Origin of the sequence: Streptomyces sp. NPDC091289, from assembly GCF_044757365.1 — a bacterium.
In the GTDB taxonomy this organism is placed as follows: Bacteria; Actinomycetota; Actinomycetes; order Streptomycetales; family Streptomycetaceae; genus Streptomyces.
This window is the reverse complement of record NZ_JBIVUT010000022.1, coordinates 1-55,482: the sequence shown is the minus strand read 5'-3', so window position 1 is coordinate 55,482 and position 55,482 is coordinate 1. Positions and strand designations below refer to the sequence as shown.

General features: G+C 70.7%; 52 protein-coding genes (1 of these 52 only partly in view). 17 read left to right on the top strand and 35 right to left on the bottom strand.

Going from position 1 to position 55,482, the window contains the following annotated elements; all coding sequences use genetic code 11:
• The 10 genes from ACIQPT_RS27505 to pepN (ACIQPT_RS27460) form a co-directional block, all read right to left on the bottom strand.
• Window positions 1-613: the 5' portion of a flavodoxin family protein gene (locus ACIQPT_RS27505; protein ID WP_401159529.1), read on the bottom strand. Its footprint begins 113 nt before the window's first position; the window shows 613 of its 726 coding nt (coding positions 1-613); its start codon is at window positions 611-613; its stop codon lies off the left edge, out of view.
• Window positions 614-687: 74 nt separating this feature from the next.
• The gene (locus ACIQPT_RS27500) at window positions 688-1,665 is read right to left on the bottom strand and encodes a 3-oxoacyl-ACP synthase III family protein (protein ID WP_401159527.1); all 978 of its coding nucleotides are present in this window, start codon (window positions 1,663-1,665) and stop codon (window positions 688-690) included.
• Window positions 1,666-1,706: 41 nt separating this feature from the next.
• Window positions 1,707-2,882: a hydroxymethylglutaryl-CoA synthase gene (locus ACIQPT_RS27495; RefSeq protein ID WP_401159524.1), complete on the bottom strand. Its 1,176-nt coding sequence runs from the start codon at window positions 2,880-2,882 to the stop codon at window positions 1,707-1,709.
• Between the two features lie 3 nt (window positions 2,883-2,885).
• On the bottom strand, window positions 2,886-3,947 hold the full coding sequence (locus ACIQPT_RS27490) for a hydroxymethylglutaryl-CoA reductase (RefSeq protein WP_401159522.1): 1,062 nt from the start codon (window positions 3,945-3,947) through the stop codon (window positions 2,886-2,888).
• The gene (gene fni, locus ACIQPT_RS27485) at window positions 3,944-5,035 is read right to left on the bottom strand and encodes a type 2 isopentenyl-diphosphate Delta-isomerase (protein WP_401159521.1); all 1,092 of its coding nucleotides are present in this window, start codon (window positions 5,033-5,035) and stop codon (window positions 3,944-3,946) included. The genes ACIQPT_RS27490 and fni overlap by 4 nt, the downstream gene beginning before the upstream one ends.
• On the bottom strand, window positions 5,032-6,150 hold the full coding sequence (locus ACIQPT_RS27480; protein WP_401159519.1) for a phosphomevalonate kinase: 1,119 nt from the start codon (window positions 6,148-6,150) through the stop codon (window positions 5,032-5,034). The genes fni and ACIQPT_RS27480 overlap by 4 nt, the downstream gene beginning before the upstream one ends.
• Window positions 6,147-7,202, bottom strand: coding sequence for a diphosphomevalonate decarboxylase (mvaD, locus tag ACIQPT_RS27475; protein ID WP_401159517.1), 1,056 nt, complete (start codon window positions 7,200-7,202; stop codon window positions 6,147-6,149). The genes ACIQPT_RS27480 and mvaD overlap by 4 nt, the downstream gene beginning before the upstream one ends.
• Window positions 7,192-8,229, bottom strand: a complete 1,038-nt coding sequence (gene mvk / locus ACIQPT_RS27470) for a mevalonate kinase (protein ID WP_401159516.1) — start codon at window positions 8,227-8,229, stop codon at window positions 7,192-7,194. Before mvk ends, mvaD begins: the two co-directional genes overlap by 11 nt.
• Before the next feature lie 121 nt (window positions 8,230-8,350).
• The gene (locus ACIQPT_RS27465; RefSeq protein ID WP_401159514.1) at window positions 8,351-9,250 is read right to left on the bottom strand and encodes an aromatic prenyltransferase; all 900 of its coding nucleotides are present in this window, start codon (window positions 9,248-9,250) and stop codon (window positions 8,351-8,353) included.
• Between the two features lie 419 nt (window positions 9,251-9,669).
• The gene (pepN, locus tag ACIQPT_RS27460; RefSeq protein WP_401159512.1) at window positions 9,670-12,246 is read right to left on the bottom strand and encodes an aminopeptidase N; all 2,577 of its coding nucleotides are present in this window, start codon (window positions 12,244-12,246) and stop codon (window positions 9,670-9,672) included.
• A gap of 104 nt (window positions 12,247-12,350) precedes the next feature.
• On the opposite strand from pepN (ACIQPT_RS27460), the gene ACIQPT_RS27455 reads away from it, so the two are divergent.
• Complete coding sequence (locus ACIQPT_RS27455; protein WP_015608544.1) at window positions 12,351-12,575, top strand: ribbon-helix-helix domain-containing protein; 225 nt, start codon at window positions 12,351-12,353, stop codon at window positions 12,573-12,575.
• Window positions 12,568-12,915, top strand: a complete 348-nt coding sequence (locus ACIQPT_RS27450; RefSeq protein ID WP_401159509.1) for a type II toxin-antitoxin system PemK/MazF family toxin — start codon at window positions 12,568-12,570, stop codon at window positions 12,913-12,915. Before ACIQPT_RS27455 ends, ACIQPT_RS27450 begins: the two co-directional genes overlap by 8 nt.
• An 82-nt stretch (window positions 12,916-12,997) precedes the next feature.
• Here the strand turns inward: ACIQPT_RS27450 and ACIQPT_RS27445 are convergent, their stop codons facing one another.
• The 4 genes from ACIQPT_RS27445 to pepN (ACIQPT_RS27430) form a co-directional block, all read right to left on the bottom strand.
• Entirely contained in the window at window positions 12,998-14,026 is a 1,029-nt protein-coding gene (locus ACIQPT_RS27445) for an aspartate-semialdehyde dehydrogenase (protein WP_401159507.1), read from the bottom strand.
• Between the two features lie 278 nt (window positions 14,027-14,304).
• Entirely contained in the window at window positions 14,305-17,613 is a 3,309-nt protein-coding gene (locus ACIQPT_RS27440; protein WP_401159504.1) for a S8 family serine peptidase, read from the bottom strand.
• Window positions 17,614-17,903: 290 nt separating this feature from the next.
• On the bottom strand, window positions 17,904-18,977 hold the full coding sequence (locus ACIQPT_RS27435; protein ID WP_401159503.1) for a hypothetical protein: 1,074 nt from the start codon (window positions 18,975-18,977) through the stop codon (window positions 17,904-17,906).
• 213 nt (window positions 18,978-19,190) lie between these two features.
• On the bottom strand, window positions 19,191-21,785 hold the full coding sequence (gene pepN / locus ACIQPT_RS27430) for an aminopeptidase N (protein ID WP_401159501.1): 2,595 nt from the start codon (window positions 21,783-21,785) through the stop codon (window positions 19,191-19,193).
• A 162-nt stretch (window positions 21,786-21,947) separates the two neighbouring features.
• Here pepN (ACIQPT_RS27430) and ACIQPT_RS27425 point away from each other — a divergent pair, with 162 nt between their 5' ends.
• The 3 genes from ACIQPT_RS27425 (at window position 21,948) to ACIQPT_RS27415 (ending at window position 23,527) form a co-directional block, all read left to right on the top strand.
• Window positions 21,948-22,598 carry a DsbA family protein gene (locus ACIQPT_RS27425; protein ID WP_401159498.1) on the top strand — a complete coding sequence of 217 codons (651 nt, stop codon included), beginning with the start codon at window positions 21,948-21,950 and terminating at the stop codon, window positions 22,596-22,598.
• 60 nt (window positions 22,599-22,658) lie between these two features.
• Complete coding sequence (locus tag ACIQPT_RS27420) at window positions 22,659-23,114, top strand: GNAT family N-acetyltransferase (protein WP_401159496.1); 456 nt, start codon at window positions 22,659-22,661, stop codon at window positions 23,112-23,114.
• 62 nt (window positions 23,115-23,176) lie between these two features.
• Window positions 23,177-23,527, top strand: a complete 351-nt coding sequence (locus tag ACIQPT_RS27415; RefSeq protein ID WP_401159494.1) for a VOC family protein — start codon at window positions 23,177-23,179, stop codon at window positions 23,525-23,527.
• Between the two features lie 45 nt (window positions 23,528-23,572).
• Here ACIQPT_RS27415 and ACIQPT_RS27410 read toward each other — a convergent pair whose 3' ends face one another.
• On the bottom strand, window positions 23,573-25,021 hold the full coding sequence (locus ACIQPT_RS27410; protein ID WP_401159491.1) for an NCS2 family permease: 1,449 nt from the start codon (window positions 25,019-25,021) through the stop codon (window positions 23,573-23,575).
• Window positions 25,022-25,358: 337 nt separating this feature from the next.
• Here ACIQPT_RS27410 and ACIQPT_RS27405 point away from each other — a divergent pair, with 337 nt between their 5' ends.
• The gene (locus ACIQPT_RS27405; protein WP_401159727.1) at window positions 25,359-25,979 is read left to right on the top strand and encodes a helix-turn-helix domain-containing protein; all 621 of its coding nucleotides are present in this window, start codon (window positions 25,359-25,361) and stop codon (window positions 25,977-25,979) included.
• 26 nt (window positions 25,980-26,005) lie between these two features.
• Here ACIQPT_RS27405 and ACIQPT_RS27400 read toward each other — a convergent pair whose 3' ends face one another.
• From ACIQPT_RS27400 to ACIQPT_RS27380, 5 genes are all read right to left on the bottom strand, one after another.
• Window positions 26,006-26,704: an SDR family NAD(P)-dependent oxidoreductase gene (locus ACIQPT_RS27400; RefSeq protein ID WP_401159489.1), complete on the bottom strand. Its 699-nt coding sequence runs from the start codon at window positions 26,702-26,704 to the stop codon at window positions 26,006-26,008.
• Window positions 26,705-26,854: 150 nt separating this feature from the next.
• Window positions 26,855-28,003 carry an ATP-grasp peptide maturase system methyltransferase gene (gene tgmC, locus ACIQPT_RS27395; protein ID WP_401159487.1) on the bottom strand — a complete coding sequence of 383 codons (1,149 nt, stop codon included), beginning with the start codon at window positions 28,001-28,003 and terminating at the stop codon, window positions 26,855-26,857.
• Window positions 28,000-28,965, bottom strand: coding sequence for an ATP-grasp ribosomal peptide maturase (tgmB, locus tag ACIQPT_RS27390; RefSeq protein ID WP_401159485.1), 966 nt, complete (start codon window positions 28,963-28,965; stop codon window positions 28,000-28,002). The genes tgmC and tgmB overlap by 4 nt, the downstream gene beginning before the upstream one ends.
• Window positions 28,965-29,237, bottom strand: a complete 273-nt coding sequence (gene tgmA, locus ACIQPT_RS27385) for a putative ATP-grasp-modified RiPP (protein ID WP_401159483.1) — start codon at window positions 29,235-29,237, stop codon at window positions 28,965-28,967. Before tgmA ends, tgmB begins: the two co-directional genes overlap by 1 nt.
• A gap of 244 nt (window positions 29,238-29,481) precedes the next feature.
• Window positions 29,482-29,883, bottom strand: a complete 402-nt coding sequence (locus tag ACIQPT_RS27380) for an ATP-binding protein (RefSeq protein ID WP_401159481.1) — start codon at window positions 29,881-29,883, stop codon at window positions 29,482-29,484.
• A 231-nt stretch (window positions 29,884-30,114) separates the two neighbouring features.
• Between ACIQPT_RS27380 and ACIQPT_RS27375 the strand changes: the two genes are divergently transcribed.
• The 3 genes from ACIQPT_RS27375 (at window position 30,115) to ACIQPT_RS27365 (ending at window position 32,207) form a co-directional block, all read left to right on the top strand.
• Window positions 30,115-30,972: a helix-turn-helix domain-containing protein gene (locus ACIQPT_RS27375; protein WP_401159479.1), complete on the top strand. Its 858-nt coding sequence runs from the start codon at window positions 30,115-30,117 to the stop codon at window positions 30,970-30,972.
• Window positions 30,969-31,178: a DUF397 domain-containing protein gene (locus ACIQPT_RS27370; RefSeq protein ID WP_401159477.1), complete on the top strand. Its 210-nt coding sequence runs from the start codon at window positions 30,969-30,971 to the stop codon at window positions 31,176-31,178. The genes ACIQPT_RS27375 and ACIQPT_RS27370 overlap by 4 nt, the downstream gene beginning before the upstream one ends.
• Before the next feature lie 210 nt (window positions 31,179-31,388).
• Entirely contained in the window at window positions 31,389-32,207 is an 819-nt protein-coding gene (locus ACIQPT_RS27365; RefSeq protein WP_401159475.1) for an SDR family NAD(P)-dependent oxidoreductase, read from the top strand.
• A 21-nt stretch (window positions 32,208-32,228) separates the two neighbouring features.
• On the opposite strand, the gene ACIQPT_RS27360 is transcribed toward ACIQPT_RS27365, so the two are convergent.
• Together ACIQPT_RS27360 and ACIQPT_RS27355 are read right to left on the bottom strand one after the other, a co-directional pair.
• A complete protein-coding gene (locus ACIQPT_RS27360) occupies window positions 32,229-32,735 on the bottom strand; it encodes a DinB family protein (protein ID WP_401159473.1) in 507 nt (168 codons plus the stop codon).
• Window positions 32,736-32,819: 84 nt separating this feature from the next.
• A complete protein-coding gene (locus ACIQPT_RS27355; protein ID WP_401159471.1) occupies window positions 32,820-33,215 on the bottom strand; it encodes a VOC family protein in 396 nt (131 codons plus the stop codon).
• A gap of 172 nt (window positions 33,216-33,387) precedes the next feature.
• On the opposite strand from ACIQPT_RS27355, the gene ACIQPT_RS27350 reads away from it, so the two are divergent.
• A complete protein-coding gene (locus ACIQPT_RS27350; RefSeq protein ID WP_401159469.1) occupies window positions 33,388-33,927 on the top strand; it encodes a GNAT family N-acetyltransferase in 540 nt (179 codons plus the stop codon).
• A gap of 155 nt (window positions 33,928-34,082) precedes the next feature.
• Here the strand turns inward: ACIQPT_RS27350 and ACIQPT_RS27345 are convergent, their stop codons facing one another.
• A complete protein-coding gene (locus ACIQPT_RS27345) occupies window positions 34,083-34,724 on the bottom strand; it encodes a gamma carbonic anhydrase family protein (protein WP_401159467.1) in 642 nt (213 codons plus the stop codon).
• 149 nt (window positions 34,725-34,873) lie between these two features.
• Between ACIQPT_RS27345 and ACIQPT_RS27340 the strand changes: the two genes are divergently transcribed.
• Entirely contained in the window at window positions 34,874-35,464 is a 591-nt protein-coding gene (locus tag ACIQPT_RS27340) for a hypothetical protein (protein WP_401159464.1), read from the top strand.
• Window positions 35,465-35,476: 12 nt separating this feature from the next.
• On the opposite strand, the gene ACIQPT_RS27335 is transcribed toward ACIQPT_RS27340, so the two are convergent.
• The 4 genes from ACIQPT_RS27335 to ACIQPT_RS27320 all read right to left on the bottom strand — a co-directional run bounded on the left by ACIQPT_RS27335 (window position 35,477) and on the right by ACIQPT_RS27320 (window position 38,108).
• Window positions 35,477-36,130, bottom strand: a complete 654-nt coding sequence (locus tag ACIQPT_RS27335) for a CatB-related O-acetyltransferase (RefSeq protein WP_401159462.1) — start codon at window positions 36,128-36,130, stop codon at window positions 35,477-35,479.
• Between the two features lie 86 nt (window positions 36,131-36,216).
• Complete coding sequence (locus tag ACIQPT_RS27330) at window positions 36,217-36,966, bottom strand: DUF2071 domain-containing protein (protein WP_401159460.1); 750 nt, start codon at window positions 36,964-36,966, stop codon at window positions 36,217-36,219.
• Window positions 36,963-37,307, bottom strand: coding sequence for a metalloregulator ArsR/SmtB family transcription factor (locus tag ACIQPT_RS27325; RefSeq protein WP_044370784.1), 345 nt, complete (start codon window positions 37,305-37,307; stop codon window positions 36,963-36,965). The genes ACIQPT_RS27330 and ACIQPT_RS27325 overlap by 4 nt, the downstream gene beginning before the upstream one ends.
• Window positions 37,308-37,466: 159 nt before the next feature.
• The gene (locus ACIQPT_RS27320) at window positions 37,467-38,108 is read right to left on the bottom strand and encodes a superoxide dismutase (protein WP_018959211.1); all 642 of its coding nucleotides are present in this window, start codon (window positions 38,106-38,108) and stop codon (window positions 37,467-37,469) included.
• A 203-nt stretch (window positions 38,109-38,311) separates the two neighbouring features.
• Here ACIQPT_RS27320 and tkt point away from each other — a divergent pair, with 203 nt between their 5' ends.
• The gene (gene tkt / locus ACIQPT_RS27315) at window positions 38,312-40,561 is read left to right on the top strand and encodes a transketolase (protein ID WP_401159457.1); all 2,250 of its coding nucleotides are present in this window, start codon (window positions 38,312-38,314) and stop codon (window positions 40,559-40,561) included.
• On the opposite strand, the gene ACIQPT_RS27310 is transcribed toward tkt, so the two are convergent.
• From ACIQPT_RS27310 to ACIQPT_RS27290, 5 genes are all read right to left on the bottom strand, one after another.
• Complete coding sequence (locus tag ACIQPT_RS27310; protein ID WP_401159454.1) at window positions 40,558-40,935, bottom strand: hypothetical protein; 378 nt, start codon at window positions 40,933-40,935, stop codon at window positions 40,558-40,560. The two genes, tkt and ACIQPT_RS27310, sit on opposite strands and share 4 nt — an antisense overlap.
• A gap of 31 nt (window positions 40,936-40,966) precedes the next feature.
• Window positions 40,967-42,208: an epoxide hydrolase family protein gene (locus ACIQPT_RS27305; protein ID WP_401159452.1), complete on the bottom strand. Its 1,242-nt coding sequence runs from the start codon at window positions 42,206-42,208 to the stop codon at window positions 40,967-40,969.
• Window positions 42,209-42,280: 72 nt separating this feature from the next.
• Window positions 42,281-43,372: a glycerophosphodiester phosphodiesterase family protein gene (locus ACIQPT_RS27300; RefSeq protein ID WP_401159449.1), complete on the bottom strand. Its 1,092-nt coding sequence runs from the start codon at window positions 43,370-43,372 to the stop codon at window positions 42,281-42,283.
• Between the two features lie 230 nt (window positions 43,373-43,602).
• Window positions 43,603-45,090, bottom strand: coding sequence for an amino acid permease (locus ACIQPT_RS27295; protein WP_401159447.1), 1,488 nt, complete (start codon window positions 45,088-45,090; stop codon window positions 43,603-43,605).
• A gap of 120 nt (window positions 45,091-45,210) precedes the next feature.
• A complete protein-coding gene (locus tag ACIQPT_RS27290) occupies window positions 45,211-46,650 on the bottom strand; it encodes an amino acid permease (RefSeq protein WP_401159445.1) in 1,440 nt (479 codons plus the stop codon).
• Between the two features lie 258 nt (window positions 46,651-46,908).
• Here ACIQPT_RS27290 and ACIQPT_RS27285 point away from each other — a divergent pair, with 258 nt between their 5' ends.
• Entirely contained in the window at window positions 46,909-47,502 is a 594-nt protein-coding gene (locus tag ACIQPT_RS27285; RefSeq protein WP_401159443.1) for a biotin transporter BioY, read from the top strand.
• A gap of 7 nt (window positions 47,503-47,509) precedes the next feature.
• On the opposite strand, the gene ACIQPT_RS27280 is transcribed toward ACIQPT_RS27285, so the two are convergent.
• Window positions 47,510-48,829 carry an FAD-binding oxidoreductase gene (locus ACIQPT_RS27280; protein WP_401159441.1) on the bottom strand — a complete coding sequence of 440 codons (1,320 nt, stop codon included), beginning with the start codon at window positions 48,827-48,829 and terminating at the stop codon, window positions 47,510-47,512.
• 83 nt (window positions 48,830-48,912) lie between these two features.
• Window positions 48,913-50,346 carry an amino acid permease gene (locus tag ACIQPT_RS27275; RefSeq protein ID WP_401159439.1) on the bottom strand — a complete coding sequence of 478 codons (1,434 nt, stop codon included), beginning with the start codon at window positions 50,344-50,346 and terminating at the stop codon, window positions 48,913-48,915.
• Between the two features lie 260 nt (window positions 50,347-50,606).
• Between ACIQPT_RS27275 and ACIQPT_RS27270 the strand changes: the two genes are divergently transcribed.
• From ACIQPT_RS27270 to ACIQPT_RS27260, 3 genes are all read left to right on the top strand, one after another.
• On the top strand, window positions 50,607-51,095 hold the full coding sequence (locus ACIQPT_RS27270; RefSeq protein ID WP_401159437.1) for a ribose-5-phosphate isomerase: 489 nt from the start codon (window positions 50,607-50,609) through the stop codon (window positions 51,093-51,095).
• 102 nt (window positions 51,096-51,197) lie between these two features.
• On the top strand, window positions 51,198-52,022 hold the full coding sequence (locus ACIQPT_RS27265) for an Fpg/Nei family DNA glycosylase (protein WP_401159435.1): 825 nt from the start codon (window positions 51,198-51,200) through the stop codon (window positions 52,020-52,022).
• 170 nt (window positions 52,023-52,192) lie between these two features.
• Entirely contained in the window at window positions 52,193-53,287 is a 1,095-nt protein-coding gene (locus ACIQPT_RS27260) for a PP2C family protein-serine/threonine phosphatase (protein WP_401159433.1), read from the top strand.
• Between the two features lie 90 nt (window positions 53,288-53,377).
• Here the strand turns inward: ACIQPT_RS27260 and ACIQPT_RS27255 are convergent, their stop codons facing one another.
• Complete coding sequence (locus ACIQPT_RS27255; protein WP_401159431.1) at window positions 53,378-54,562, bottom strand: cation:proton antiporter; 1,185 nt, start codon at window positions 54,560-54,562, stop codon at window positions 53,378-53,380.
• Between the two features lie 257 nt (window positions 54,563-54,819).
• Here ACIQPT_RS27255 and ACIQPT_RS27250 point away from each other — a divergent pair, with 257 nt between their 5' ends.
• Window positions 54,820-55,320: an HD domain-containing protein gene (locus tag ACIQPT_RS27250; protein WP_401159429.1), complete on the top strand. Its 501-nt coding sequence runs from the start codon at window positions 54,820-54,822 to the stop codon at window positions 55,318-55,320.
• Window positions 55,321-55,482 lie beyond the last annotated feature (162 nt).

The following is a 55,482-nucleotide window of genomic DNA, read 5'->3' as shown; positions in this document are numbered from 1 at the left end:
CCTGGACACGGGCCGCGTTCCGGGTGACGTCGCCGACCGGGAGGGTGCCGCTCCCGTCATGGTGCGCGGTGCCGTACGGATTGCCGTCGACGAACTTGTCCGGGTGGGTGAAGCCGGGGGTGACGACGATGCCGCCGAAGTGGTGGAAGGAGTTCATGAGGGCGAGGAGGGTCGACTCGTTGCCCCCGTGGGGGCTGGCGGTGGAGGTGAAGCCGCTGTAGATCTTGTCGGCCAGCGCCTCCCTCTTCCACGCACCGCCCAGGGACTCGATGAACCGGGCGAGCTGGGCCGCGATGTTCCCGAACCGGGTCGGCGACCCCAGGAGCACGGCGTCCGCCCACAGGACGTCGCCCACCGCGGCGACGGAGATGTCGGCGGTCGCCGCCGCGTTGGCCACCCGGGCGGGCAGGGAGTCGGCGGACCCCCGCGGTTCGAGTTCCGCGACCTTGCGCAGCCGCACTTCGGCGCCGGCCTTCTCGGCGGCGTCGGAGAGCTCGCGGGCGATGTCCGCGACATGGCCGGTGGCGGAGTGGTAGATGACGGCGACCTTCACGGTGGTGTCCGTCTCCGGGTGGACGAGGGACGTGCGATCGTCCTTCACGGGTACTCCCATCGGTCTCGTACTCCCATCGGTCTCGGCCGGGGCCGGCGCCACGGGCGCCGGCCCCGGCCTCGTCTTGACGGTCCTCACCACTCGACCAGCGCGAGCCCCGCCGACATGCCGCCGCCGAAGCCCGCCAGGAGGATCAGGTCCCCCGGGCGGAAGGCGCCCGCGCGGGCGGCCGCGTCCAGGGTGACCGGGATCGAGGCGGCTCCCGTGTTGCCGTAGTGCGTCAGGGTCCGGTGCGAGGTGGCACGGGGCAGACCGAGGTCCGCCGTGACGGCGTCGAGCAGGACGCCGTTGGCCTGATGCGGGACGAAGTGAGCGATGTCGTCGGGTACGGCACCGGCCTCATGGAGGAACTGCTTGGTCAGCCGCGGCAACTGCTCCGTGACGAATCGGCGCACCTCGCGCCCGTCCATCGCGAAGTACTGCAGACCGGCCTCGAGGGCGGCCCGGTCGCCGGGCAGCCGGCTGCCGCCCGCGGGCACCTCGATCAGCCCCGTCAGCTCGCCGAACGTGTGCAGTGCCAGATGCCGGACGCGCGGGCCCCGCGCGGCCGGACCCAGGACCAGGGCGCCGGCGCCGTCCCCGAACAGCACGACCGTCCGGCGGTCGGCCGGGTTCAGGATGCGCGAGTACAGGTCGGCGCCGATGACCAGCGCGTGACCGCCCCGCCGGGCGAGGAGGCCCTCGGCCACGGACAGGGCGAACACGCTGCCGGAACAGACGGCGTTGACGTCGAACGCGGCCGCGCCCGTCGCACCGAGGCCGTGCTGCACATAGGCCGCCGTGGGCGGCTGGGGACGGTCCGGTGTGGAGGTGGCGACCACGATCACGGACAACTGGTCCGCGGTGATGCCGGCCGACCGCAACGCGGCCCGCCCGGCAGCCGTGGCCAGATCCGAGGTCGCCTGGTCGGGGGCGGCCCAGCGGCGTTCCCGGATCGCCGTCTTACGCCTGATCCAGGCGTCGTCGACTCCGGCCGCCGCGCCGACGTCGTCGTTGGAGACGATCCGGTCCGGCAGACAGGCACCCGTACCGAGGATCCCTAGGTCGCTCATGCGCATGCCCCCTCGGGGAAGGAAGTGAACGGAACGTGCGGTCAGCGCCTCTCGTAGACGCGCTTGTGGCCGCGGAGCGCGGCCAGCCGGAACGGCCCGGTGGTCTCCGCGGGAGTGGGGTGGTCGCCGCCGTCGGTCGGGAAGGAGTGCTCGTGCAGTGCGCGGTAGCGGGCGTAGTCGACCGGCTTCCGCCGGTCGATCGCCTCGCGGTGCTCCGCGGTCCGCAGGTGGTCGCGGTAGCCGGGCGCCACGGTCCCGGCGAAGAACTCGGCGACGCTGCCGGAGCCGTAGCTGAGGAGACCGACACACTGCCCGGTCAGGTCGCCCGCCCCGTCGAGCAGCGAGGCGAGGCCGAGGTACACCGACGCGGTGTAGCTGTTGCCGAGGACGGAGTTGTAGGCGGTGGTCCGCCCGATGTCCCGCGCGACCCGTGCCTCGTCGGTGTCGTACCCGCAGGAGTTCAGCAGGGAGCGGTGCGCCTTGTAGGCCATCTTCGTGAACGGCTGGTGGTAGCAGAACGCGCTGAACGCGTCCAGCGCGCGGCCGCCCTGCTCCGTGTAGTCCTTCCAGGTGCCCTGCACCGCCTGCAGATACGCGGTGATCGACTCCTGTCCGTCGACCAGGGCGGCGTCGCGGTAGTTCGGCCGCCAGAAGTCCATGACGTCGGCGGTGAACAGGCCCGACGGTTCCTCGACGCGCAGCAGCGCCGGGTCCGCCCCGACCAGCATCGCCACCGCCGCCGCGCCCTGGGTCGCCTCGCCCGGGCTGTCCAGCTCGTACGTGGAGATGTCGCTCGCGATCACGAGGACCTGCTGCGCGGGGTCGCGGTGCACGAGGCCGATGGCGAACTGCAGGGCTGCCGTCGCCCCGTAGCAGGCCTGCTTCAGCTCGACGACCCTGGTGGCCGACGGCAGCCCGAGCAGCGAATGCACGTACACACCGGCCGACTTCGCCTGGTCGATCGACGACTCGGTCGCGAGGACGACCGTCCGGATCCGGTCGAAGCCGTGCCGGGCGACGATGGGTGCGGCGGCGGCCGCGCCCATCGTCACGATGTCCTCGTCGGCGCCGGGTACGCTCATCGACCGCTGGCCGATCCCCAGGTGGTACTTGCCGATGTCGGTGCCGTTGTGCTCGGCGAGTGCCGTGTGCGGCAGGACGAACTCGGTGGTCGCGAACGAGAGATCATGGATTCCGACCGCGGTCTCGCTGGCCATGTCCTACACACCGACCTTTGCCGTCGTGTTCCCGCGTTCCAGCTGGACGTGGGCGCGCATGAGCTCACCCGGGTTCGTCTGCGCGGCGAGGAGCGACAGTTCCCCGCACAGCACGGTCGCCGCCGCGATGACGGCGAGACGGCGGGCGTTCTCGCCGGGGGCGCGGTCGGCCGTGCACCCGAGCCGGGTCAGATTGGTCTCCACGAATTCGAGCCCCTTGCCGTTGCCGACCGTGCCCACGATCAGGTTCGGCAGGGTGCAGGAGAAGTAGAGGTCGCCGTCCCGGTCCTCGGCCATGGTGACGCCCTGGGACCCTTCGACGATGTTGGCCGCGTCCTGGCCCGTGGCCAGATAGAACCCGAGCAGCATGTTCGCGAAGTGGGCGTTGGCCGAGCGGATGCCACCGGCGAGCAGGGTGCCGAGCATGTTCTTGCGGATGTTCAGCTGGACGATCTTGGCGGCCGATGTGCGCAGTACGCCGGCGACCACGTCACGCGGTACGAGCAGCTCCGTGACCACGTTCTTGCCGCGACCGAGGATGCCGTTGATCGCGGTCGCCTTCTTGTCCGTGCAGTAGTTCCCCGAGATCGACCCGTAGGAGATGCCCGGGACGGTCTGCAGCAGATGCTTGAGGAGCGCGTCGGAGGCGAGGGTCGCCATGTTGTGCCCGGAGGCGTCGCCGGTGGTGAACTCGAACCGGATGAACAGCAGGTTGGCCGTGATCTCGTGCCGGACGCCGATCAGCTCCGCGTACCTGCTGCAGGTGCGCACCACCTCGCGAAGCTCGTCGAACCGGGCGTCGACGGCCCGTGCGGCCAGGTACGCGGTCTGCGCGTCCGTCGCCTCGACGAGGACGGAGCGTGTCATCCGTTCGTCGACGAGGGTGGCGACGATGCCCTCCTCGACCAGCATGGAGATCTTCGCTCCACGGCCCACCGAGGGCCACAGCGGCGACTCGTAGGTGGCGAGCGGGACAGGGGTCTCGGTGGTGGCGGTGTTCCCCGACAGACGGAGGGGCCCCACCCACTTCATCGGAACACCGGCTATGGCGTGTGTGTCGGTCATCGCGTGCTTCCCGTCATCTCGTGGAGGGCGTCGAAGGAACTGGAGCGCAGGGCGAGCCGGCCGGTGTCGATGCCGCGGTCGTCGCAGAAGGCGCGGAGGGCGCCGTGGATCTGCAGATCGCAGCGCGTCAGCTCGGCCGGGGTGCGGGCGCCGAGCATGGTCTGCAGGGCCCCCAGCTGGTCGAGCCAGGTCGAGATCTGCGCGACCAGGGCCGTGACACCGCCGTCCATCAGCGTGCGGAGGAACCCCCCGGACACACCGACGCCGGATGCGCCGAGCGCCAGCGCGCGTACGACGTCGAGCGGATGGCGGACGCCTCCGGAGGCGAGCACGGGGATCCCGGGGTCCCGCGCGTCCAGCAGACAGGCGGCGGTGGACAGTCCCCAGCCGTGGAGGTACGCGTAGTCGGCGAGTTCCCTCCTGCCGTTCTCGATCCGGGCGAAGTCCGTGCCGCCCCGGCCACCGAGGTCCGCCACCCGTACGCCCAGGTCCTGCAGGGTCAGGACGGTTTCACGGCTCAGCCCGAAGCCGACCTCCTTGACGATCACCGGGACGTCGACGGCCGACGCGATCCTCTCGATCTGCGGGACCCAGGACGAGAACGACCGGTCCCCCTCGGGCATCACCGTTTCCTGCACCGTGTTGATGTGGATCTGCAGGGCGTCTGCCTCCAGGAGGCCGATGGCCCGCCGCGCCTTGTCGACCGAGGCCGTCGCGTTGATGTTCGCCATGACGAAGCCGTCGGGGTTCTCCTGGCGCAGCACGCGGAACGTGTCGGCACACGACGGGTCCTTGAAGTACGCGCTCATGGATCCCGACGCGATGGGCACCCCCGTCTCCCGGGCGGCGATGGCCAGGTCCCGGTTGATGGCGCCGGTGTTCGTGCTGCCGCCGGTCATCGCGTTGATGTACAGCGGGACCTGCCAGGCGATGCCGGCGAACGTCGTGGCCAGGGAGACGTCCGGCCGGTCGATGCCGGCCAGCGCGTGGTGGACGAACGACACCTCGTCGAACTGGTTGCCTCCGCCGAGTGCTTGCTGCTGTTCGACGGCGAGCCGGACGTGGTCGTCCTTGCGTTGGGAGATCATTTCTCATTCCCTTCCATGGCGGGGCGGACGGGCAGGGGCCGTACCCCCGCCGCTGCCCACCGCTCCCGTACGAGTGAGATGTCCGAGGGGGCTTCGGCGTCCAGCAGGGCGATGCCGCAGTCGCCGCCCCCCGCCCCCGAGGGTTTGGCCGCGCCGCCGACGGCTTCGGCGGCGTCGCACAGGGCCGTCAGCCCGGGGGTGAAGATGCCCAGCCCGAGCTCGTCGTCCAGCCGGGCCAGCTCCCGCCGGGCGCGGCGGATCTGATGCAGCAGACCGGGGCCGTCGCCCAGCCGGAACGCGGTGATCGAGGCGCGCACACAGTCGGTCGTGGTCTCCAGGAACCTCCGGTGGGAGGCGCCGCCCCGCCGGGTCCTGCGGTCCAGGCCGGACACCAGGGACGTGGTGGAGGCAGGCTTTCCGGTCCAGCCGACCTCCAGCGCGAGGCCGGGGGGCGGCGGTGGCAGCCGGCTCACCTCGAAACCCGGCCAGGGGGCGCGGAGCGCCTCCTCGACGCCCCGGCGTCGGGCCAGATCGAGCACGGCGGCCCGGTCGGGCGCCCGGTACGCGATCCAGCCGCCCCAGGTGCCGGCGGCGAGATCACCGCCGGAGGCCCTGCTGTCGATGCCCGCCGTCGCGAGCATGGCCAGCCGGAACCGGGTGTCGGGCGGCAGCTCCAGATCGTGGAGGGCGGCCACCGCCGCGACGGTCGCCACCACCACCGCGCCGCTCGAACCCAGACCGAACTTCGTCCCGTTGTCGTGCAGACGGCTACTGACCGAGACATCCAGCGAGGGCGGGGGCAGACCGCGTCCGGTCAGCAGCCGGCCCATGACCTCGATCGCCGACACCACGTGCTTCAGGCCGCCCGGAGCGGGCCCCCCGCAGTCGCTGAGCCGTCCGTCGTGCCAGCGCCACCGCCCCTGGTCCGGAACGAGGTCGGAGGAGACCACGACGTCGGCGCCGCCGGCCCCGGAGCCGCGGCCGGACACGCTGACGGTGACATGCCGGTCGACCGCCACCAGGATCGCCGGGTTGCCCGGCTCCACCACGGCGTACTCGCCCGCGACGAACAGCTTGCCCGGCGCCCGTCGTACGACGGTGTGCTGCCGGGTCATCGTTCGTCCTCGGCCAGCAGACGGGCGCCCGGACCCCGGCCGGCGACGAGAACCGAGCCGCCCCCAGCGGCACTTCGCACCACCCCGGCCACCCGGTCCGCGTCCGCGCGACGGCAGAGCACCTTGACGTTCGGCCCGGCGTCCATGGTCGCGTAGGCCGGAACGCCGTCCCGCCGGAGCCGCAGCACGCTGTCGAGCACGTCGAGCGTGGGCGCCGACAGATAGCGCACCGCCGGGCGGGCCGCCAGCATCGTCGCGTGCATGCCGAGCGCGTTCCGTTCCGCGATCTCTCCCACCGCATCGAGGTCGCCCCGGCGCAGCGCCCCCCGCATGTCGACGAGGTCGCCCTCGCTGGAGGCGGCCCACGGCCCGTACAGCGGGGAGGTCTGGACGGTCCGCCGCATGGCCTCACGGCTGGACACCTCCTTGGGCCCCGCGTTGACCACGGCGATGACCAGGGCGGGGTCGAACTCCGCCGCGGGCACCGGTTCGGCGTACGAGCCCAGGTCCGCGTCCCCGGCCGAACCGGTGGGCGGGCCGGCGTGCCAGATCGCGAAGTCACCGAAGATCGACCGCGACGCCGATCCCGATCCCCGCCGGGCCAGACGCGACAGCGCCGTCGCGTCGAGACCGAGCCCGTACGCGGCGGAAGCGGCGACGGCGAGGGCGGCGAACCCGCTCGCGGAGGACGCGAGCCCCGCCCCGGTGGGAACGGTGTTCCTGGAGTCGACGGCAGCGCGCCGGGAGGAGCCCGCCCGCTCCCGCACCAGTGCCAGGAAGGCGGTGACGCGTTGCCGCGCCTCGCCCTCCAGGGGGACGCCGTCGAGCGTCACTTCGTCGTGTTCGGCCTTGGGGTCGAGCCGGACGCGGGTGGTCGTCGGGAGGATGTCCAGGGTCATCGACAGGCTGTCCGTACGCGGCAGGAAGAGCCGCTCGTCCCGCTTGCCCCAGTACTTGATCAGCGCGATGTTCGGGTGCGCGACGGCGGTGGCGCTCCCCGCGGCACCGTGCTCCCGGGTTCGGTCCGGAGCGGGCAGATGGTCAGGGCGCATGGCCGGCGAACCTCCTCAGCGGCAGCACCCAGGTCTGCACGGCGCCGGCCTCGTGCAGCTTCCGGGTGACCTCGCTCGCCTGCCACGACCGGGTCAGGGCGACCATGCAGCCGCCCATGCCGCCCCCGGTCATCTTGGCCCCGAGCGCGCCGGCGGTGCGGGCGGCCTCCACCAGCGTGTCGATCCGGTCGATGCTGAGGCCCGCCGCGCGGAGCAGTTCGTGGTAGTCGGTGAGCCGGGAGCCGAGCTCCTCCGGCCTGCCGTCGGCGAAGGCGTGCCGGGCCTCCTCGGTCAGGTCCGAGGCCCGGCGCACGAATCTCTCCTGCGATCCGGGATGACGCAGAAACCCCTCCCGCAACAGCTCGACCGCGTCCTTGGTCCGGCCCACGACGCCGCTGTCCGCGATGATGAACAACCCTTCGCAGCCGACGGCCAGTTCCTGGGCCTCGCCCGCCTGGAACAGCAGCGGGGCGGAGGCCCCGACGGCCATGGCGTCGACGCCGCTGGCCCGGCCGTGCGTCACGTTCTCCGCCGTCTGAACCAGGTCGAAGGCGGTGCTCCGCGAGATCTCGCGGTCGAAGAGATCCGCCAGGGCCAGCACGACCGCACGCGCGCACGCCGCGCTGGAACCGAGCCCCCGGCCGGGCGGGATCGCACAGTCGATGACCATGTCGAGATGCAGCCGGTCGGTCACCCCCGTGGCCGCCCTGAATTCGGCGGTCAGCTTCCGCAGGCTCTCAGAGGCCTGCGTCACCATCGGCCTCGACGCCGAACCGGTCATCGTGAGCGACATGTCGTGCGGGCCGTCGGGGGAGTGGGGGGACCATCCGACGCTTGCCGTGGCGGTCAGTTGCGGAATCGGAAGAGCGAGCGCCGGAGCTCCGTAGACGACCGCGTGTTCGCCCAGCAGAATAGCCTTGGCGTGGGCGCGGCCGATGCCGACCGAGCGAGCCCGGTGGCTTTTCGGTAACCCCTTCGCTGAGTTCGGTGGAATCAACACACTCAGCTCCGCTTGTCGTTTCTGCATCGGAATCGCATCATCCAGATTTCTGGAAAGAGCGTGCGGGGATTCTTGGAAAGAGCGTGCAGGGAATGGGCGCCGCGATCCCCCGCAAGCCCTTGTCCTTCACATACCGACGGGTGAGGAGTTATCCGGCATCGGCGGTCAGCATCTTCTCCACCCGGGTCTGCCACTGGTAGTACTTCTGGATCTTGTGGTATTCGCCCTTGGGTGTCGCCGTGACGCCGTAGACGTACCGATGGCCGGCGGAGCCGAGCGGAGCGTCCTTCACCAACTGCTCGATCCTGGGATCGATCCGCACCGGAAGCGCCATGGGGTCCGGCGTGTTGACCGAGTAGGTGACCCGCTCGATCTTCGAGGAATCCCAGCTCAGGGTCACGTATATCGCGAACGCCTGCTCGCCGAACCTCAGCAGCTCCTCGCTCGGTTCCGGCAGGCCGCTTGCCCGGAGAATCGCCTGGATGCCCCGGGGCTCGAAGCTTTCGGGCGAGGCTCCGGTGAAGTACAGATTCACCGTCCGCTTCGCATAGTCGAACCCGACCACGCTGACCGTGTCGGTCATGCCGTACTGGTCGAACAGGCCGAGGTTCTCGGAGACTCCGCTCGGCATCGACGGCAGGGCGGCGAGCTCGGACGCCGACTGGAGGCTGTCCGGGCGGAAGAAGGACCAGGCCTTCTTGAATCCGCCGACGGCTCCGAAGTCGATGCCGTAGCAGTCGACGGGGAATTTCCGGTGGACTTCGTCGAGAAGGCTGCCGACCGGGTGGTCCGTCTTCGCCGTGAGGCCGTTCGACAGGGCGACGGCATAGGGGTCGATGTCCTTGGGGAGCAGAGTGAAGCGGCAGTCGAGATCTCCCGCGTCGCTCGTTCCCGTCTGTACCCGGAAAGAAATCACGGACTGCGCGATCACGTCTTCGTACGCGGTCAGAATGGGCCGGACCGTGTCGCTCCGGCAGGGTGCGCCGACCACCCGGGTCGTTTCCTCGATGGCCGAGTAGAGCTCTGTCAGCTCAGCGGATTCCGACATTTTTCCTCCACATATCGACAGGACGCCCTGGGGCGTCCGGTGGGAGCAGGGGACATCACCGCGGTACCGAAACCGGTGGTGCGGGGAGGCGCCGTCGACGCGGAACGGGGAGTGGCGTGATGACAGGGCCGTGTCGCTCACGGGGCTGTCGGCCACCTCTGCCGCCGCTCATGCGGGCGCGGCGCCCGCGTTGAGCAACGCGGGCGCTTTTGGGCAGGGTTGGTGTGCAGAAATAGTGACACGCGTGCCACCTCCGCACCAAGGGCCCCTCGGAGTGACGTGGGTCACGCCGTGCGGGGCGTCGGTCACCGGCACCCGCACGGGCGCACGGGCACACGGGCGTACGGGAAAGGGGCGCCCCCCGCGTCGCGACGCATTCGCCGCGACGAAGAGGACGCCCCCCAGGGCCGTACGAGCCGCTACGCGGTGGCCGCCGCCGCGTCCGCCGCCTGGGCCTTCAGCGCGCGCTCCACACCGGACCGCGACTCCGACATCAGCCGGCGCAGGGCCGCGCTCGGCCCGGCCGAGTCCAGCCACGCGTCCGTGGCGTCCAGCGTCTCCTGCGAGACCTGGAGGGCCGGGTAGAGGCCCACGATGATCTGCTGGGCCATCTCGTGGCTGCGCGATTCCGAGACGTCCTTCACCGAGGCGAAGTACTTCTCCGTGTACGGGGCCAGCAGCTCGCGCTGGTCCGCCTGGACGAAGCCGCTGATGACCGCTTCCTGGAGCGAGTTGGGCAGCTTGCCGGACTCCACGACCGAGGCCCACGCCTCGGCCTTGGCCGCCTCGGACGGCTGGGCCGCCCGCGCGGAGGCCGCGTGGCGCTCGCCCGCCGCCGTCCTGTCCCGCTCGTACTCGGCGGCGATCTCCTCCTCGTCCAGCAGGCCGGCCGCCGCCAGCCGCTGCACGAACGCCCACCGCAGCTCGGTGTCGACGGCCAGGCCCTCGATCGACTCGGTGCCGTCCAGCAGCGACTGGAGCAGGTCCAGCTGCTGCGGGTTGCGGGCCGTCGCCGCGAAGGCGCGGGCCCAGGCCAGCTGGTGGTCGCTGCCCGGCTCCGACGCGTGCAGGTGCGCCAGCGTCGCGTCGGTCCACTGGTTGAGCGCGCCCTCACGGGTCTCCGGCGCGGCGTACAGGTCCAGCGCCAGCTTCACCTGGCGGTGCAGCGACTGGACGACGCCGATGTCCGACTCCTTGCCGATGCCGGAGAGCACCAGCGCGAGGTAGTCGCGGGTCGCCAGCTCGCCGTCGCGCGTCATGTCCCAGGCCGAGGCCCAGCTCAGGGCGCGAGGCAGCGACTCGGTGAAGTCGCCCAGGTGCTCGGTGACGACGCGCAGCGACTCGGCGTCGAGGCGGACCTTCGCGTACGAGAGGTCGTCGTCGTTGAGCAGGACGACCGCCGGACGGGCCTTGCCCACCAGGGCGGGCACGTCGGTGCGCTCGCCGTCGACGTCCAGCTCGATCCGGTCGGTGCGCACGAGCTTGCCGTCCGCGTCGAGGTCGTAGGCGCCGATGGCGATGCGGTGCGGGCGCAGCGTCGGCTCGCCCTTCGCGCCGGCGGGCAGCGCGGGGGCCTCCTGGAGCACGGTGAAGGAGGTGACGACGCCGTTCGCGTCGGTCTCGATCTCCGGGCGCAGGATGTTGATGCCGGCCGTCTCCAGCCACGCCTTCGACCAGGTCTTCAGATCGCGTCCTGAGGTCTTCTCCAGCGCGCCCAGCAGATCGGAGAGGCGGGTGTTGCCGAAGGCGTGCGCCTTGAAGTACGCCTGCACGCCCTGGAAGAACGCGTCCTTGCCGACGTACGCCACGAGCTGCTTGAGCACCGAGGCGCCCTTGGCGTACGTGATCCCGTCGAAGTTGACGAGGACGTCGTCCAGGTCGCTGATGTCCGCCATGATCGGGTGCGTGGAGGGCAGCTGGTCCTGCCGGTACGCCCAGGTCTTCATCGAGTTGGCGAAAGTGGTCCAGGAGTGCGGCCACTTCGAGCCCGCCGCGTCCGCCTGGCAGGCGATCGAGGTGTAGGTGGCGAACGACTCGTTCAGCCAGAGGTCGTTCCACCACTCCATCGTGACGAGGTCGCCGAACCACATGTGGGCCAGCTCGTGCAGGATGGTCTCGGCCCGCACCTCGTACGCCGCGTCCGTCACCTTGGAGCGGAAGACGTACTGGTCGCGGATGGTGACCGCGCCCGCGTTCTCCATCGCGCCCGCGTTGAACTCCGGGACGAAGAGCTGGTCGTACTTGGCGAACGGGTACGCGTAGTCGAACTTCTCCTGGAACCACGCGAAGCCCTGCCGGGTGACGGCGAAGATGTCGTCCGCGTCCAGGTACTCCGCCAGCGAGGGGCGGCAGTAGATGCCGAGCGGGACGGTCTGGCCGTCCTTCTCGTAGCTGCTGTGCACCGCGTGGTACGGGCCCACGATGAGGGCCGTGATGTACGTGGAGATGCGCGGCGTCGGCTCGAAGGACCAGACGTCGTCCTTCGGCTCCGGCGTCGGGGAGTTCGAGATGACCGTCCAGCCGGACGGGGCCTTCACGGTGAACGCGAAGGTCGCCTTCAGGTCGGGCTGCTCGAACGAGGCGAAGACGCGGCGCGCGTCCGGGACCTCGAACTGCGTGTACAGATAGGCCTGTTCGTCGACCGGGTCGACGAACCGGTGCAGGCCCTCACCGGTGTTGGTGTACGCGCAGTCGGCGACGACCTTCAGCTCGTTGACGCCCTCGCGCAGATCCGGCAGCGCGATCCGCGCGTCGCGGAACACGGCGGCCACGTCCAGGTCCTCGCCGTTCAGCACCACGTCGTGGACGGCCGGGGCGACCAGGTCGATGAACGACTCCGCACCCGCCTCCGCGCAGTCGAAGCGCACGGTGGTCACGGACCGGTAGGTGCCGCCCTCCTGCGCTCCGGAGAGGTCGAGATCGATCTCGTACGCGTCCACGGTCAGCAGGCGCGCCCGCTCCTGTGCCTCTTCGCGGGTCAGATTCGTGCCAGGCACGCGGTCATCTCCTTCGATGGTGACGTTTCGGATCATCCTTCCACGTTCGCCCCCGCCGGACGACGGGTAGCGCCTCCTCTCCTACCGGTGGTAGCATCGATGGTATGAAGATCAGTGTGAGTCTGCCCCAGGAGGATGTCGCCTTCGTCGACGAGTACGCGGCGAAGACCGACGCCGATTCCCGGTCCGCCGTCATACACGCCGCTATCGAGTTGCTGCGTACCGCAGGCCTGGAGGCGGAGTACACCGAGGCGTTCCAGGAGTGGGACGCGAGTGAGGACGCCGCTCTGTGGGACCGCACGGTGGCCGACGGGCTCACGGATGCGTAGGGGCGACATCCACCTCGTGGACCTTGAGCCCGCGCGGGGGAGTGAAGCCAACAAGGTGCGTCCGGCGGTGATCGTCTCCAACAACGCCGCCAACCGGTCGGCCGAGGTGTCCGGCAGGGGCGTCGTCGCCGTGGTACCCCTGACCTCGAACACCTCGCGGATCCTGAGCTTCCAGGTCCTCCTCGCCGCGGAAGAGTGCCACCTCCCGCAGAACTCCAAGGCCCAGTGCGAACAGATCCGGGCCATCTCCCCCGAGCGGATCCTGAAGCGCATCGGTGAGGTGCCCCGTCAGCGCATGGCCGAGATCGACACGGCCCTCCGCCGCCATCTCGCGCTCTGAACCCTCGGCACACGCGAAGGGGCGGCCACCGGTGCACTCCGGTGGCCGCCCCTTGCCTTACGCGTACGGGTGACGCCGCTGGTCAGCCCTTCAGCTCGGCCGCCACCAGCTCCGCGATCTGCACGGCGTTCAGCGCCGCGCCCTTGCGGAGGTTGTCGTTGGAGACGAACAGGGCGAGGCCGTTCTCCACCGTCTCGTCGACCCGGATGCGGCCCACGAAGGAGGCGTCCTTGCCGGCCGCCTGGAGCGGGGTCGGGATCTCCGAGAGCTCGACGCCCTCGGCGTCCTTCAGCAGCTCGTAGGCGCGCTCGACGCCGATCGGGCGGGCGAAGCGGGCGTTGATCTGGAGCGAGTGGCCGGAGAAGACCGGGACCCGGACGCAGGTGCCGGACACCTTCAGCTCCGGGATCTCCAGGATCTTGCGGGACTCGTTGCGGAGCTTCTGCTCCTCGTCCGTCTCGAACGAGCCGTCGTCCACGATCGAGCCCGCCAGCGGCAGCACGTTGAAGGCGATCGGGCGCTTGTAGACGGCCGGCTCGGGGAAGTCCACGGCCTCTCCGTCGTGGGCCAGCTTCTCGGCCTCGGCGACGACCTTGGCCGCCTGGCCGTGCAGCTCGGCGACGCCGGCCACCCCGGAGCCGGACACGGCCTGGTAGGTGGCGACGGTCAGGGTTTCGAGACCGGCCTCGTCGTGCAGCGGGCGCAGCACGGGCATCGCGGCCATCGTCGTGCAGTTCGGGTTGGCGATGATGCCCTTGGGGCGGACCTTCGCCGCGTGCGGGTTGACCTCGGAGACGACGAGCGGGACCTCGGGGTCCTTGCGCCAGGCGGAGGAGTTGTCGATCACCACGGCGCCCTGGCCGGCGACCTTCTCGGCCAGCGCCTTCGAGGTCGCGCCGCCGGCGGAGAACAGCACGATGTCCAGGCCGGTGTAGTCGGCCGTGGAGGCGTCCTCGACGGTGACGGCGGAGCCCTTGAAGTCGATCGTGGAGCCCGCGGACCGGGCGGAGGCGAACAGCCGCAGCTCGTCGACCGGGAAGTCCCGGTCGGCCAGGATCCTGAGCATGACTGTGCCGACCTGACCGGTGGCGCCGACGATTCCGACCTTCACGAGGACTCCTCTGTTCTGACGTCTGCACGTCCGTGCTGCTGTGCGGTCCGTTTGCCGCTCCATGATGCGTATGTCCCGGCCCGCCTTGTCCAATCCATTGTCCGACCTGCGGACTCTCCGCGCGAGGTCCGCAGGTTCTGCGGCTTCCTTGTGCCGGAAGGGAAACATCTGCGGCGGCGGCCGGGCCGTGTGACCAGGAACACGCACTGCGGGGCACACGCACGGCGGGGCGGGTGCTCGTGAGAGCGCCCGCCCCGCCGTCCTGTCGATGGGATCCGTTACGGCGTGACCTTCTCGATCACGACGCTGCCGGTGCCCGCGGCGGTGCCGCGCGCGTTGACCAGCTGGACCTCGCCGAAGAACTGACGGCCCTCGGGAGCCGCTCCGGCGACCACGACCTCGGCGCCGACCTGGGCCGACGCACCGTTGGCCAGGTTCACGTCCTTGGTGGAGTCGACCTTGATCGTGCCGAGCGCGGCCGAGTAGAACACGTCGCGGTAGTCGTACGTGGTGGTCCCGGCCGGGACCGAGTAGCCGTCGATGACGACCGTGTACGTGCCCGCGGCGGGCTTGACCAGGCTGACCGACTCCTCGGAACCGGCGGTGGTCGAGCTGCCGACCTGCGTCGCGCCCCGGAAGACGTACAGGTCGATGTCCGCGTTGGCGTCCGAGGTGCCCCCGACGGCGATGTCGAGCTTCTCGACACCCTCGCCGATGGTGACCGTGGTCTCACGGGTCTCACCCGTGGCGATCGACGGCTTGTCCACCTTGGCCGAGCCCAGCGAGCCGCCCTTGAGCTTGCCCTGGAGGGCGGCGGCGCCGTTGGTGACCGTCCACTCCACCGCGGCGGGAGTGCCGACCTTCGCCTCGGCGATGGTCTGCACCGCCGGGTCGAAGGCAACACCGAGCAGCGAGACATCCAGCTTGAACGGGTTGTCCAGCAGCGGCGACGTACGACGCGCCTCGACCTCGATCTCCCACACGCCGGGCTGCGGGTCCTTGTAGGAACGCGCGTCCGGGCGGCAGGTGTCGGCCGGGTTCTCGTAGTTCGGGTAGCAGTTGACCGTGGAGGTCGGGTCGACCGGCGTCCCGTACGGGTGCAGGGCGATGAACCGGGTCTGGCTGCCCGAGCGCAGCGCGCCGAGGGCGACCTCGAGGGTCTTCGCGCCCTCCGGCACGTTGACGAAGTACGACGTGGTGCCGTTGCGCTGGACCGAGCCCGAGTGCTTGTAGGCGTAACCGGGCTGCTGCAGCTCCTGGGCGATGACGACCGTGGTCATGATCTGGTGGTCGACGCCGGAGGTCTTCTTGTCGTCGACCTGGAGGATCGCGCTGTGCACCCCGGCGGTCTTCGCCTTCGCCTTGACCTTGAGCTTGACCGGCGTGTCGAGCGGCAGCGAGACGTACTCGGGGCTGCTGAGCTCGAAGGTGCCGTCGTTGTTCTTCCACGTCAGCTTGTGCTGGACGTTGCGGTCCGGGCCCGTGGTGCGGGTGACGACGACGTCGTAGACCTTGGACTCGCCGACCTTCAGACCGCCCTCGCGGTCGTAGAGGCCGGTGCCGAAGCCCGGGTCCTTGAGCGCGAAGTCGATCGCGGTGTCGACCGGGGCCTTCACCGAGAACTCGTGCGCGGGCTTGCCCTGCTTGGCGATCTGCTTCCACGCCTTGACGATGTCGATCAGACCGGAGCCCTGGACGTGCGCGGGCACGCCCGCGATGTGGCCCGCGGTGCTGGTCAGCGCCACCCGCAGGTCGGCCGGGGGAAGCTCGATGTCCTTCTGCTTCGCCGCCGACAGCAGCAGCGCGGCCGCGCCCGCCGCCTGCGGGGAGGCCATCGAGGTGCCCTGGAGCATGGAGTAGCCGGCCGGCAGGTCGTAACCCGCCTCCTTGACCGGACCGCCCGGCGCCCAGGTCTGGGTGGTGTTGATGGACGCACCCGGCGCCGAGATGATCGGCGTGAAGCCGCCGTCCTCACGCGGACCGCGCGAGGAGAAGGGCAGCATGTCGTACTGCTTGGTGACGTTGGAGCCGTAGTTGGCCGCCCACGTCTCCTTGGAGATCGACGCGCCGACCGAGATCACATGGTCGGCGAGGGACGGGTCGCCGATGGTGTTGAGACCCGGGCCGCTGTTGCCGGCCGAGATGACCAGCTGCACGCCGTAGATGTCGATGAGCCGCTTGTAGAGCTCGGCGCGCGCGTTGTTGCCGTCGTTCAGCGGCGGCAGGCCGCCGATCGACATGTTGACGATGTCGACGCCGCGGTTGACGACGAGGTCGATCATGCCCTCGGTCAGCGCGATGTTGGTGCAGCCGCCGGACCAGGTGCAGGCACGCGAGGAGACGATCTTGGCGCCGGGGGCGGCGCCGTTCATCGCGCCGCCGAACAGGCCGTTGGCCGCGGTGATGCCCGCGACGTGCGTACCGTGCGAGCCCTCGATGACGCCGATGTTGACGTAGTCGGCCTTCGCGCCCGCCGCGTTGTAGACGACGCCCTTGCGGGTCTCGACGACGAACGGGATGCGCTCGACGACCGGGGTGCGCGGGTCGTCCTCACCGAAGTAGGACACCTGGAACTTGTCCTTGTACGGCTTGAGGACCTTGTCGTCCGAGAAGTCCGCGTTGTCGTTCAGGTCGACCCGCGTGGTGCCGGTGACCGGGTCGTACAGCACGCCCCAGACGTCGGTGGTGTCACCGTCGCGGTTGAGGTCGCCCGCCATGTCGCCGCCGGTGGTGGCCGCCTCGGCGAACGTGGCGAACTTGTAGCTGCCCGCCGGCGCCGAGTAGGTCTTCCCGCCGGACGTGAACGTCGGGCCGGTGACCGACTGGGACATCTGCAGCCAGGTGCCGTCGCCGTCGCTCACCGGGTCGGTCGCGGTCACCCAGTCGACGATCTTGCGCTCGCCGGTGGTGGTCTTCTTCAGGGCCGGGTGACCGAGGTCGACGCCGGAGTCCAGGATGCCGATGGTGATCCCGCGGCCGTCGGCCTTCGGGTTCTTCGCGACGAAGTCGACCGCGCCCGTCTCGAACGACGGGTTGTACGGGTTCTTCGCCGGGGTCTTCTTGTTCGGCGCCGCGTAACTGCCCGTGGCCTTCAGCTGCTTCGCCCCGGCGGCCCGGTCGCCCTTGGGCGTCGGGTCGTCCAGCTTGATCTCCTGCTTGAGATCGATGCCGAGCACGGAGGAGAGCTTGGAGGCCTTCGCGATCGTGGCCTCGGCGCTCTTCGTCGGGACCGTCGCCCGGACGTAGCCGAGCTTGTCGTAGGTCGTGCCGAGCACGGAGCCCTCGACGGCGTCCAGCTGCTTGCTGACCTGCTCGGTCGCACCGGGGGTGGTGGCGACCATCATGGTGACGTTCTTCTCGCCCTTGGCCTCGGCCTTCGCCAGGAGATCGGCGTCGGCCTTGCCGAGCTTGTCGCCCCGGTCGCTCGTGGCGGCCGGTTTGACGGGCGCCGGAGCCGGGTCGTCGGCGGCGAAGGCCGGAGCGGCGCCGGAGGCGGCCAGTGCGGCCGCGAGGCCGGCAGCGGCCGCGATACGAGCGGCGCGTCTCGCCCCGGGTATGGAACTGGGGGATTCCTTGGTCATCAGCATCCCTGTTAATTGAAAGAGAGAGTCCGGAATTCGGTACCGGATGACCGCTTACCCTGTCGTAAATGACAGGGGTTTGTGGAGAGTTGACGAAGATGAGTTTGGGGCATGGCGTAGATCCGCCACGGGGCGCGATGTGCCACGAGGGAGGAATGAGCCCAAACGGTACGCGGGATGCGCCTGATGCCGTGCGGTGGTCCGGACCTGCCGTGCCGTGGTCCGGACCTGCCGTACGCGTGGTCCGGAGCTGAGGTCACCGCGCGGCCCGCGTGCACGACCCGCGCCGCCCCGGCTCAACGCGGCAGCACCATCACGTACGCGGCCGGCTCCCGGTCGGCCGCCGCCATCAGCGCCGTCCGCACCACCGTCGCCTGCTGGTCCACCGCCTCGCGCAGCTTCCTCGGGGTGAGGTGGACGACCGTGACCCCGAGCCGCTCCAGATGCTCCCGCTTCGCGGCGTACGCGGACCACTGCGGATCCTCCTCGGCCCGGCCCCTCCGGCCGGGCACGCCGTACCGGGGCGCCCGGGTGTCCAGCTCCACCGCCACGGCGTGGTCGGGCCAGTAGGCGTCGACCCCGCCGAGCCGGGGCCCGCCCGGCAGCCGCAGCTCCACGTTCCACAGCGGCTCCGGCAGCCCGTGCTCGCGCACCATCGCGTACAGCCAGGACTCCGCCACCGCCCGCCCCTCGGCCAGCAGCGCGTCGACCGCGCCCACCACCGCAGGCCGCCCCAGCAGCTTCGCCTCGCTCAACCCCCGGACCACAGCGGCCGGTTCGCAGTGCCCACCGCGCACCGCCTCGGTCAGCAGTCGCCGGACGTCCGCCGCGTCGGCCGTGCCCGCCACCGCGTCCGCCAGGGCCCGCTCCACCGGGGCGACGGGCACCTCGCCCACCCGTACCGCGCCCGGCATCGAGGCGGTCCGCAGCACCTCCACGAACCGGGTGGACCGCAGCCGCCGGGTACGCGGGACCAGCACGTCGATCCGGTGCAGCGCCCCCAGGTCCCCGGCCGCGCCGAAGCCGTGCAGCGCGAGCGCGGCGGTCCCGGTGACCATCGCCTCGCCGTACCCCGCCCCCGAGGGGTCCGCCGGTGCGCGCCGCGCGGAGACCGGCGGCCGCCCCGCGTACAACAGCGCACCGTGCAGCCGCTCCTGGCCGGTGGGCGGGCCCGGGTGCAGCAGATAGACCCCCGGCAGCAGATGCTGCCAGGGGCCGCCGGGCAGGCACTGCGCGGACGTCTGCGCGGCGGACACGCCCCGCGCCCTCAACTGGGCGGCGGAGAGAACACGCTGAGTGACGTCCTCGGGCCGGAGGGGGAGCCGGGGGAGACGGGGGGAGCGGGGAGAGAGCGGGGTGTTCTGGGTCATGTCCCGGGGTTTCCCGCCCCCGGAGGGTGCCCTAACCCCTGTTACACGCCCGTCGACAATCCCGGACAACGCCGTCCTAAAGTACGGACGTTCGACAACCGAAAAGCGCCGTCGCGCCGGGAATCGGGGGCGGGGCGCCTCGGGCAGGTGTACGAGCGCCGCTTTCGCGCCGCACGCACGCCCCACCCGAGCGCCCCTTCGTGCGGGGGAGGCTCAGGCCGCGGCCCGGTCGCACTCCTGGCCGCGCAGCGCCCGCGCGAGATCGTCCCGGGCCTCCAGCACCAGCCGCCGGAGCGCCGGGGCGGCGTCCTCGTGCCCGGCCAGCCAGGCGTCCGTCGCCGCGAGGGTGCCGGGGCTGTCCTGGAGACCGGGGAACATCCCCCGCACCACGTGCATGCCGATCTGGATGGACCGCTCCGCCCAGATCCGCTCGATCACCTCGAAGTAGCGGCTCGCGTACGGGGCGAGCAGCTCCCGCTGCGAGGGCTGCCCGAAGCCCGAGATCGTCGCCTCGACCAGCGCGTTGGACAGCTTGTCCGACTCCACGACCGCCGCCCACGCCTGCGCCTTGACCGCCTCCGAGGGACGCGAGGCCAGGCACCGTACGTGGTGACGCTTGCCGGACGCCGTGTCGTCGCGGGCCAGTTCGGCGTCGATCGCCGTCTCGTCCGCCACCCCGTGCGAGGCCAGCGGGGAGAGGAAGGCCCAGCGCAGCTCCTGGTCGACGTCGAGACCGTCGATCCGGGCCGTGCCCTCCAGCAGCCCGTCCAGCAGCTGGAAGTCCTCCTTGGACGAGGCGACCGCCGCGAAGAACCGGGCCCAGGTCAGCTGGTGCTGACTGCCCGGCTCGGCCGTCCGCAGCTCACGCAGCGCGCCCTCGGCCAGCGCCCGGCCGCCCTCCTCGCGCCGGTCGGGGGCGGCGTAGTTGACCAGCGCCGACTGCGCCCAGGCGTGCAGCATCTGGAGCACACCGATGTCGCTCTCGCGCCCGGCGTGCGCCAGCACCAGCGCGACGAAGTCGCGGGCCGGCAGGAGCGCGTCCCGGGTCAGGTTCCACAGGGCCGACCAGCACAGGGCACGGGCCAGCGGATCCGTGATCTCGCCCAGGTGGTCGCGCAGCGTCGCCAGCGACGCCTCGTCGAAGCGGACCTTGCAGTACGTGAGGTCGTCGTCGTTGACCAGGATCAGATCGGGCCGCTCGGAGCCGGCGAGGGCGTCCACCACGGTCCGCTCCCCGGCCACGTCCACCTCGGCGCGCGCGTAGCGCGTCAGCTCGCCCTCCGGCGTACGCCGGTACAGGCCGACCGCGACACGGTGCGGGCGCAGCTCCGGGTGCGAGGCGGCGGCCTCCTGGACGACGGCCAGCTCGGTGAGGACGCCCGCCGCGTCGTACACGGGCTCCGGGGTGAGCACATTGACGCCCGCCGTCTGGAGCCAGGAGCGCGACCAGGCGGTCATGTCACGGCCCGAGGTCTCGGCGAGCACCGACAGCAGGTCCCCGAGCCGGGTGTTGCCGTACGCGTGCTGCTTGAAGTAGCGCCGCGCGCCTTCGAGGAACGCGTCCCGCCCCACGTACGCCACCAGCTGCTTGAGCACGGAAGCGCCCTTGGCGTACGTGATCCCGTCGAAGTTCAGCTTGGCGTCCTCCAGGTCACGGATGTCGGCCGTGATGGGGTGCGTGGAGGGCAGCTGGTCGGCGCGGTAGGCCCACGCCTTGCGGTTGTTGGCGAAGGTGATCCAGCCGTTGGTGAAGCGGGTCGCCTCGACCATTGAGAAGGAGCCCATGAAGTCCGCGAAGGACTCCTTCAGCCACAGGTCGTCCCACCACTCCATGGTGACCAGGTCGCCGAACCACATGTGCGCCATCTCGTGCAGGATGACGTTGGCACGCCGCTCGTAGGCCGCCGAGGTGACCTTGCCGCGGTAGATGTACTCCTCGCGGAAGGTGACCATGCCCGGGTTCTCCATGGCGCCGAGGTTGTACTCGGGCACGAAGGCCTGGTCGTACTTCCCGAAGGGGTACGGGTAGTCGAAGTGGTCGTGGAAGAAGTCCAGGCCCTGCTTGGTGATCAGGAAGACGTCGTCCGCGTCGAAGTGCTTGGCGAGCCCCTTGCGGCACATCGCGCCGAGCGGGATCTCCAGGGTGGTGCCGTCGTCGAACGTACGGGTGTAGTGATCGCTCACGTAGTGGTACGGACCGGCGACGACGGCCGTGATGTACGTGGAGATCGGCTGGGTCTCGGCGAAGGTCCGCACCCCGCCCTCGTGCGACTCCTCGGCCCCGTTGGACCAGACCCGCCACCCTTCCGGAGCGGTGACCCGGAAGCGGTAGGGAGCCTTGAGATCGGGCTGTTCGAAGTTGGCGAAGACGCGGCGGGCGTCGGCCGGCTCGTACTGCGTGTAGAGATAGACCTCGCCGTCCTCGGGGTCGACGAAGCGGTGCATGCCCTCGCCGGTCCGGCTGTACGCGCAACGGGCGTCGACCACGAGCACGTTCTCGCCCTCGACGAGCCCGTCCAGCGCCACCCGCGTCCCGTCGAACACGACGGCCGGGTCGAGGGCCGTCCCGTTCAGCGTCACCGCGTCCACACCCGGGGCCACCAGGTCGGCGAAGGTCGAGGCGCCCGCACGGGCCGAGCGGAACCGGATCGTGGTGAGCGACCGGAACGTCCGCGGACCGCCGTCCCCGTCGCCCCCACCGGGCTCGCCGACGGCGGACCGCAGGTCGAGAGCGACCTCGTATCCGTCGACGGTCAGCAGCTCGGCCCTCTTCTGGGCCTCGTCGCGGGACAGGTTTTCACCGGGCACGGGCACTCCTTCGTGACGCGCGTGTTGTGTCGTGTTCGAACCCATTGATCCTTGCATGCGTCTCGCGGCGACGGCATACGGGGAATGGGAGCCCTTCCGGAGACGTTCTCGCCCGCAGGTGGAACACGCCTTTCTGTGGAACACGCCCTTCTGAGGAGAGACATGTCCGAGAACACCCCGGCCAACGGCAAGACCCCGGTCGACTTCTGGTTCGATCCGCTCTGCCCCTGGGCGTGGATGACCTCGCGCTGGATGCTGGAAGTGGAGAAGGTCCGCGACGTCGAGGTCCGCTGGCACGTGATGAGCCTGGCCGTCCTGAACGAGGACAAGCTGGACGATCTGCCGGAGGAGTACCGCGACCTCCTGGAGAACAAGGCCTGGGGCCCGGTCCGGGTCGTCATCGCCGCCCAGCAGCTGCACGGCGACGAGGTCGTCGGCCCCCTCTACACCGCGCTCGGCACCCGCTTCCACAACAACGGCGAGGGCCCCACCCGCGAGGCGATCGTCGGCGCGCTGAAGGACGTCGGCCTGCCCGAGGATCTGGTGGAGTACGCCGACAAGGACACGTACGGGGCCGAGCTGCGCGCCTCCCACAAGGAGGGCATCGACAAGGTCGGCCAGGAGGTCGGCACCCCGGTCATCGCCGTCCCCGGCGCGGACGGCGAGCAGGTCGCCTTCTTCGGCCCGGTCGTCACCCCCGCCCCCAAGGGCGAGGACGCGGCGAAGCTCTGGGACGGCACGCTGCTGGTCGCCTCCATCCCGGGCTTCTACGAGATCAAGCGGACCCGGACGCAGGACCCGATCTTCGACTGACACCGGTAGTCTCCTGGCCGCGCGTAACCGTTCCGTGCGTACACGGGGACAATGACGCCCATGCGGATACGCGCGGGCGAGGCGGCCGAGGCCGCCGCACTGACGGAGCTGGCCCTGCGGTCGAAGGGTCACTGGGAGTACGACGCGGAGTTCCTGGCCGCCTGCCGCGAGGAGCTGACGATGCTCCCCGCGGAGGTGGCGGCCAGGCGGACGCTGGTGGCCCAGGAGGACGACGGCCGGATCCTGGGCTTCACGACCCTGGACGGAGAGCCGCCGCAGGGCGCGCTCGGCATGATGTTCGTCGAGCCGGACACCATCGGCAGAGGCATCGGGCGACGGCTGTTCACCCACACCATGGACGAGGCCCGCCGCCTGGGCTTCACCCGCCTCACCATCGACTCCGACCCGAACGCGGAACCGTTCTACCGGGCCATGGGCGCGGTCCGGATCGGCGCCACCCCGTCCGGCTCCATCGAGGGCCGCGAACTCCCGCTGCTGGAAGTGGCGCTGGACTGAGGGGGCGACCCGGACGGGCGGGCTCCCGGCCGTTGTCAGTGGTGCGCCGTACGGTGAGGGACATGCGAATCTCACCGGAGATGATCACGATCGACTGCGCGGACCCCCAGGCGCTGGCCGCCTGGTGGGCCGAGGCGCTGGGCGTCGAGGAGACACCGCAGGACTACGACCGGTTCGTCGTCCTCGCGGCGACCCCGCTGGTCCTCGGCTTCCAGCGGGTGCCCGAGCCGAGGACCGTCAAGAACCGGGTGCACATCGACTTCGCCTCGCCCGACCGCCCGGCCGACGTGGAGCGCCTGGCGAAGCTGGGCGCGACCGTCGTCGGCGAGCAGTCGATGCAGGGCGGGAGCTGGACGGTCCTCAGGGACCCGGAGGGCAACGAGTTCTGCCTCGCCGACGCCGGGACCCACTGAGACCCGGGACCCACTGACCCCACGCACCGCCGACCCCGGGCACCGCTACTTGAGGCCGAGGATCTGCTCCAGCGGGTCGATGACGAAGTAGACGAGGAAGAGCGCGGCGGTGCCCCACAGCAGCCAGTGGACTTCGCGCGCCTTGCCGAGGCACGCCTTGATGACCACATAGGCGACGAAGCCGGCGCCGATGCCGTTGGTGATGGAGTAGGTGAACGGCATGACGACGATGGTGAGGAAGGCCGGGATGGCGACGTCGTAGCGGTCCCAGTCGATGTGCTTGACCTGGGTCATCATCAGGAACCCGACCACGACGAGCGCGGGCGCCGCCGCCTGGAGCGGCACGATCGTCAGGACCGGCGTGAGGAAGAGGGCGAGCGCGAACAGACCGCCGGTGATCATGTTGGCGAAGCCGGTGCGGGCTCCTTCCCCGACACCTGCGGCGGATTCGATGTAGGTCGTGGCCGACGACGAGGACGTGGCGCCACCGGCGACGGCGGCCACGCCGTCGATGAGCAGGACGCGGCCGAGACCGGGGACCTGGCCCCGCTCGTCGAGGAGCCCGGCCTCCGCCGTGACACCCACGACCGTGCCCATCGTGTCGAAGAAGTCGGACAGGATCAGGGTGAAGACGAGCAGGACGACCGTCAGAATGCTGACCTGGCCGAACGATCCGAACAGGTCGAACCGGCCCAGCAGCCCGAAGTCGGGTGCGGCGACCGGGTTGTCGGGTATCGCGGGCGAGGTCAGGCCCCAGGACTTGATGCGGGCGACCTCGTTGATGACGATGGCGACGACGGTCATCAGGACGATGCTGATGAGGATCGCGCCCTTCACCTTGCGGGCGACCAGGACGATCGTCAGGAGCACGCCGAGGCAGAAGACGAGCATCGGCCAGCCGGTGAGGGTGCCGGTGCCGAGCTGGACGGGCACGGTGGAGTTCGCGGCATCGGGGATGCGGGTGACGAACCCGGCGTCCACGAAGCCGATAAAGGCGATGAACAGACCGATGCCGACGCTGATGGCCTGCTTGAGGGGCTGCGGAATGGCGTGCATGATCGCCTCGCGCAGCCCGGTCATCACCAGAACGCAGATCAGCAGCCCTTCGAGCACGATGAGGCCCATCGCGTCGTCCCAGCTCATCAGGGGAGCGATCTGGTAGGCGACGACGGCGTTGATGCCCAGTCCCGCGGCCAGGGCCAGCGGCAGATTGCCGCCCACGCCCATGATCAGCGTCATCACCGCGGCGACCAGCGCGGTGGCGGTGACCAGCTGCACGCTGTCCAGTTGCTCGCCGAACTTGTCCTCGGCCCCGCCGAGGATGATCGGGTTGAGCACGAGGATGTAGGCCATCGTGAAGAACGTGGCGAATCCGCCGCGCATCTCCTGGATGTAGGTCGAACCGCGTTCGCTGATGCGGAAGAACCGGTCGACGGGACCCACCGGTCCGGTGGGCTTCGCGTCGGACGGCGGACTGGTCGTACTGGGGTGCATGACTGAGTCTCCTGGACCTGCGAATGATGGGGGCAGGGGATGGCGCCGGCGCTGCCCGACGTGCGGGGCAGGCATTGTGCGAACGCACGTACGGCACCTTGCGAGCGGATCATACGCGGCGCCGGAGGGATGGCAACTACCCGTGTAGACCGTGTAGTTGATGCCCGTTTCGACCCTGTGGCTTCCTACGGAATCGGTGGTGACCTTTGCCGCCAAACCGGCAGGCAGCCGACAGTGGGCATGGAAGTGTCGGTGACAACTCCCCTACGCTCCGTATGTGCATCCACCACTCCCCTTCAACGCGCGGGTAGCGCGAGCCTTGCGCGAGAAGCTCGGGATGGCCCCCGGCCATGTCGCCTACGGCATGCGCGCGTCCTTCGGCACCTCGCACATCACTCCCGAGCACGTGATCGCTTGGGAGCGCGGGACCCATGTGCCCGACGCGAGCGAACTCACCGCTCTCGCGGGTGCGTTGTGGTGTCAGCCCGGTGAACTCATGGGCCGCCCCCGCACCTTGCTCGAACACCGCATCGCGCGGGGCGTCTCGGCCGAGGACGTCGCGCGCGCCACCGGCCTCACCCTCGCCGCGTACCTGTCCATGGAGGACGCCGGTCTGTGGACCGGCGACAAACGGCAGTCCGTCAAGCTCGGCGAGGCCCTCGGCCTTCCCCCGCGCGACTTCATCGCCATCACCAGGCTGGAGGAGGAACTCGCCCGTCTCCTGACCGAGGCGGTCTCCACACGGTGGCAGGCGCACATCCGCGACATCGCCAAGCTCGTCTCCATGGACCGCCGCGACCTGAAGGGCCCCTTGGCCGCCATGCACCAGGAGTACCAGGGCCTCATGGCGGCCACGCTGAGCCGGGCCGGCGGCACCACCGCGTCCGGCGAGGACGGGCGCCGCTACATCGAGGACATCGTCGACCACTTCTGGCCCCGGCTGCCGGGCTCCTCCTAGCCCCGGCGGCCGGACCCGGGACAGGATCAGGCGGCGGCCCGCGCCGCCGCCTTCCTGGCAGCACGCGACCGGCTGGACGCGCTGATCGAGGTCACGGAGGTGTCGGGCGTGACCGACGAGGAGGCGTACGCGCCGATCAGGTCGGTCTGCACCACCCCGGGTTCGACCGTGTTCACGGTGATGCCGCGCCGGCCCAGTTCGTTGGCGAGCGACGGGCCGAGAGCCGCCAGCGCGGCCTTGCTGACGGTGTAGCCGATCTGCACGGGGTTCGCGATCCGGGTGGCGGCCGAGCCCATGTTGACGATCCGCCCGCCGTCCCGCAGCAGCGGCAGCGCCCGCTGGACGACGAAGAGCGGCGTGCTCACATTGATCGCCAGGACCCGCGCGAACTCCTCCTCGGTGAGCTGCCCGATCGAACTGATCGAGTGAACGCCCGCGTTGTTGACGAGGATGTCCAGACCGTCCGCGCCGTGCTCCTTCAGCCCGGCCCCGAGCCCCTCGAACAGCCGGTCCACCGCCCCGCTCCCGCCGAACAGGGCCCCCACCGCGAACGCCCGCCCGCCGGCCTCGGTGATCAGTCCCACGGTCTCGGCGGCGGCCGCTTCGTTGCCGCCGTAGTGGACCGCGACCAACGCCCCTTCCCCGGCGAGCCGCAGAGCGACCGCCCGCCCGATGCCCCGCGAGCCACCCGTCACCAGTGCGGTCCTGCCGTCCAGTTCCCCCACGATCGCTTCTCCCCTCGCGATGCCCCGGTCCCTGGTCGGACGCGGGAACGATCCAGCGTAGGTGGCGTCGGTGCGGCGCGGGACGTATCCGTCGGGCCGTCAGGAACTGCCGCTGTCAGGGGAGTCGGCGCCCTCGGGCGGGGCACGGTCTCACACCGGCAGGTCCCACCCCGTACCGTCCTCGGAGCCGATCCACACCCGCTGCCGGGCAGCCGTGACCGTGATGCCGAACCCCTCCTGATGCGGCTCGCCGGCCGCCTGCCAGAGCCGGACCGCGGTCTCGACCCGGTCCCACAGACGTAGGGGACCACGCTGTACGACCGTCCACCCGCCGTCGGGCCCGGGTGCCGTCCGCGCCTGCGAGCCGGTGGAGACGTCCCAGAGGACCTGCTCCGGCCCCGCCCCCATCCGTTCCGCCGCCGGCGCGGCGAGCTGGGCCACCCAACCACCGGTCCATGTACCGAGCACCACAGGGTCGATCCGGCTCGGCCGCTCGTCACCGGGCAGCAGGGCCAGGGTCGGGCGGGGCGGCCGGTCGTGCGGGCGCGCGATCATGAAGCTGGTGTACCCGGGCAGGAATCGTCCCGTCGCGGCCCCGGGGCCGGTCACGGTGAGGAGCGCCAGCCCGGACGCGTAGCTCCAGCCGGAGAGGGTGACCAGGATCTTCCCGCCCGGTTTCACCTGATGCAGCCAGGCCGGCGGGATGTACCGGACCGAGCAGGTGGCGATCAGACGGTCGTACGTGCTCGGGCCCGCGTCCGGGTCTCCCCGCAGACCGTCCCCGACGACCAGGCGCGGCGCGTACCCGGCCGCTTCGAGGGCGGAGGCGGCGGCCCGGCCGACCACCGGGTCGTACTCGACACTGGTCAGCCGGTCGTCGCCGAGGCGATGCGCACCGAGAGCGGTCGAGTAGCCGGTACCGGTCCCGACCTCCAACACCCACTGCCCGGCTTCCACTTCGAGCTGCTGCCACATGCGGAGCACCAAGGACGGCAGAGTCGACGACGACGTCGGATCGCCCGTGACGCTGCCGTCCGTCACATCACCGGGCCGGACACGGCCGTCGAGCTGGGTGACGAGCGTCCGGTCGGTGTAGACCCCTTCCAGCCACCCGTCCTCGCCCTGGTGAACGGGCAGATAGCTGGTAGGGGCGCTGTCGGGGACCGGAGCGAAGTAGGAGCCCAGGAACAGTTCGCGGGGAACCGCCTCGGCGGCGTCGCGCCATGCGGGGTCGGCGAGCGTCCCGTCCTCGGTGAGCGCGTCCGCGAGGGCGGTACGCAGGGGAGCGGATGCAGTCATCCTTCGGAGCCTTTCTCCAGCTGATCGGCCAGGGCGTGAGCGATGCCGTCGGTGACGCCGGGCGGTTGCCACGCCCACTGCCCGTTGGGGTTGCATTCGAGGAAGTACCAGGTCCCGTCGTGAGTCACGGCGAAGTCGAACGCTCCGTACACCAGACGGAAGTGGGCGAGGTAGGTGTTGACGGACCTCGTCACCGCTTCGGGCACGTCCACGGGTCCGCACCGCATGAGGCCCTGCCGACGCCGCCAGTCCAGATCGGGGCTGTCGATCCGCACCCCGGACAGCCACGACCCGACGGCGGTCACCCGCACGTCGTACGCCTTGTCCACCCGGGCCTGGAAGAGGTGGGGGCAGACTGCCACGGCGTCGGTGATCTCCTGCTCACGTACAGCGCGCACCCATACGCTCTGGGGTCGGCCGTCGACGCGGTAGGACGTGTTCCACACGGGTTTGTAGACGACTCCGCCGCGGTGCTGGGCTGCGAACTCCCGCGCCTCCCCCATGACATGTGTGATCAGCGTGTCGGGCACCGGAAAGCCGAACCGCTGCGCCGCCGCGAGCTGAGCGGGCTTGTACTCGGCCGCACGGTTGTTCCACGGGTGGTTGACGTAGTGCGCGCCGGGGAGGGACGCGAGGATGCCCCCGGTTCCCCAGAAGGACTGCTCCGCGGCGAACCGGCGGTCGTGCTCGTCCAGTTCCGAAGGTCCGGCGTACGGCGACGGCCTGCGAACCCAGACGGACCGCACGCGGGTGAGATCGAGGTCCCGGCTCGGTGTACGCAGGACGCCCTGCTCAACACCCGTGCCGTACGCGGCGGACAGCGAGGCCCCTGCGCGCAGGTCGGTGCCGGGGTCCAGCCGCACCACGGGCACGCGGCGCGCGGCGAGGACGCGCAGCACGATGTCCGTGGTCACGTCGTGGAGGTTGGTCAGCACCAGCACCGACCCGCGTCGGCCGTCCATCAGGCGGACTGGTCCTGGTCGTAGGACTCAGTGCTGTCGGAGTCGGTCGCGCCACCCGGTGCCGCGCCGTCCCCCGGGGTGGTGTGGGTCGGCGTCAGCCCGCTGGTACTGGTGCCGTGGCCGCCCATCTCGACCGTGCGGCCGCTCTCGTCGACGACCAGGGCGATCTGCGTCTCGGGGTCGAGTACGGGGGTGAACCGCGGGACGGCGACGGTGTCCTCGTACGGTCCCATCCGGCCTGTGCCCCACGGTGCGGGCGTGTAGGTGCTCATCGTGCTGTACCTCCGTGCTGGTTGCTGTTCTTCTGCCGACGTCTGCCGCACGGGCCCTATGGCGGCGACCTCAGCCGCCTTACGAGCGCGTCCGCTTCGGTCGAGCGCCAACGGCCCCGCTGGGCGATTGCCTCGTCCAGCCCGGGGAAGTACCGGGCCCGATAGACGGGGTCGGCCTCGATGCGAACCCGTTCGGCGAAGGGTGAGGGCGGGCTTGGTGCCGGCCGGCGGCGCAGGAGTGCCTTCACTGCAGCCGGGTCCGGATGGGCAGGTGGGCCCAGACGGTCTTTCCGGGGTTGCGCGGCCGTACGCCCCACCGCTCGGCGAGCGCGTCGACGATGAGCAGGCCCCGGCCGGACGTCTCGTCGTCGGTGGGCTTGCGCAGCTCCGGCATCAGCCACTGGTAGGAGTCGGCGACCTCCAGGATCAGCACGCCGTTCCGACGCCGTAACCCCAACTCGAAGTAGTCGCCAGTGCCTTTGGCGTGGCTGATGACGTTGGTGGCCAACTCGCTGGTGATCAGCTCCGCGTCGTCGACGAGTTCGCCGAGCTTCCAGTCGAGCAGGACTGTTGTGACGTGCCGCCGAGCGGCAGAGACGGAGTCCCTGCGGACTCGGAACCTCTTGCTGTCTGTGCGCCCGGACATACGTCCCCCAAGGTCGTGGACAGGCGGAACCAAGATCACCTGGCGTGCTGGAGTCAGCACTCGGTGTGACGTAATCAACGCTAGAGGTGGAGTGAGACGCAAAGCAAGTGAATCTATAGTGCAAGCTTGCATTCACTCGTCCGAGGCAACTCGCTAGCGAGGGCGAACAGTTGCCAGGCAGACTGGCCGGAAGGGAGAGGGGGAGCTATGCCCGCAGGTGGGAAGCCCACGGTGCGCAGTCGCAGGTTGGGTGCGGCACTCAAGCGGCTGCGACTGAACGCGGGTCTGGACCAGGAACACGCGGCCGATGCGGTGGCATGTTCCACGGCAAAGATCAGCCGAATCGAATCGGGGACGGTCAGCGCACGCGTCGGTGATGTGCGAGTGCTGCTTGATCTGTACGAGGTGGAGGACGTTGTCGAACGTCAGCTACTGGAGAAGCTGGCGCGGGACAGCAATAAGCGTGGCTGGTGGATGGACTTCGACGCCGGGCAGCCTGTGCGGGAGATTCTGGGCGACTTTCTGTCCCTGGAGTCCGACGCGACGTACATCCGTACCTGGCAGCCGGTCCTCATCCCGGGCCTGTTGCAGACCCCCGAGTACACACGGGCGTTGACCGATGCCAGCCCCGATGTGATCAGCGAGGAAGCGGCCGACATGGTCGTCAAGGTCAGGCAGGAGAGACGCCGTGTCTTCGAGGAGACGGGCGCACGGTTTGCCGCCGTGATCTGGGAGCCGGCGATCACCGGCCCGATGCCGTCGCCCGCTGTTCATCGGGCTCAGCTCGCCCACCTCAACAAGATGGCCAAGCAACCCAACATGACGATTCAGGTGCTGCCGCACACCGAGTGGGCTGCTGCGCGGGTGTCGCCTGCGTTCGTCGGACTTTCGTACGCCCAGGAGACTTCGCCCGAAGTGATCGTTATTGATGCGGTCGCCAACTGCATCATCCTCGAAGAGCGGGACGTCATGGCCAACTACGTGCATGCGTTTGACACACTCAGGTCGGCTGCGCTCACACGAACCGAGAGTATGGCCTTCATCGAGAAAGTCGCGAACAGCATCACCGCCGGGAACGAGGAACCGTGAGCAGACAGGGCATCGTGTCTCCCTTCGAGAGGTCGTCGTACTCCTCGGGAGGACAGGGGACCGAGTGCGTCGAGGTGGCCCACACCGTCGATGGTGGCCGGGCTGTCCGCGACAGTAAGGACCCGGCCGCCGGGCTCCAGCTCTACGGCCCCGAGCACTGGGCCGCGTTCATCGACGGCGTGAAGGCCGGCGCCTTCGGCGGCTGACGGATCAGCTCGGTCCGTGCGGGTCGTGGCCCGGCCACCCGATACGCCAAGACCGCTGCCAGCGACCTCGCCGCGCTCCGGGGGGTGATCCGAACGAAACGGCCCAGGGCCCGTCTCGGCGGATCACGGTGAGGTTCGTTGCCTGGTGGTGGGAACACCAGGGTCAGCACACTCCCCGGTGTTTCGGTGAGGTGCTGCCAGGCTGGTGCCATGAACCGACACACGACGTTGATCACCGGAGCTACGCAGGGCCTGGGCCGCGGCATCGCACTCGACCTAGCTGCCCGCGGACAGACCGTTCTCCTGCACGGCCGTGACCGGACCCGTCTGGACGCCGTCGCGGCCGAGCTGCGGACTGCGGCGCCGGATGCGACGGTACGCACCTACCTCGCCGACCTGGCCGACCTCGACCAGGTGCACGCGCTCGTGGCGCGGATCCGTGCTGCCGAGCCGCGGCTCGATGGCCTGGTGAACAACGCCGTCGTCGGCGGCGGCCCCGACCCGCACGTGCGGCAGCTCAGCCGGCAGGGACACGAACTGCGCTTCGCGGTCAACCACCTCGCCCCCTACGCACTCGCCCGCGGCCTGCTGCCGCTGCTGACCGACTCGGCGCCGGCCCGCGTGGTCAACGTCGCGTCGATCGGGCAGGAGGCCATCGATTTCGACGACGTCATGCTGGAGCACGACTACGAAGGGCTGCGCGCCTACTGCAAGAGCAAGCTCGCCCTGATCATGGCCACCTTCGAGCTGGCCGCGGAACTGGACGGTACCGGCGTCACCGTCAACGCGCTTCATCCCGCCCATCTGATGGATACCAGCGGGGTCCGCGCCTACGGTCTGACCCCCGCGACCACGGTCGACGAGGGCGTGCGGCCGACGGTGCGGCTGCTCCTCGATCCGGATCTGGAGATAACCACCGGCCGCTACTTCAACCAGTTCACCGATGCCCGGGCCCATGAGCAGGCCTACGACACCGAGGCCCGGAAGCGGCTGATGGCGCTGACCCGGGCCCTCTGCGGTGGATCATGAATCCCGTGGTCTCCGCCGGCTCTACGCGTCGGTCGTGCCGTCGAGCAGCTCGCGCAGGATGTCCAGATGCCCGTTGTGGCGGGCCGTCTCCTCGGTGAGGTGGAGGAGGATCCAGCGCAGGTCGACGTGGAGGCCGTTGCGGATGGTTCCCTCGGCCCGTTTGTCCAGGTCGTTCGCGGCGACCAGTTCGCGGTAGCGGGCGCTCTGTTCGGCGTACTCGTCGACCAACTGCGTGAGTGGGAAGTCGACGGCGATCCGCATTTCGCGGTCGGGGTCCTCGTCGGTCATGGGGGCCAGGTCTTCCTCGCCGAGGAAGATCACCTGGAACCAGTAGTACTCGACCCAGCGGAGGTGGTTGATCACTCCGCTCATGGTCATCAGCGGTGAGCCCGGCAGGAGCGCCTTGCGGGCGTTCTCCGCGGAGACGCCGTCGCACTTGGCGCGGGCGGTGGCCCGTGTGTAGTCGAGGAACGTATTGAGCTGGGTGCGTTCGTCCCATGCGGGCGGAGTGTCGTTGATTCTGGTCATCGAGCGAAGCATCCCCGATCACCTCGACCGATGTCGAGGCATTTCACGGCGGCCCGACCTGCTGCACCGGCTGCCGGACAGGCTCTATTCCTGCGGTGCCAGGGTGCGCAGGACGCAGAACTCGTTGCCCTCGGGGTCTGCCATGACCACCCAGTTACGGTCGGGGCCCTGGCCCACGTCCGTCCTGGTGGCGCCGAGGCCGAGCAGTCTGGTCACCTCGTCCTCGGTGCTGCCGTCGATCGGGCTGACGTCGAGATGGAGCCGGTTCTTGGCGGTCCTGCCCTCGGGCACTCGGATGAACACCAGGGTGGGCGGCATCTGGCGGGCCCGGACGTCCTCGACGGTCGGTACCCAGGAACCGATCTCGACCTTGTCCTCGCCCCGGTCGATCACCTTGAAGTCCAGGACCTCGCACCAGAAGGCCGCGAGCCTCTCCGGATCGTGGCAGTCAACGGTCAACTCGGTGAACCTGCTGGTCATGCTTCTCCCGGATAGTTCGGACGGAGGGGGCTCAGCGTACGGCGCCGGAACCCCGCGCTCTCGTAGAGGTCGTAGGACAACGTAGCGAGCGTATGCCGTGCTGATCAGGCAGAAGAACACGTTCTCCGCAGCCCGACCGGCTTCGCGTGAGCGGCCGGTTAGGGTCGGCGTCATGTCTGCCGAGCCCTCCCTCGTATGCACCCTGCGTCCCGCGACCCGCGCCGACCTGCCTGCGGTGCTCGCTCTGCTCGCCGATGAGGAGCGGGTGGTGGACCCGGCGGCCGTCACGGTCACGGAGGCGTACGAGCACGCCTTCGCGGCGATCGACGCGGACCCGCGCAACGAGATGCTGGTCCTGGTCGAGGACACTGGCGGGCACGGCGACGGGACAGTTGTCGGCTGTCTGCAGGCGACATACATCCCCGGGCTCGGCCAGGGAGGCACCGAGCGGGCCCTGATCGAGGCCGTACGGATTCGCGCGGACCGGCGGGGCGGTGGGCTGGGCCGGATCCTGATGGAGCGGGCGATCGCGCGGGCCCGCGCGCGGGGCTGTGGACTGGTCCAGCTCACGAGCAACAAGCAGCGCGAGGACGCGCACCGCTTTTACGCCGGGTTCGGCTTCACCCGGAGCCACGACGGGTTCAAGCTCAGATTCCAGGGTCCGCCGTCAGGCCACCACCGAGCCGGCGCCGCGGCGAATGGTCCGCAGTAGCCGCCGGCCTCCGCCAGTTCTACCGTCTCGCCGATCAGCCGAAGCTGCTGAGCACGGTGCTCCCTGTCCACAGCCATGCAGGCTGCGCAGCGAACCCGGCCACAGCAGCTCGATCTTCCGGCTGCGAAAGCGGGCGGACGTCGCCTGACGCGGCGCTAGCCGAGACTCAGCGTCTCATCGTCCGCGTGCGTGCCGAACTCGGCGACGCGCACCTCCGCGATGCGCTCGTACCGGGTGATCCGGTCGGTCCGTTCCGCATCGACGCCGAACGCCGCCCGCGCGAAGCCCACCCGCCCGACGGCCTCGGCCAGTCCCGGATCTCCAGGGGCCAGCAGCCGCACCGGTGCGTCGAGCGCCACCGTGTGCGGCGGCACGAAGTACTCGTCCGGCAGAACGGTGCGCGCGTGAACGAGCGCGCCGACGGCGACAACCGAGCCGGCCCCCAACCGTGCGCACTGCAGGACCGTCGCCCCGGTCGCCACATAGACGCACCTGCCGGCCTCGCAGCCCAGCAGCGTGGCCTGCGGCCCCACGAAGACGTGGTCGCCGACGAGCACCGGCTGATCGCCGGCGACAGCGGACCCGCGCAGCACCGCGTTCTCGCAGATCACCGCCGCCTCCCCGACCTCGATCCGCGCCCCTTCGGCATCGAGCACCGCGCCGTACATCACCCGCGCCCTCGGCCCCACGCGGACATCGCCGACGAGCGTGGCCGTCGGGGCGACGTAGGCGGTGGGGTGGACCTGCGGTTCATGCCCGCGATGCCGGATGCGGATTCCCTGCGCTTCAGCGACCATGAGCGGATTCTCGGCCGCCCGACCGCGCGCATGCTGGCGGATTTCGGACGTCGCCTTCGCCGAGACCGCGTGTGGTGTCCCCCGTGCGGCGGAGGCGGATCATCATGCGGTCCGACGCGCCGGGCCGGGCCGTGCGCGAGATTCGGGTCATGACGACGACGGACCCCGCCCCGCCGGAACCCCGCCCGGAATCCCGCGTGCCGCCAGCGCCCCGGCCGCCGGTCCCGCCACCCCCGCGCTGGGCGGTCCGCGCCGCCCATGTCGCGGCCTGGTCGACCGTCCCCTCCGGGGTGTGGCGCATCGCCCTCGTGCTCGGGGTGCCGGTCGGGGTGATGAAGCGCGAGGAGTTCCTCGCCGCGTTCCCCGACAACTCCCCGCTGATCGGCCTGGCCTACGTGCTGCTGATCGGGGCGGTCGCCGAGGCCGCCTCGTACCTCACGCTCGGCCTGGTACGGCCCTGGGGAGAGAGGGTGCCGCGCTGGGTTCCGCTGATCGGAGGGCGCTCGGTCAACGGCGGGCTCGCGGTCCTCGCCGCTTCGCTGGGGGCCCTCACGGTCACCGTCCTGTGGTGGGTCCTCTTCTTCGGCGGTCTGCTGACCTCCCCCAGCCCGGACCCCGGCATCTCGGCCGGTGAAGCCATCTTCGTCGCCGCCTACGCACCCCTCCTGCTGTGGGGCCCGCTCCTGGCGGCGGTGACCTGGTCGTACCACCGACGGCACCGGGCTCGCGTGAGGCCGTGATGGAACGCCGCGTCAGTCGTCGGTCGGCGCCGCCGCCTCCAACTCCGCCACCGTGCCCGACATCACCGTACGGATGTGGCGTGTCAGGTGGTCCGCCGGCCAGTCCCACCAGGCCACGGCCAGCAGGCGCGCGATGTCCGCTTCCTCGTACCGGGTGCGGATCAGTCGGGCCGGGTTGCCGCCGACGATGCCGTAGTCCGGGACGTCCGAGACGACCACGGACCGCGAGCTGATGATCGCGCCGTGCCCGATGCGGACGCCCGGCATGATCACGGCCTCGTAGCCGATCCAGACGTCGTTGCCGATCACGGTGTCGCCCCGGTTGGGAAGGCCCGTCAGCAGGTCGAAGTGGTCGGCCCAGGAGCCGCCGAGGGTCGGGAACGGGAAGGTGGACGGGCCGTCCATGCGGTGGTTGGAGCCGTTCATGATGAACCGCACCCCCGTGCCCAGCGCGCAGAACCTGCCGATCACCAGGCGCTCCGGGCCGTAGTGGTACAGCACGTTGCGGGTCTCGAACTCCGTGGCGTGCTCGGGGTCGTCGTAGTACGAGTACTCCCCGACCTCCACCAGCGGCGAGGTGACCAGCGGCTTCAGTTGCACCACGCGCGGCTGGCCGGGCATCGGGTGCAGGACGGTGGGGTCCGCCGGGACGGGGGCAGAGCTCATGGGTTCGCTTCCGGGGTGAGGGGGCACGGGCAGACGTACGAAGGTCATCGTGGCAGCCCGTGCCCGGGTGCGGCGCGCGGATATTTCTACGCCGCCCCCGCCACCGCCCCGCATCCCAGCCGGAACGGCTCCCCCTGCGACCAGTCGGCCGCCACGCCCCGCATCACCAGCGCGCTGTCCAGCACCGCGCTGCCCGGCGGGAAACGGTCCAGGTCCTCGAAGAACGAGGAGCGTACGGTACGGGGCCGGCCCGCCGTCACCTTCCAGGCGTCCGTGGACAGTTCGAGGACGTCCAGGTGGGTGCCCCCGGCGTTGGGGGAGAGGCCCCGGCTGCCGCGGCGGAAGAACTCCGACGCCTCCGCCACGTCCGCGAACAGCCCGCTGCCGTGCAGTTCCTCGGCCGGCTCCACCGTCGCGTCGACCTCAACCTCCCCGTCCCGGGTCGCGAAGGCCACCCGTACGGCGTCGGCCTCCTCCCGCACCGTGAAGTCCGCGCGGCCGTGCTCGCCCGGGTAGATCCGGCCGCCCGCGAAGGCGTTGAGGCGGGAGGCGGTGTCGCGGCGCGGGATGTAGACGCCCTGCTCGACGCCGTCCGGCCCGTCCCACTCGACGGAGATCCGGTGCGCCGCGTTCTCGCTGGTCAGTCCGGTCGCGGCCGGGGCCCAGCCGGGGCGGACGCCGCCGATCCGGAGCAGGCAGATCCCCGCCACCGCCTGGCCGCGCACCAGCTGGGGCCGCAGCGGCGCGGGCAGCAGGGCGGCCGCGACGTACGGGTCGACCCGGTAGTTCACCAGGAGGCGGCGTTCGATGACGCTGGAGAGCCGGGACCTGATCATGAGGCGTCGCCTTCCGGCGCGGAGCGCCACTTGGTGTTGCGGAGCACGATCTGCTCGGGGCAGACCGTGCTGAGGAAACGGCCCACGCACAGGGCGAGCCGTTCCTCGGCCAGCGAGTAGAGGATGCGGTTGGCGTCCCGGCGCTCGGTGACGAGCCCGGCGCCCTTGAGGACGCCCAGATGGCGCGAGATGGACGGGGCGCTGATCGAGAACCGGCTCGCGATCTCCCCTGCGGCCAGCTCACCGTCCCGCAGATCCTCCAGGATCTGACGGCGGGTGGGATCGGCGAGCGCGCGGAAGGCGCTCGCCTCTTCGTCGGCCGGAAGGGCGCGTGATTCCATGAGTGCATGTTTAGCACATGAGCTAAACAGCTAAATAGGCGGCTTGGAAGAGCCCCCGTGAGTCATGTCCTCACGGGGGCTCTTCTTTCATCCGCCTGCCGTGGTGAAGGTTGAGAAGACGATCACGAGGCAGGACGTCAGTGGTGCGTCGGCGTCACGTCAGGGGGCGAGCAGCAGCACGTCCGCGCGCTCCTTGGCGGCGGCGTAACGCTTCGCCACGTCCTGCCAGTTGACGACCCGCCACATGGCCTCGATGAAGTCCACCTTCTGGTTCTTGTACTGCAGGTAGAAGGCGTGCTCCCAGGCGTCGAACACGAGGACCGGGACCGAGCCCTGGCCGACGTTGCCCTGGTGGTCGTAGACCTGCTCGACGATCAGCTTGCCGCTGACGGGCTCGTACGCGAGCACGCCCCAGCCGGAGCCCTGGGTGGTGGCCGCGGCCTTCGTCAGCTGGGACTTGAAGCCCGCGTAGGAGCCGAAGGACTCGGTGATCGCGTCGGCGAGGTCGCCCACGCCGTCCGCCGCGAGGGGCTCGCCGCCGCCGTCGCCGGTCATGTTGTGCCAGTAGATCGAGTGCAGGATGTGGCCGGAGAGGTGGAACGCGAGGTTCTTCTGGAGGCCGTTGATCGCGCCCCAGGCTTCCTTGTCGCGGGCCTCTTCCAGCTGCTCCAGGGTGTCGTTCGCACCCTTGACGTACGCGGCGTGGTGCTTGTCGTGGTGCAGCTCGATGATCTGCGGATTGATGACCGGTTCGAGCGCCGCGTAGTCGTACGGGAGTTCCGGGAGCGTGTACGTGGCCATGATGCGAGCCCTCCGACTGCTGGGAATGCCGTCCAGTTGTTATTGCAATCTATATGCAGGTGAAGGCTAACAGCAGGAGTGTTCCGAAGTGATCAGCCCTTCGGCCTAGGACCTGCGACGCCGCTCCTCCTCCTTTTTGTCCCGCAAAGGTGATTTGCTCCTTCGACTGCCCCATGGATCGCCCCATCGATCAGGAGGACTTGATGGCACCCACCGAAGCGTCGAACGGCCCGAACGGCACCGCAGGCGGCCCCGACGGCCGGGGCCGCGACCCGAAACTGGCCCCGCCCCTCGCAGACGCGGCCGGCTGGGGGCCCCTCGACGTCCGCGCCGTCGACACCGTGCGCGTGCTGGCGGCCGACGCCGTGCAGAAGGCCGGTCATGGCCACCCGGGCACCGCGATGAGCCTGGCCCCGCTGGCGTATCTGCTGTTCCAGCAGGTGATGCGGCACGACCCGGCCGACGACCGGTGGCTCGGACGCGACCGCTTCGTGCTCTCCTGCGGGCACTCCAGCCTCACCCTCTACATCCAGCTCTACCTGAGCGGGTACGGGATGGAGCTGACGGATCTGGAGGCGCTGCGCACCTGGGGGTCCAGCACCCCCGGTCACCCCGAGTACCGCCACACCCGGGGCGTCGAGATCACCACCGGGCCGCTCGGGCAGGGGCTCGCCTCCGCCGTCGGTATGGCCATGGCGGCCCGGCGCGAGCGCGGCCTCCTCGACCCCGACGCCCCCGCCGGTACCAGCCCCTTCGACCACCATGTGTACGTCGTCGCCTCCGACGGCGACCTGATGGAGGGCGTGACGTCCGAGGCCAGTTCGCTGGCGGGACACCAGGAGCTCGGGAACCTGGTCGTCTTCTACGACTCCAACCACATCTCCATCGAGGACGACACCGACATCTCCTTCAGCGAGGACGTCGCCGCCCGCTACGCCGCGTACGGCTGGCACGTCCAGACGGTCGACTTCACCCGGACCGGCGACTACGTCGAGGACGTCGACGCCCTGCTCGCCGCCGTCGAGGCCGCGAAGAGCGAGCGCGACCGGCCCTCCCTGATCCTGCTGCGCACGATCATCGGCTGGCCCGCGCCCACCAAGCAGAACACCGGCAAGGCCCATGGCTCCGCGCTCGGCGACGACGAGGTCGCCGCCACCAAGAAGCTGCTCGGCTTCGACCCGGACGCCGACTTCGCCGTCGAGGACGACGTACTGGAGCACGCCCGCGCGGTCCGCGAGCGCGGGGCCTCGGCCCACCGCGCCTGGGAGCCCCGCTACCAGGTGTGGCGCGCCGCCCACCCCGAGCGCGCCGCGCTCCTCGACCGGCTGCGGGAGCAGAAGCTCCCCGACGGCTGGACCGACCGCCTGCCCGTCTTCGACCCCGACCCCAAGGGCATCGCCACCCGCAAGGCCTCCGGCGATGTGCTCACCGCGCTGGCCCCCGTGCTGCCCGAACTGTGGGGCGGCTCGGCCGACCTCGCGGGGAGCAACAACACCACCATGGAGGGCGAGCCGTCCTTCGTACCGGAGAGCAAGCAGACCGGCGAGTTCCCCGGCGACCCGTACGGCCGCACGCTCCACTTCGGCATCCGCGAGCACGCCATGGGCGCGATCCTCAACGGCATCGCCCTGCAGAGCCTCACCCGCCCCTACGGCGGTACGTTCCTGATCTTCAGCGACTACATGCGCCCGGCCGTCCGCCTCGCCGCCCTGATGAAGCTGCCGGTCACCTATGTCTGGACCCATGACTCCATCGGCCTGGGCGAGGACGGCCCCACCCACCAGCCCGTCGAGCAACTGGCCGCCCTCCGCGCGATTCCCGGCCTCGACGTCGTACGGCCCGCCGACGCGAACGAGACGTCCGTGTGCTGGCGCACCGTCCTGGAGCACCACGACCGGCCCGCCGGCCTCGCCCTGACCCGCCAGCCGCTGCCGGTCCTGGAGCGGGGGGAGGGCGACGGCGCGTACGCCTCCGCCGAGGGGGCCGCCCGGGGCGGCTACGTCCTGGCCGACAGCCGAAACGGCACCCCCGACGTCATCCTCGTCGCGACCGGCTCGGAGGTCCACATCGCCCTGGAAGCACGGGAGTTGCTGGCCGCCGACGGACACGACGCGCGGGTGGTCTCGCTGCCCTGCCGCGAGTGGTTCGCCGAGCAGCCCTACGCCTATCAGGACGAGGTCCTGCCGCCCGGCGTCCGGGCCCGGGTGAGTGTCGAGGCGGCCGTCGCCCAGGGCTGGCGGGACGTGGTGGGGGACGCGGGGCGCATGGTGAGCCTGGAGCACTTCGGCGCGTCCGCCGCCTACGAGCGTCTGTACGAGGAGTTCGGCATCACGCCCCGCGCGGTCGCCGACGCGGCGAGGGAGAGCATCCGTGCGGCGGCCGGTCCGGTCCGGCCCGGCGGCGAGCGGCCCGGCGCGTCCCCGACCGAGGGCGGCACCGGGGACGCCGGCTAGGGCGTGCCCGGCCGGGAAGGCGGGTGCGGGGGATCGTCCTTCGGCTTCTGCGGGTACTCGATCGGATCGGCCACCCAGTGCCAGTCCTCTCCCCAGTGGACCGCCCGGCCCGGCCGGGGGCTCGGGCCGCCGTTCCGGCCCGCGTCCCAATTGATGAAGGCCACCACCGCGACGAAGAAGAGGACCATGCCGAGGAGGACCCACGCCTTCGGATCGCCCTCGGCGAGCAGGCGGCCGCCGTCGGTCCAGAGGAAGCGCCCGAGCCGCCAGGCCAGCACCACCAGCACGTACCCGACCCCCAGGCAGAAGGGCAGGACGACGAGCCCGAATGCCAGACAGGCCGGTTCCATCTTTTCGCGTTTTTTACGACTCACCGCTGCCTCCGTCGCGTCGGCTCCGTGCCGTTCAGGTCCTGCGGTCGCGGAAGGTGCGCCGCAGGTCGCTCACCCAGGCGTCGGGGTTCTCCCAGGGGATGAAGTGGCCGCCCTGCTCATGGGCGTTGACGTTGACGTGGTGGAACCACGCCGCCTGCGGGCCCGTCTCGAACGCCCGGACGCGCTCGTCGGCGGTGTGGATGCCGGGCGGGTTCTCATAGGTGACGAAGGTGAGGCCGACCGGGGCCTCCACCGCCGGGGTGCGGTCGTGGGCCGGGGTCCACGGGTAGCGGTTGGCGTTGGCGTAGTAACGCATGGACGTGGCGATGGAGTTGTTCGCCCAGTAGATCGTCGCGTGGGTGAGCAGATCGTCCTGGGAGAAGACGGACGCGAGGTCGCCGCCGGTGTCGCTCCAGGCGTTCCAGCGCTTCAGCAGCCAGGCGAGCAGTCCGGCGGGGGAGTCGCTCAGCCCGTGGGCCAGGGTGGCGCCGTCGAGCATGTGCACGGCGAGATGGGGCGCCCAGCGGTGGTCCATCTCGACGATGCGGGCGCGGACGTCGGCGGGCTGGTCCTCGGTGAGGGGCCGGTTCCGGGCGAAGTCCCAGGCGCGGGGGCCGTTGAAGAAGTCGAGCGGCAGCCCGGAGCCGATATGGATGCCGTACAGCTCGTCGGCGTACTTGTGGCCGAGCTGGCTGGTGACGAGCCCGCCGATGTCGCAGCCGCCGGCGGCGTACTTCTCGTACCCCAGCGTCTCGGTCATCAGGGTGTGCCAGAGGTCGGCGACCTTCCAGAAGTTGACGTCCGGAAAGCCGGTGAGCGGGCCGGAGAAGCCGAAACCCGGCAGGGACGGCACGATGACGTCGAACGCGTCGGCGGGGTCGCCGCCGTACGCGGCCGGGTCGGCGAGCTGGTCGATCACCTTCGACCAGTGCCAGAACGTCCACGGCCAGCCGTGGGTGAGGATCAGCGGGACCGGGCGGGGGCCGCTGCCGGGCTTGCGCAAGAAGTGCACGGGGACGCCCGCGACGCTCACCCGGTAGTGGTCGTAGGCGTTGATGGCGGCCTCGGCCGCGCGCCAGTCGTAGCCGTCCCGCCAGTAGGCCACCAGCTCACGCAGACGGTCGTCCGGAACGCCGTAGGACCCGTCCTCGTTGCCCTCGTGCAGCGGCGGACGCGTCAGCGCGAGACGGGCGCGCAGGTCGTCGAGGACCTGGTCGGACACCTGGATCGGGGTGGGCTCCAGGGGGAAGACGGGCGGGGCGGTCGCGGTCATGGCATGGTCCCTTCCGGGGCGGAGGCGGAGCTCCTCGGAACGTTTCCACATCCGCCCGCCGCCCGCCGCGAGTTACGCCCGCAGGTCGTCCCTGGCCTGCACCGCGATGTCCGGGAAGTCCGTCACCACCGCGTCCACGCCCTGCCCGTAGTGGAAGGCGTACTCGGCGAACGCGTCGCCGAAGTCGTTCGGCCCGCTGCCCCGGCGGTATGCGGCCGGGAGGTACTGGTTCTCCGCCCGGAAGGTGTACGCGCCGACCTTCAGGCCCGCCGCGTGGGCGTCCGCCAGCAGGGTGTTCGGCGGGACCAGCGAGGACTTGTCCGGGCCGATCCACTCCGCGTACGAGGCGATCTCGCGCAGCCCGGCCGGGGTCATCATGTCCCGGTAGGTGAGCTCGTGCCCGTACGGGCCGCCGCTCGTGCCCAGCGCCTGCCAGAGCGGGAGGCCGAGGCGCGCGGCGGCCACCCGGCGCAGGCTCGCGGGCTCGAAGGACTGCACGACGCAGTCGCGGGCGGTCAGCCGGTTGCGGCGGATCACCCGGATCAGCTCCTCCTCCAGCGGCAGCCCGATCGAGCGGAAGTACGTCGGGTGCTTCGTCTCCGGGAACACCGCGATCCGCCGGCCCGACTCCCGCGACAGCCGCCGGGCCAGGTCCACGACCTCCTGGAACGTCATCACCCGGCCCCGCCCGTCGAAGACCGTGTTGCGGTCGCGGACCAGCGGAAGCCGCTCCACCGTGCGCAGCGTCCGCAGCTCGCGCAGCGTGAAGTCCTCGGTGAACCAGCCGGTCACCGCCTTGCCGTCGACCGTCTTCGTGGTGCGGCGGTCCGCGAACTCCGGGCGGCCGGAGACGTCCGTCGTCCCGCCGATCTCGTTCTCGTGCCGTACGACCAGGACATGGTCCTTCGTCGGTACGAGGTCCGGCTCGATCCAGTCGGCCCCGGCCCGTACGGCATAGGTGTACGCGTCGGCGGTGTGCTCGGGCCGCCAGCCCGCCGCCCCGCGATGCCCGATGACCAGGGGCCACGAGGGGCGGTGGGGGCGACGCTCGGCGGCGGGGGCGGCGGCAGTGGAGGAGGAAGCGGCGACGGCCGGCGCGGTGGCCGCCGCGGTGACGGCGGCGGCGGCCAGGAGGATCGAACGACGCCTGGGGGCAACGGACATGACAGCTCCTCGATGGGGTGGACCTACCACGGAAGCGAGGGCGGATGACGGCCCGGCGTACGGTGCCCGGCCCTGCGATGTCCTGTTGGTCACGGGTGCACGCAGCGCCGGAACCACATACCGGAACGCCGGACGCCGAAACGCCGGGCTCCGCCCCGATCGTACGAGGAGGAGCCCGGCGTTCGAAGAGGCCGTGCGGGAACTACTTCCGCGAGGCCGCCGTGCGGGAACTACTTCCGCTGCGCCGGGATCTCGGCCGCGCCGTCGCCGTCGCCGTCGCCGTCGCCGCCGCCGCTGACGCCGCCCTCGCCGCCCTGCTGCTTCCGCTGACGTGCGAGTCCGATGCCGATCAGCACCACGGTCAGCGCTCCCGTGGCCAGCAGCTGGTCACGGGTGTCCGGCTGGCGCAGCATCAGCAGGAAGATGCCCACCATGGCCGCCAGGGCGACCACCGTGAGGATCGGGAACAGCCACATCCGCACGACCAGCGTCTCCGGCGCCTCCCGCTCGGTGCGGCCGCGCAGGATCAGCTGGGAGACCGCGATGAAGATCCAGACGACCAGGATCACCGCGCCGATCATGTTCAGCAGCCAGGGGAAGACGTCGTCCGGCCGCCAGTAGCTGAGCAGCACGCAGGCGAACCCGAAGACCGAGGAGAACAGCACCGCGTTGCGCGGCACCCCGGAGGAGATCTTGCCGAGCACGGCCGGGCCCTGACCCCGGGCGACCAGCGACCGGGCCATGCGGGACGCGCCGTAGATGTTGGCGTTCATCGCGGAGAGCAGGGCGATGAGGATGACCACGTTCATGATCTGCGCGGCGCTCCCGATGCCCAGGTGGTCGAGCATCGCGTAGAACGGGCCGACCTCGGCGACCTTCGGGTCGTCCCAGGGAACCAGCGTGACGATGACCGCCATCGAGCCGATGTAGAAGACCGCGATGCGCCACATCGCCGTACGGACCGCCTTCGCGACGCCCTGCACCGGGTTCTCGGACTCGGCCGCCGCGATGGTGACGGTCTCCAGACCGCCGTACGCGAAGACGGAGGCGAGGAGTCCGATGATGAACCCGTCCATGCCCTTGGGGAGGAAGCCGCCGTCGCCCGAGAGGTTGGACAGGCCGGGCGCGTCCGTGTCGGGCAGCACGCCGAGGATCGCCAGGAGGCCGAGCACCAGGAACAGCGTGATCGCGATGACCTTGAGCGCGGCGAACCAGAACTCGAACTCGCCGAAGTTCTTCACGGCGGCCAGGTTCGTCCCGAGGAAGATCACCATGAACAGGGCGACCCAGGCCCACTCCGGCGTCCCCGGCAGCCAGCCGCTGACGATCTGCGCGGCCCCGATGCCCTCCAGGCCCACGGCGACGCAGAGCAGGAACCAGAAGGACCAGCCCGCGGTGAACCCGGCCCACGGGCCGATCGCCCGCTCGGCGTGCACGGAGAAGGAACCGGACGCCGGGTTGGCGGCCGACATCTCGCCGAGCATGCGCATCACCATCATGACGAGCAGCCCGGAGATGGCGTACGCGACGATGATCGAGGGCCCCGCCGCGGCGATCCCGGCGCCCGAGCCGACGAAGAGTCCGGCGCCGATCACCCCGCCGAGGGCGATCATCGAGAGGTGTCGCTGTTTGAGACCGTGGGTGAGCGCGGAGTCCGCCTTGGCCCCGGCGGGGGCCGCGGAGTCAGCGGTGGGGGGAGACGCGGAGGTCCGAGGCATGGACGAGCTCTGTTCGGTAGCCGAGACGAGGGATGAACCCACAGTCTGAGCATCATCACCGCTCACACGGAACGGGTGTCCGCTATACGGGCACCAGGCTCACACAAGGTGTGCACGTGCCTACCGGCCGGTGGCCGGAGCGGAGCCCTCGCGCTCCCGCTGCTCCCGCCGCTGACGCCACACCGCCACCAGCAGCACCAACGCCGTCGCCCCGGCCGACCACAGCACCTGCGGGCGCGCCGCCTCGTCGGTCAGCATCAGCAGCAGCACCCCGAGCAGCCCGGCCAGCGTCACCCACGTCAGATACGGGAACCACCACATCCGCAGCGTGAGCGCCTCGGGCGCCTCCTGCTCCAGCCGTGCCCGCAGCCGCAGTTGGGAGGCGGCGATCAGCGCCCACACGAACAGCAGCACCGCGCCGACCGAGTTGAGCATGTAGAGGAACACCGTGTCCGGCCACAGCAGGTTGAGCAGGACGGAGACGAAGCCGAAGACCACCGAGGCCAGCACCGCCCGCCGCGGCACACCGCCCTCCGTACCGGCCGTACGGGACACCTTCAGCAGCCCGCGCGGGGCCTCCCCACGCTCCGCCAGGGAGAAGATCATGCGGGAGGAGCCGTACAGATTGGCGTTGAGCGCGGAGAGCAGCGCCACGAACACCACGATGTTCATGATCTGCCCGGCCGACGGCACCCCGATCGCGTCCAGCACCTTCACATACGGGCTCAGCCCGGCCTGCTGCGCGGTCCACGGCAGCACGGTCACGATCACCAGCATCGAGCCCACGTAGAAGAAGAGGATGCGCACCACCGCGCTGCGCACCGCCCGCCCCACCGCACGTGCCGGGTCGTCCGTCTCGGCGGCGGCGATGGTGACGACCTCGAGACCGCCGAAGGCGAAGACCACGGTCAGCACGCCGGAGACGACCCCGCTCCAGCCGTTCGGCAGGAAGCCGCCCTGACCGGTCAGGTTGGTCATGCCCACCGGGTCGGTGTCGGGGAGCCATCCGAGGACCGCCAGCAGCCCGAGCACCAGGAAGACGACGATCGCGCCGACCTTCAAGGAGGCGAACCAGAACTCGAACTCGCCGAAGTTCTTCACCGCCGTCAGGTTCGCCGCGGTGAACACCACCATGAACAGCAGCACCCACGCCCAGGGTTCGATGCCCGGCACCCAGCCGTGGGCGATCTGCGCGGCCGCCGTCGCCTCCACGGCGAGGACCACCACCAGCAGGAACCAGTACAGCCAGCCGACGCTGAACCCGGCCCACCGGCCGAGCGCCCGCTCGGCGTGCACGGAGAACGAACCGGAGGCGGGCATCGCGGAGGACATCTCGCCCAGCATCCGCATCACCAGCATCGCGAGCGCGCCCGCGATCAGATACGAGACGACGATCGCGGGCCCCGCCACCGCGATCCCGGCGCCCGAGCCGACGAACAGCCCGGCGCCGATCACCCCGCCGAGCCCGAGCATGGTGAGGTGGCGCTGCTTCAGCCCGTGCGACAGCGGCTCGGCCGGAGTCGTGGGGGCCCCGGACGGGGTGGGGGGAGCCTCGTGCATGGTGTGCGGGTCACTCTCGGATCATTTATGGGGAACCTACAGTCTGGGGCCGCGATGCCTCTCCCGGCAAAACGGGTCGCCACCTGCCTCACCTCAGTGACGAGCATCACGCCCGAGGGCGATTGCGGGGCGGTCTTTGTGTGAATCCAACCAACCCGTCAACCACCGCTTTGTGGGCGGCTGATGGTGATCGGGCCTCGCCCCCTGGGCTAACGTCTCCACCAGCCCACCCCACCTGCCCTCACCCGCGGAGTCCCGATGAGCACTGCTGCCGCCCCCGTCCGCTCCGGAGCGGTCCTCGCCGACCTGCTGCCCGTGGCCCGGCACCGCTACGCCGTGGACGCGGCCCTCGTTCTCGGCGGCGCCGCCCTGACCGGCATCGCGGCCCAGATCGCCGTCCCGGTCCCCGGCTCCCCGGTCCCCGTCACCGGCCAGACCTTCGCCGCGCTCCTCATCGGCACCGCGCTGGGCGCCCGCCGCGGCTTCCTCTCCCTCGCGCTGTACGCCCTCGTCGGCATGGCCGGCATGCCGTGGTTCGCCGAGGCATCCTCGGGCTGGTCGATACCGTCCCTGGGCTACGTCTTCGGCATGCTCCTGGCCGCCACCGTCGTCGGCGCCCTCGCCCGGCGCGGCGGCGACCGCTCGATGCTGCGCACCGCGGGCACGATGGTCCTCGGCTCCGCGATCATCTACGCCATCGGCGTGCCCTACCTCGCGCTCTCCACCGGGATGTCGCTGACCGCCGCCGTCGCCGCGGGCCTCACCCCGTTCCTGATCGGCGACGCCCTCAAGGCGGCGCTGGCCATGGGCGCGCTGCCCGCCGCGTGGAAGCTCCTCGGCAACCGGGGCTGACCCGCACTCACCGCCCCTCGTAGGGGCCGCCGAAGAGGCCCGCCGGATCGTACTGGGAGACCAGACCGGCGAGCCTCTTCGCCGTTTCCGGCTCATGGAGACCGGCGGTACGGTCCCCGCCGCCGAAGGAGAAGTTCAGCGACCGCCCCAGCACCCGGGGCTCCAGCACCCCGGACACCTCCCCGTACAGCGAGCGCACCGCCGCCACGTCCGTACCGTCCAGCGGCGACAGCAGCCGCAGCAGGAAGCCCGCGTCGCGGAAGGGCACCGCGTCCGCCGCCTCCGGCCGCCCGGCCAGCGCCCCGCCGAGATGATTGAGCTGCACCACCGTCATCATCGGGGCCCCCGGCCCGGTCAGCTCCAGCACCCGGCCGGCCCGCCCCGCGTCCAGCTCCCCGAGCATCAGCCCCTCCCCGTAGTACGCGTGCGGGAACGGCGGGTCGTTGTGGATCGTGGGGCTCTCGGCGTACGGCATCTCCCGCAACGAGTCCGCGAGCGCGGGACCGACCGCCCGCAGCGGGGCCACCAGCCGCTCGCCCTCGGCCGCGTCCCCCGTGAAGGCGACCCGCACGGAGAGGACGTACCGCCCGCGCACCTCCTCGGGCACCTGCGGCAGGTCCGGGTAGACGAGCGCGGCCAGTGAGGACGTCAGGGTGTCCGGCACGGTCCGGGTCCACTCCAGATAGCGGGCCACCACCTCGGCCGCCCGCTCCCCTTCCCCGTCGAAGGTGATCGAACCCCCGTACAGCCGCTCCACCGCCACCAGACCGATCTCCAGCGAGGTCACCACTCCCAGCCGGTGCCCGCCGCCGCGCAGCCCCCGGAACAGCTCCGGCTCGCGCTCCGGCGTGACCCGGCGCAGGACCCCGTCGGCGGTCACCACCTCCAGCGCCCGGACATGGTCGGCGGCGTACCCGAACTGCCGGGCCAGGATGCCCAGGCCGCCGCCCAGCGTGTACGCGACCGCGCCCACCGAGGGCGACGAGCCGTTGAGCGGGGCCAGCCCGTGCGGGGCCGCCGCCGCCGTCACCGCGCCCCAGGTCGCACCCGCGCCGATCGTGGCGGTGCGGGCGACCGGGTCGACGGTGACGGAGTCCAGGGCGCGGGTGACGACGAGGACGCCGCCCTCGACCGCACCGGGCAGCCCGTGCCCGGTGGCGTGCGCGGCCACGCGGAGCCCGTGCTCGGCGGCGTACGCCACGGCCTCCCGTACGTCGTCGGGGGTACGGGCCTCGACCAGCCGGTCGGGCCGGATCGGGAAGCCGGTCTGGAAGCCGGCGGGTGCGGATGCGGGTGCGGGTGCGGATTCTCGGGGCTGGGACGACATGGGGAGGCTCTCCTTCGCTCGCGTGGTGGGCGGTGCGAAGAAGAGCCTCCCCGGGATACCTGACAGCGTCCGTCAGGTATGGATCACTTGGCGGCGGCCTTGCGGCTGCGCATCTCCCGGAACAGCGAGATGCCCACCACCAGGGCCGCGACCAGCAACGACAGCACGACCTGCTCACGGGCGGCGTCGTCGGTCAGCATGTAGACGAGGACGAAGGAGATCATCGCGATCGTCGCCCAGGTGAGATACGGGAAGAGCCACATCCGTACGACCAGCTTGCCGGGGGTCTCGCGCAGGATGATCCCGCGCATCCGCAGCTGGGTGAAGCAGATGACCAGCCACACGAAGAGCGCGACCGCGCCGGAGGAGTTCAGCAGGAACTGGAACACCGTGTCGGGCCACTGGTAGTTGAAGAACACCGCCACGAAACCGAAGACGACCGAGGACAGGATCGCCGCCTGCGGCACCCCGCGCCGGTTGACCTTGGCGAAGGCCTTCGGCGCGTCGCCCCGCTCGCCGAGCGAGAACGCCATCCGGGAGGCGGTGTAGAGGCCGGAGTTGAGGCAGGACAGCACGGCCGTCAGCACGATGAAGTCCATGACGTTGCCGGCGTGCGGGATCCCGATCACATCGAGGGCGGCGACATAGCTGCCCTTCTCGATGATCGACGGGTCGTTCCACGGCAGCAGCGTCAGCACCACGAAGATCGAGCCGAGGTAGAAGACGGCGATACGCCAGATCACGCTGTTGGTGGCCTTCGAGACGGCCCGCTGCGGGTCCGACGACTCCCCGGCGGCCAGCGTCACGATCTCACTGCCCATGAACGAGAAGACGACCATCAGCACACCGGTCAGGATCGCGCCGGGCCCCTCGGGGAAGAACCCGCCGCTGTCCGTCAGATGCGCGAGCCCCGACGCCTCGTTGTCCGCCCCGGGCAGGAACCCGAAGACCGCGAGGAAGCCGACGACCACGAACGCGCCGATCGCCACGACCTTGATCCCGGCGAACCAGAACTCGAACTCACCGTAACTGCCCACCGAGACCAGGTTCGTCGCCGTCAGCACGACCATCACGATCAGCGCCCAGGCCCACTGCGGCACCCCGGGAATCCAGCTCTCCAGGATCTTCGCGCCCGCCGTGGCCTCGACGGCGAGCACCACGACCCAGAAGAACCAGTAGAGCCAGCCGATGGAGAAACCGGCCCAACGGCCCAGCGCCCGGTCGGCGTAGGCGGAGAAGGAACCGGAGCTCGGCCGGGCGGCGGCCATCTCGCCGAGCATCCGCATCACGAGGACGACCATCAGGCCGACCATCGCGTACGACAGCAGGATCGCCGGGCCCGCGGCCGCGATGCCCGCGCTGGAACCCACGAAGAGCCCGGCACCGATCACGCCGCCGATCGCGATCATCGAGAGGTGGCGGTTCTTCAGGCCGGCCTGAAGCCCGCCCGACGAGTCCGGCCGGTCCGGCTCACCGGGCTCCTGGCCCGGCTTCGCCAGCGTCGTCTGCGACGTCATGGGGGGAGTCCTTACGTTTTCGAGCATGAGGGTGTGCCCTGCTCCGCCGTCGGGTGGTGCCCGTGGGGGTGCGAAGACAAGGCCACGCATTCAAGCCCGATACAAGGCGGAAGGGGAACCCCCTCTTTCGGATCGTTTGCCTGATCATTGCCCAAGTGGTGTTCGCCACACAGAATCGGGTCCAGGCCTGCGAATCATCGAATGGAGGCTTCCGACCCCGCTGACGGGGGCCCCGCGAAGTTCGTGCCACACTTCGCACCATGCGCGTGTACCTCGGATCCGACCATGCCGGCTACGAACTCAAGAACCACCTCGTCGAGTGGCTCGGCGCCCACGGCCATGAGGCCGTCGACTGCGGCCCCCACATCTACGACGCCCAGGACGACTACCCGCCGTTCTGCCTGCGCGCCGCCGAGAAGACGGCCGCCGACCCGGACAGCCTCGGCATCGTGATCGGCGGCTCCGGCAACGGCGAGCAGATCGCCGCCAACAAGGTCAAGGGCGTCCGCGCCGCACTGGCCTGGAGCGAGCAGACCGCCGCCCTCGGCCGCGAGCACAACGACGCCAACGTCATCGCGATCGGCGGCCGGATGCACACGGCCGAGGAGTCCACGAAGTTCGTCGAGATCTTCCTCTCCACGCCGTACTCGAACGAGGAGCGCCACACGCGCCGCATCGAGATGCTCTCGGCGTACGAGACCACTGGCGAGCTCCCCCCGATCCCCGCCCACCACCCGCAGCAGGGCTGACCCGCACCACCCGCCCCACGCCTTTCCATGCCGCCGGGTCCCGGACCCGGCGGCACGGCCATGCCGCCGACAGGCCCCAGCCCTTTCCCCAGGAGCCCCGCCGTGCCCGAGGGACACACCATCCGCCGCCTCGCCGACGACCACGCCCAACGGTTCGCGGGCGCACCGGTACGGGTGAGCAGCCCGCAGGGCAAGTTCTCCGACAGCGCGGCCCTGCTCGACGGCCGGACCCTCACCGCCACCGACGCCCACGGCAAGCACCTCTTCCTCGGCTTCGGCGACACCGGCTGGGTCCACATCCACCTCGGCCTCTTCGGCAAGCTCGGCTTCGGCACCGCCCCGCCCCCGCCGCCCACCGACACCGTCCGCCTCCGGCTCGTCAACGCCGGCCACCACGCGGATCTGCGCGGCCCCACCACCTGCGCCCTGATCACCGAGCCCGAGAAGCGCGCCATACACGAGCGCCTGGGCCCGGACCCGCTGCGCGGCGACGAGGACGGGGAGCGCGCCTGGCAGCGGATCTCCCGCAGCCGGACCACCATCGCCGCCCTGCTGATGGACCAGAAGGTCATCGCGGGCGTCGGCAACGTCTACCGCGCCGAGGTCCTCTTCCGCCACGGCATCGACCCGTACCGCGCGGGCAGGGACCTCACCCGCGCCGCGTGGGACACGATCTGGGCGGACCTGGCGGAGCTGATGCGCGAGGGCGTGCGGAACAACCGGATCGACACCGTCCGCCCCGAACACCTCCCCGAGGCCATGGGCCGCCCGCCCCGCAAGGACGACCACGGCGGCGAGGTCTACGTCTACCGCCGCGCGAACCTGCCCTGCCACATCTGCCGTACGGAGATCCGCACCGCGGACCTCGTCTCCCGCAACCTCTTCTGGTGCCCCCGCTGCCAGCCCCCGGGTCCCTCCGGCGGCTGAAAATCGCGTGTCATATGCCACGCGAAACAGGGCTCCGATGCGCGGACGACCCCATTTCGAGCGCATTGTCACCGGGGTCCCCCTGCACCGGACGCGTTCGGGTGGATAAGGTCCCGGCAGTGGCCCGTAGCGGAGGAGTAGACGACTTCTGGGCCCGGTGGCGCAGAAACATGCACCGGGCCCGCATCGGCCTGCGTAAATCCGGGGTCGACTACTTCCGCGGCGACGGCTCCGACTGGATCGCCCTGGTCGGCCTGCTGCTGACGATCCCGGCCATCACCTTCGCCACGATCGTCAGCCCGGTCTGGATCGACCCGGCCGCCCTCGCCCTGCCCATCGTGGCGGGCGGCCTCCTGCTGCGCCCCGCCAGCCTGCTGGGCCTGTACGCGACGGCCGCCGGCGCACTGATCGTCGAGGCGCTCACCCTCGGCCCCTACCTCGACGGCCCCGCCCGGGTCACCCCGGGCACCGTGCTTGTGGTCGCCGCCTGCGGATTCTTCGGGCTGATCCTCGCCCAGTTCCGGGCCCGGGTCGGGGTGCCCTGGCGGCGCGGCGGCACGATGCTCTTCGACCTGCGCGAACGGATCCGGGTCCAGAGCGCCCTGCCCCGGCTGCCCCAGGGCTGGCACCGCGAGATGGCCCTGCGCCCGGCCGGCGGCCAGTCGTTCTCCGGGGACTTCGTCGTCGCGGCCCGCACCCACGGGGGCCGCACCCTGGAGGCCGTCCTCACCGACGTCTCCGGCAAGGGCATGGACGCGGGCTCCCGGGCGCTGCTGCTGTCCGGCGCCTTCGGCGGGCTGCTCGGCTCGCTGCCCTCGCACGCCTTCCTGCCCGCCGCCAACGGCTATCTGCTGCGCCAGGACTGGGACGAGGGCTTCGCCACCTCGATCCACCTGGTGCTGGACCTGGAATCGGGCGACTACGAGATCTACTCCGCGGGCCATCCGCCCGCCCTCCAACTGCACGCGGGCAGTGGGCAGTGGGAGGAGAAGTCCGGCGAGGGGCCCCTGCTCGGCGTCTACGACGGGGCCGAGTTCGACGCGGTGAAGGGATCGCTCGCCCCCGGCGATGTGCTGATGCTGTTCACCGACGGTCTGGTGGAGGCCGCCGACCGGGACATCGCCGAGGGCATCGACCGGCTGACGGGCGAGGCCGACCGCTATGTCTCCACCGGCTTCGAGGGCGCGGCCTGGCATCTGATCGAGGCCTGCGCCAAGGACGTCAACGACGACCGGGCCCTGCTGCTGCTCTCCCGCCGGGCCTGAGCGGCCTCCCGGTACGGACGCCGGACGGCGGAGAGGCGCCCGTCACCCGGAGGCCGGGTATCGGGGCGCCTCTCCGCCGTCCGGTGGTGCTCAGACCGACACCGGTACCTGTTCCTGGTCCTGGTTGTCGTCCTTCTTGCGACCGCCCGGCAGGATGCGGGCCAGCCAGTGCGAGCGTCCGGCGGCCAGTGGCGCGAGGACGGCGAGCAGGAGGACGTAACCGGCGATGAACGGCGAGAGCCGCGCGTCCAGTCCGGCGGCCGCCGCCATCGTGGCCAGGATGAGCGCGAACTCACCGCGGGCGACGAGCGTCGTGGCGATGTTGGCCGTGGCCTGCGCGCCGAAGGAGTACACCTTCGCCGCGGCCAGACCGGCCGCGATGTTCATGGCGAGCGTCAGCGCCACGGCCGCCAGCACCGGCCACACCACGCTCGGCAGGTCGCCCGGGTCGATGGAGAGACCGAAGGCGAAGAAGAAGATGGCGCCGAACGCGTCCCGCAGCGGGTGGACCAGCTTGAGGATGCGGTCGCCGGACGAGGTGGAGCCGAGCATCAGACCGACCATGAAGGCGCCGATCGCGTCGGCGACGCCGAACATCTCGGAGACGCCGGCGACGAAGACGGCCATGCCGAGGAACGAGATGACCAGCAGCTCGTCGTCCTTGGTGTTCATGAGCTTGCCGATGAGCTTCGTGCCGAAGCGCGCCGCGAGGGCGAGCAGCAGCAGGAAGCCGAAGGCCTTGCCGCCGTCTATCAGCGCGGCCGAGAGGCTGTCCGCACCGGACAGGATCGGCTGGAGCGCGGCGAGGTACAGGGCGAGGAAGACGTCCTCGACGACGATGATGCCGAGGATCGGCCGGGTCTCCGGGTTCCCGATGCGTCCGAGGTCCACCAGGATCTTGGTGACGATCGCGGACGAGGAGATACCGAGGACACCGGCGAGGACCAGCGCCTCCGAGGTGCCCCAGCCCAGCGCGAAGCCGAAGCCGAGCCCCGCGCCGACGTTCAGGGCGAGATACGTCCCGCCCGCGATGGCCATCTTCCGGCCACCCGTCTTGAGGTCGTCCATGTGGAACTCGAGCCCCAAGTAGAAGAGCAGGAGGACGAGTCCCAGCGCGGAGAGCATCTCCAGGTCGTGCGGGTTCGAGAGGAGCGTGTATCCGGGGGTGTGCGGGCCGAGCAGGATTCCGGCCAGGATGAACAAGGGGATCGTCGGCAGCCCGATACGGCCGCCGAGGCGGGCGAGGACGGCAGCGGCCAGGAAGGCGCCGCCCATGGCGAGGAGGGTGTCTGCGTGTCCGATGAGCCTGATCCTTCGGGGTCGGTCAAGAGCGAGTCAAGGGCGTATCAATAATCCATCAGTAATTAGTTTACCGAACGATTGACCCTGCAACTATGAATCCGTCGGATTGTCAGCTTTTGTCTGTTAATTCCGTGACGGTGTCGCGAGGGCGTCGAGCGGCGCCCCGAGCGGACGCAGCGTCAACAGCCGTACACGTGAAGCGAGTTCGGATGCGGTCGTAGGGTCGGCCCATGACCGAAAAAGATCTGAACGTCTCCGAGGTGGAGGCCATCGCCCGCCGGGCCCATGCCCGGCAGACCGACAAGGCGGGCCGCCCGTACGCGGAACACCTGGCGGCGGTGGCCGAGGGTGTACGGGCACGGGGCGGCGACGACGGGCAGATCGCGGCGGCCTGGCTGCACGACGCGGTCGAGGACGGCGCGCTCTCCGCCCGGTGGCTGGCGGCGGCCGCCCTGCCGCAGCGGGTGAAGGACATGGTCCTGGCGGTGACCAAGCGCCCGGGCGAGGAGCTGTCCTCGTACACCGCGCGGATCCTGGCCACTCCGGGCGCACTGCTCGTCAAGGAGGCGGACCTCGCCCACAACGCGGATCCCGCCCGCCTCGCGGTCCTGGACGAGGCGACGCGTACCCGGCTGACGGCGAAGTATGCGCAGGTGCGCGGCCTGTTGGGGCTGGTCGGCGGCGAATCACCCTCGGACCGAAAGAATCCGGCCAACCCGGAGACGCACTGATCCACCCGCGGCCGGGCCGCGGGTGGATCAGTGGGAAGTCGGTGAGGGGGGCGGGGGGGGCCGGGCCCCCCCCCCCCGCCCCCCCCGGCGCCCCCCCCCCCGGGGGGGGCCCGCCACCCCCCCCCCCACTACCGCGCCGGGGGCCCCCTAAAGGGGCGGCCC

Bases quoted from the DNA above. Each gene is read 5' to 3' on its own strand.
- ACIQPT_RS27480 (WP_401159519.1), bottom strand. From the start codon at position 6,150: ATGACCCGGCAGCACACCGTCGTACGACGGGCGCCGGGCAAGCTGTTC.
- ACIQPT_RS27495 (WP_401159524.1), bottom strand. From the start codon at position 2,882: ATGGCCAGCGAGACCGCGGTCGGAATCCATGATCTCTCGTTCGCGACC.
- ACIQPT_RS27345 (WP_401159467.1), bottom strand. From the start codon at position 34,724: ATGGTCGCTGAAGCGCAGGGAATCCGCATCCGGCATCGCGGGCATGAA.
- ACIQPT_RS27365 (WP_401159475.1), top strand. From the start codon at position 31,389: ATGAACCGACACACGACGTTGATCACCGGAGCTACGCAGGGCCTGGGC.
- ACIQPT_RS27425 (WP_401159498.1), top strand. From the start codon at position 21,948: ATGTCCGAGAACACCCCGGCCAACGGCAAGACCCCGGTCGACTTCTGG.
- ACIQPT_RS27440 (WP_401159504.1), bottom strand. From the start codon at position 17,613: ATGCTGATGACCAAGGAATCCCCCAGTTCCATACCCGGGGCGAGACGC.
- ACIQPT_RS27295 (WP_401159447.1), bottom strand. From the start codon at position 45,090: ATGCCTCGGACCTCCGCGTCTCCCCCCACCGCTGACTCCGCGGCCCCC.
- ACIQPT_RS27340 (WP_401159464.1), top strand. From the start codon at position 34,874: ATGACGACGACGGACCCCGCCCCGCCGGAACCCCGCCCGGAATCCCGC.
- ACIQPT_RS27260 (WP_401159433.1), top strand. From the start codon at position 52,193: ATGCACCGGGCCCGCATCGGCCTGCGTAAATCCGGGGTCGACTACTTC.
- ACIQPT_RS27410 (WP_401159491.1), bottom strand. From the start codon at position 25,021: ATGCACCCCAGTACGACCAGTCCGCCGTCCGACGCGAAGCCCACCGGA.
- fni (WP_401159521.1), bottom strand. From the start codon at position 5,035: ATGATCTCCCAACGCAAGGACGACCACGTCCGGCTCGCCGTCGAACAG.
- ACIQPT_RS27455 (WP_015608544.1), top strand. From the start codon at position 12,351: ATGAAGATCAGTGTGAGTCTGCCCCAGGAGGATGTCGCCTTCGTCGAC.
- ACIQPT_RS27285 (WP_401159443.1), top strand. From the start codon at position 46,909: ATGAGCACTGCTGCCGCCCCCGTCCGCTCCGGAGCGGTCCTCGCCGAC.
- ACIQPT_RS27275 (WP_401159439.1), bottom strand. From the start codon at position 50,346: ATGACGTCGCAGACGACGCTGGCGAAGCCGGGCCAGGAGCCCGGTGAG.
- ACIQPT_RS27305 (WP_401159452.1), bottom strand. From the start codon at position 42,208: ATGACCGCGACCGCCCCGCCCGTCTTCCCCCTGGAGCCCACCCCGATC.
- ACIQPT_RS27290 (WP_401159445.1), bottom strand. From the start codon at position 46,650: ATGCACGAGGCTCCCCCCACCCCGTCCGGGGCCCCCACGACTCCGGCC.
- ACIQPT_RS27360 (WP_401159473.1), bottom strand. From the start codon at position 32,735: ATGACCAGAATCAACGACACTCCGCCCGCATGGGACGAACGCACCCAG.
- ACIQPT_RS27415 (WP_401159494.1), top strand. From the start codon at position 23,177: ATGCGAATCTCACCGGAGATGATCACGATCGACTGCGCGGACCCCCAG.
- ACIQPT_RS27335 (WP_401159462.1), bottom strand. From the start codon at position 36,130: ATGAGCTCTGCCCCCGTCCCGGCGGACCCCACCGTCCTGCACCCGATG.
- ACIQPT_RS27380 (WP_401159481.1), bottom strand. From the start codon at position 29,883: ATGTCCGGGCGCACAGACAGCAAGAGGTTCCGAGTCCGCAGGGACTCC.
- ACIQPT_RS27255 (WP_401159431.1), bottom strand. From the start codon at position 54,562: ATGGGCGGCGCCTTCCTGGCCGCTGCCGTCCTCGCCCGCCTCGGCGGC.
- tgmA (WP_401159483.1), bottom strand. From the start codon at position 29,237: ATGAGCACCTACACGCCCGCACCGTGGGGCACAGGCCGGATGGGACCG.
- ACIQPT_RS27320 (WP_018959211.1), bottom strand. From the start codon at position 38,108: ATGGCCACGTACACGCTCCCGGAACTCCCGTACGACTACGCGGCGCTC.
- ACIQPT_RS27420 (WP_401159496.1), top strand. From the start codon at position 22,659: ATGCGGATACGCGCGGGCGAGGCGGCCGAGGCCGCCGCACTGACGGAG.
- tgmC (WP_401159487.1), bottom strand. From the start codon at position 28,003: ATGACTGCATCCGCTCCCCTGCGTACCGCCCTCGCGGACGCGCTCACC.
- ACIQPT_RS27450 (WP_401159509.1), top strand. From the start codon at position 12,568: ATGCGTAGGGGCGACATCCACCTCGTGGACCTTGAGCCCGCGCGGGGG.
- ACIQPT_RS27270 (WP_401159437.1), top strand. From the start codon at position 50,607: ATGCGCGTGTACCTCGGATCCGACCATGCCGGCTACGAACTCAAGAAC.
- ACIQPT_RS27405 (WP_401159727.1), top strand. From the start codon at position 25,359: ATGGCCCCCGGCCATGTCGCCTACGGCATGCGCGCGTCCTTCGGCACC.
- mvaD (WP_401159517.1), bottom strand. From the start codon at position 7,202: ATGCGCCCTGACCATCTGCCCGCTCCGGACCGAACCCGGGAGCACGGT.
- tgmB (WP_401159485.1), bottom strand. From the start codon at position 28,965: ATGGACGGCCGACGCGGGTCGGTGCTGGTGCTGACCAACCTCCACGAC.
- ACIQPT_RS27490 (WP_401159522.1), bottom strand. From the start codon at position 3,947: ATGACCGACACACACGCCATAGCCGGTGTTCCGATGAAGTGGGTGGGG.
- ACIQPT_RS27250 (WP_401159429.1), top strand. From the start codon at position 54,820: ATGACCGAAAAAGATCTGAACGTCTCCGAGGTGGAGGCCATCGCCCGC.
- ACIQPT_RS27330 (WP_401159460.1), bottom strand. From the start codon at position 36,966: ATGATCAGGTCCCGGCTCTCCAGCGTCATCGAACGCCGCCTCCTGGTG.
- ACIQPT_RS27300 (WP_401159449.1), bottom strand. From the start codon at position 43,372: ATGTCCGTTGCCCCCAGGCGTCGTTCGATCCTCCTGGCCGCCGCCGCC.
- mvk (WP_401159516.1), bottom strand. From the start codon at position 8,229: ATGCAGAAACGACAAGCGGAGCTGAGTGTGTTGATTCCACCGAACTCA.
- ACIQPT_RS27435 (WP_401159503.1), bottom strand. From the start codon at position 18,977: ATGACCCAGAACACCCCGCTCTCTCCCCGCTCCCCCCGTCTCCCCCGG.
- ACIQPT_RS27355 (WP_401159471.1), bottom strand. From the start codon at position 33,215: ATGACCAGCAGGTTCACCGAGTTGACCGTTGACTGCCACGATCCGGAG.
- ACIQPT_RS27325 (WP_044370784.1), bottom strand. From the start codon at position 37,307: ATGGAATCACGCGCCCTTCCGGCCGACGAAGAGGCGAGCGCCTTCCGC.
- ACIQPT_RS27280 (WP_401159441.1), bottom strand. From the start codon at position 48,829: ATGTCGTCCCAGCCCCGAGAATCCGCACCCGCACCCGCATCCGCACCC.
- ACIQPT_RS27500 (WP_401159527.1), bottom strand. From the start codon at position 1,665: ATGAGCGACCTAGGGATCCTCGGTACGGGTGCCTGTCTGCCGGACCGG.
- ACIQPT_RS27465 (WP_401159514.1), bottom strand. From the start codon at position 9,250: ATGTCGGAATCCGCTGAGCTGACAGAGCTCTACTCGGCCATCGAGGAA.
- tkt (WP_401159457.1), top strand. From the start codon at position 38,312: ATGGCACCCACCGAAGCGTCGAACGGCCCGAACGGCACCGCAGGCGGC.
- ACIQPT_RS27350 (WP_401159469.1), top strand. From the start codon at position 33,388: ATGTCTGCCGAGCCCTCCCTCGTATGCACCCTGCGTCCCGCGACCCGC.